41 protein-coding genes, 3 tRNA genes, 1 pseudogene and 1 other annotated feature are annotated in these 45,065 nt (G+C 44.9%); of the genes and pseudogenes, 25 read left to right on the plus strand and 20 right to left on the minus strand.

From position 1 onward, the window contains the following. Positions 1 to 115: 115 nt before the first annotated feature. Together purN and purM are read right to left on the minus strand one after the other, a co-directional pair. Complete coding sequence (purN, locus tag B2P60_RS07705; RefSeq protein ID WP_286740406.1) at positions 116 to 838, minus strand: phosphoribosylglycinamide formyltransferase; 723 nt, start codon at positions 836 to 838, stop codon at positions 116 to 118. Further along, positions 838 to 1,899: a phosphoribosylformylglycinamidine cyclo-ligase gene (gene purM, locus B2P60_RS07710; RefSeq protein ID WP_286740407.1), complete on the minus strand. Its 1,062-nt coding sequence runs from the start codon at positions 1,897 to 1,899 to the stop codon at positions 838 to 840. Before purM ends, purN begins: the two co-directional genes overlap by 1 nt. 342 nt (positions 1,900 to 2,241) lie before the next feature. Here purM and B2P60_RS07715 point away from each other — a divergent pair, with 342 nt between their 5' ends. The 3 genes from B2P60_RS07715 (at position 2,242) to B2P60_RS07725 (ending at position 5,243) form a co-directional block, all read left to right on the plus strand. Next, positions 2,242 to 3,345: an AI-2E family transporter gene (locus B2P60_RS07715; protein ID WP_286740408.1), complete on the plus strand. Its 1,104-nt coding sequence runs from the start codon at positions 2,242 to 2,244 to the stop codon at positions 3,343 to 3,345. 333 nt (positions 3,346 to 3,678) lie between these two features. Beyond that, positions 3,679 to 4,482, plus strand: coding sequence for a DnaA regulatory inactivator Hda (hda, locus tag B2P60_RS07720; protein WP_193006122.1), 804 nt, complete (start codon positions 3,679 to 3,681; stop codon positions 4,480 to 4,482). Positions 4,483 to 4,538: 56 nt separating this feature from the next. Continuing rightward, positions 4,539 to 5,243, plus strand: a complete 705-nt coding sequence (locus tag B2P60_RS07725; protein WP_286740409.1) for a DUF2057 family protein — start codon at positions 4,539 to 4,541, stop codon at positions 5,241 to 5,243. Positions 5,244 to 5,344: 101 nt separating this feature from the next. Here the strand turns inward: B2P60_RS07725 and B2P60_RS07730 are convergent, their stop codons facing one another. Both B2P60_RS07730 and B2P60_RS07735 read right to left on the minus strand, forming a co-directional pair. Beyond that, entirely contained in the window at positions 5,345 to 5,830 is a 486-nt protein-coding gene (locus tag B2P60_RS07730) for a Dps family protein (protein WP_193006124.1), read from the minus strand. Positions 5,831 to 6,148: 318 nt separating this feature from the next. Further along, complete coding sequence (locus B2P60_RS07735; protein WP_193006125.1) at positions 6,149 to 6,808, minus strand: YcxB family protein; 660 nt, start codon at positions 6,806 to 6,808, stop codon at positions 6,149 to 6,151. Between the two features lie 445 nt (positions 6,809 to 7,253). On the opposite strand from B2P60_RS07735, the gene serS reads away from it, so the two are divergent. The 4 genes from serS (at position 7,254) to B2P60_RS07755 (ending at position 12,884) form a co-directional block, all read left to right on the plus strand. Further along, positions 7,254 to 8,540, plus strand: a complete 1,287-nt coding sequence (gene serS / locus B2P60_RS07740; RefSeq protein WP_286740411.1) for a serine--tRNA ligase — start codon at positions 7,254 to 7,256, stop codon at positions 8,538 to 8,540. A gap of 295 nt (positions 8,541 to 8,835) precedes the next feature. Continuing rightward, entirely contained in the window at positions 8,836 to 10,833 is a 1,998-nt protein-coding gene (tkt, locus tag B2P60_RS07745; RefSeq protein ID WP_286740414.1) for a transketolase, read from the plus strand. A gap of 126 nt (positions 10,834 to 10,959) precedes the next feature. Further along, positions 10,960 to 11,841: a hypothetical protein gene (locus tag B2P60_RS07750; RefSeq protein WP_286740415.1), complete on the plus strand. Its 882-nt coding sequence runs from the start codon at positions 10,960 to 10,962 to the stop codon at positions 11,839 to 11,841. A 20-nt stretch (positions 11,842 to 11,861) separates the two neighbouring features. After that, positions 11,862 to 12,884, plus strand: coding sequence for a nuclease-related domain-containing protein (locus tag B2P60_RS07755; RefSeq protein WP_286740416.1), 1,023 nt, complete (start codon positions 11,862 to 11,864; stop codon positions 12,882 to 12,884). Between the two features lie 97 nt (positions 12,885 to 12,981). Here B2P60_RS07755 and B2P60_RS07760 read toward each other — a convergent pair whose 3' ends face one another. The 4 genes from B2P60_RS07760 to B2P60_RS07775 form a co-directional block, all read right to left on the minus strand. Then, positions 12,982 to 14,625 (minus strand): GMC family oxidoreductase, encoded by a 1,644-nt coding sequence (locus B2P60_RS07760; protein WP_286740418.1) that lies wholly within the window; start codon positions 14,623 to 14,625, stop codon positions 12,982 to 12,984. A 178-nt stretch (positions 14,626 to 14,803) separates the two neighbouring features. Then, positions 14,804 to 15,130, minus strand: a complete 327-nt coding sequence (locus tag B2P60_RS07765) for a DUF779 domain-containing protein (RefSeq protein WP_193004896.1) — start codon at positions 15,128 to 15,130, stop codon at positions 14,804 to 14,806. A gap of 197 nt (positions 15,131 to 15,327) precedes the next feature. Continuing rightward, complete coding sequence (adhP, locus tag B2P60_RS07770; protein ID WP_286740420.1) at positions 15,328 to 16,356, minus strand: alcohol dehydrogenase AdhP; 1,029 nt, start codon at positions 16,354 to 16,356, stop codon at positions 15,328 to 15,330. A 236-nt stretch (positions 16,357 to 16,592) separates the two neighbouring features. Then, positions 16,593 to 18,119, minus strand: a complete 1,527-nt coding sequence (locus B2P60_RS07775) for an aldehyde dehydrogenase family protein (protein ID WP_286740422.1) — start codon at positions 18,117 to 18,119, stop codon at positions 16,593 to 16,595. A 291-nt stretch (positions 18,120 to 18,410) separates the two neighbouring features. Here B2P60_RS07775 and B2P60_RS07780 point away from each other — a divergent pair, with 291 nt between their 5' ends. From B2P60_RS07780 to B2P60_RS07790, 3 genes are all read left to right on the plus strand, one after another. Next, on the plus strand, positions 18,411 to 20,348 hold the full coding sequence (locus tag B2P60_RS07780) for an AAA family ATPase (protein ID WP_286740424.1): 1,938 nt from the start codon (positions 18,411 to 18,413) through the stop codon (positions 20,346 to 20,348). A 159-nt stretch (positions 20,349 to 20,507) separates the two neighbouring features. Continuing rightward, the gene (locus B2P60_RS07785; protein WP_286740425.1) at positions 20,508 to 21,659 is read left to right on the plus strand and encodes a type I glyceraldehyde-3-phosphate dehydrogenase; all 1,152 of its coding nucleotides are present in this window, start codon (positions 20,508 to 20,510) and stop codon (positions 21,657 to 21,659) included. Between the two features lie 92 nt (positions 21,660 to 21,751). Beyond that, positions 21,752 to 21,842: transfer RNA gene (locus B2P60_RS07790), tRNA-Ser, on the plus strand. An 84-nt stretch (positions 21,843 to 21,926) separates the two neighbouring features. Here the strand turns inward: B2P60_RS07790 and B2P60_RS07795 are convergent. The 3 genes from B2P60_RS07795 to B2P60_RS07805 all read right to left on the minus strand — a co-directional run bounded on the left by B2P60_RS07795 (position 21,927) and on the right by B2P60_RS07805 (position 23,608). Then, complete coding sequence (locus tag B2P60_RS07795) at positions 21,927 to 22,652, minus strand: hypothetical protein (protein WP_286740427.1); 726 nt, start codon at positions 22,650 to 22,652, stop codon at positions 21,927 to 21,929. Positions 22,653 to 22,996: 344 nt separating this feature from the next. Next, the gene (locus B2P60_RS07800; protein WP_193004900.1) at positions 22,997 to 23,326 is read right to left on the minus strand and encodes a CopG family transcriptional regulator; all 330 of its coding nucleotides are present in this window, start codon (positions 23,324 to 23,326) and stop codon (positions 22,997 to 22,999) included. A 206-nt stretch (positions 23,327 to 23,532) separates the two neighbouring features. Continuing rightward, positions 23,533 to 23,608, minus strand: a tRNA-Asn gene (locus tag B2P60_RS07805). Positions 23,609 to 24,125: 517 nt separating this feature from the next. Here B2P60_RS07805 and B2P60_RS07810 point away from each other — a divergent pair. From B2P60_RS07810 to B2P60_RS07870, 13 genes are all read left to right on the plus strand, one after another. Then, the gene (locus tag B2P60_RS07810; RefSeq protein ID WP_193004901.1) at positions 24,126 to 24,470 is read left to right on the plus strand and encodes a DMT family transporter; all 345 of its coding nucleotides are present in this window, start codon (positions 24,126 to 24,128) and stop codon (positions 24,468 to 24,470) included. A gap of 1 nt (position 24,471) precedes the next feature. Then, the gene (locus B2P60_RS07815; protein ID WP_193004902.1) at positions 24,472 to 25,047 is read left to right on the plus strand and encodes a TetR/AcrR family transcriptional regulator; all 576 of its coding nucleotides are present in this window, start codon (positions 24,472 to 24,474) and stop codon (positions 25,045 to 25,047) included. A 191-nt stretch (positions 25,048 to 25,238) separates the two neighbouring features. After that, a complete protein-coding gene (betB, locus tag B2P60_RS07820; RefSeq protein ID WP_286740429.1) occupies positions 25,239 to 26,741 on the plus strand; it encodes a betaine-aldehyde dehydrogenase in 1,503 nt (500 codons plus the stop codon). Between the two features lie 102 nt (positions 26,742 to 26,843). Continuing rightward, positions 26,844 to 28,544 (plus strand): choline dehydrogenase, encoded by a 1,701-nt coding sequence (betA, locus tag B2P60_RS07825; protein WP_286740431.1) that lies wholly within the window; start codon positions 26,844 to 26,846, stop codon positions 28,542 to 28,544. Positions 28,545 to 28,782: 238 nt separating this feature from the next. Continuing rightward, positions 28,783 to 30,828 carry a choline BCCT transporter BetT gene (gene betT, locus B2P60_RS07830; RefSeq protein WP_286740432.1) on the plus strand — a complete coding sequence of 682 codons (2,046 nt, stop codon included), beginning with the start codon at positions 28,783 to 28,785 and terminating at the stop codon, positions 30,826 to 30,828. A gap of 230 nt (positions 30,829 to 31,058) precedes the next feature. After that, complete coding sequence (locus B2P60_RS07835) at positions 31,059 to 31,547, plus strand: M48 family metallopeptidase (RefSeq protein ID WP_286740433.1); 489 nt, start codon at positions 31,059 to 31,061, stop codon at positions 31,545 to 31,547. A 190-nt stretch (positions 31,548 to 31,737) separates the two neighbouring features. Further along, positions 31,738 to 32,160 (plus strand): tetratricopeptide repeat protein, encoded by a 423-nt coding sequence (locus tag B2P60_RS07840; RefSeq protein ID WP_286740434.1) that lies wholly within the window; start codon positions 31,738 to 31,740, stop codon positions 32,158 to 32,160. Between the two features lie 303 nt (positions 32,161 to 32,463). After that, positions 32,464 to 33,399 carry a DMT family transporter gene (locus tag B2P60_RS07845; RefSeq protein ID WP_286740435.1) on the plus strand — a complete coding sequence of 312 codons (936 nt, stop codon included), beginning with the start codon at positions 32,464 to 32,466 and terminating at the stop codon, positions 33,397 to 33,399. Between the two features lie 188 nt (positions 33,400 to 33,587). Beyond that, positions 33,588 to 35,351, plus strand: a complete 1,764-nt coding sequence (locus B2P60_RS07850; protein ID WP_286740436.1) for a TrkH family potassium uptake protein — start codon at positions 33,588 to 33,590, stop codon at positions 35,349 to 35,351. Positions 35,352 to 35,422: 71 nt separating this feature from the next. Further along, entirely contained in the window at positions 35,423 to 36,124 is a 702-nt protein-coding gene (locus B2P60_RS07855; protein ID WP_286740438.1) for a potassium channel family protein, read from the plus strand. Positions 36,125 to 36,167: 43 nt separating this feature from the next. Next, on the plus strand, positions 36,168 to 36,710 hold the full coding sequence (locus tag B2P60_RS07860) for a DUF3124 domain-containing protein (RefSeq protein WP_286740439.1): 543 nt from the start codon (positions 36,168 to 36,170) through the stop codon (positions 36,708 to 36,710). Between the two features lie 51 nt (positions 36,711 to 36,761). Continuing rightward, a complete protein-coding gene (locus tag B2P60_RS07865; RefSeq protein ID WP_286740441.1) occupies positions 36,762 to 37,169 on the plus strand; it encodes a PaaI family thioesterase in 408 nt (135 codons plus the stop codon). A gap of 37 nt (positions 37,170 to 37,206) precedes the next feature. Beyond that, positions 37,207 to 38,061 carry a hypothetical protein gene (locus B2P60_RS07870; protein ID WP_286740442.1) on the plus strand — a complete coding sequence of 285 codons (855 nt, stop codon included), beginning with the start codon at positions 37,207 to 37,209 and terminating at the stop codon, positions 38,059 to 38,061. Positions 38,062 to 38,120: 59 nt separating this feature from the next. Here the strand turns inward: B2P60_RS07870 and B2P60_RS07875 are convergent, their stop codons facing one another. From B2P60_RS07875 to B2P60_RS07905, 7 genes and pseudogenes are all read right to left on the minus strand, one after another. Next, the gene (locus B2P60_RS07875) at positions 38,121 to 38,942 is read right to left on the minus strand and encodes a galactosyltransferase-related protein (RefSeq protein WP_230710453.1); all 822 of its coding nucleotides are present in this window, start codon (positions 38,940 to 38,942) and stop codon (positions 38,121 to 38,123) included. 75 nt (positions 38,943 to 39,017) lie between these two features. Then, positions 39,018 to 40,237, minus strand: a protein-coding gene (locus B2P60_RS07880; RefSeq protein WP_379607240.1) for an IS3 family transposase whose coding sequence is annotated in 2 segments (ribosomal slippage) — positions 39,018 to 39,961 and positions 39,961 to 40,237 — 1,221 coding nt in all. Because the reading frame shifts where the segments join, the coding sequence is not laid out codon by codon here. Continuing rightward, positions 39,846 to 39,962 (minus strand) — a sequence feature (AL1L pseudoknot). Its footprint overlaps the gene before it by 117 nt. 48 nt (positions 40,238 to 40,285) lie before the next feature. Further along, a pseudogene (locus tag B2P60_RS07885) lies at positions 40,286 to 40,837 on the minus strand (transposase); the annotation flags it as partial. 75 nt (positions 40,838 to 40,912) lie between these two features. Further along, the gene (locus B2P60_RS07890; RefSeq protein ID WP_286740447.1) at positions 40,913 to 41,230 is read right to left on the minus strand and encodes a hypothetical protein; all 318 of its coding nucleotides are present in this window, start codon (positions 41,228 to 41,230) and stop codon (positions 40,913 to 40,915) included. Between the two features lie 10 nt (positions 41,231 to 41,240). Then, a complete protein-coding gene (locus tag B2P60_RS07895) occupies positions 41,241 to 41,531 on the minus strand; it encodes a hypothetical protein (protein ID WP_286740448.1) in 291 nt (96 codons plus the stop codon). After that, the gene (locus B2P60_RS07900) at positions 41,528 to 42,724 is read right to left on the minus strand and encodes an Arm DNA-binding domain-containing protein (protein ID WP_286740449.1); all 1,197 of its coding nucleotides are present in this window, start codon (positions 42,722 to 42,724) and stop codon (positions 41,528 to 41,530) included. The genes B2P60_RS07895 and B2P60_RS07900 overlap by 4 nt, the downstream gene beginning before the upstream one ends. Before the next feature lie 11 nt (positions 42,725 to 42,735). Next, positions 42,736 to 42,951, minus strand: coding sequence for a hypothetical protein (locus B2P60_RS07905; RefSeq protein ID WP_025645163.1), 216 nt, complete (start codon positions 42,949 to 42,951; stop codon positions 42,736 to 42,738). 116 nt (positions 42,952 to 43,067) lie between these two features. Between B2P60_RS07905 and B2P60_RS07910 the strand changes: the two genes are divergently transcribed. Further along, entirely contained in the window at positions 43,068 to 43,295 is a 228-nt protein-coding gene (locus B2P60_RS07910; protein ID WP_286740450.1) for a helix-turn-helix domain-containing protein, read from the plus strand. Between the two features lie 230 nt (positions 43,296 to 43,525). Here the strand turns inward: B2P60_RS07910 and B2P60_RS07915 are convergent. Beyond that, positions 43,526 to 43,602 (minus strand) — tRNA-Val (locus tag B2P60_RS07915). Between the two features lie 270 nt (positions 43,603 to 43,872). Here B2P60_RS07915 and B2P60_RS07920 point away from each other — a divergent pair. Further along, on the plus strand, positions 43,873 to 44,850 hold the full coding sequence (locus B2P60_RS07920; RefSeq protein WP_286740453.1) for a glutathione S-transferase family protein: 978 nt from the start codon (positions 43,873 to 43,875) through the stop codon (positions 44,848 to 44,850). Positions 44,851 to 44,933: 83 nt separating this feature from the next. Here B2P60_RS07920 and B2P60_RS07925 read toward each other — a convergent pair. Continuing rightward, a partial coding sequence (locus B2P60_RS07925) for an IS3 family transposase (RefSeq protein WP_286740454.1) occupies positions 44,934 to 45,065 on the minus strand: 132 nt, incomplete at its 5' end.

A 45,065-nucleotide genomic window follows, 5' to 3' on the forward strand; every position in this document is an offset into this window, starting at 1 on the left:
CAAGTTTTGGGGGTCAGTTCACATTCATCATTGAGTGGCGGGGCTTTTTTGTGGCTAACAGTAGGTAAACGCTAACGGGTTTTTATAACCTCTGACCCTCTGTTTTGCTGTTGAGCTAACTGTCTAGATACAGCTTTAAAGGGGTAGAGGGCAAAAAGGTTTTCTGCTCATGGATTGACTGATCACGGCTCAGCGATAGTGCGCCTTTAGCCAGCAACAAAATCGTCCAAGGTAGCAGTTGATGTTCAAGCTTTTGCACGCGTGTTTTTAGGCTATCAGCAGTCTCTTTTTGATTGATTTCTAATAGCCCTTGCGTCAAAACAGTGCCAGCATCAAGCTCAGCGGTAACAACATGAACACTACAGCCATGATGACGCTCACCTGCCTGTATGGCGCGTTGATGGGTATCAAGACCTTTATAAGCAGGCAGCAGGGAGGGATGTAAATTAATCATCGGTGCTGGCGCGTTCTCAATAAATGAGGCACTCAATACCCGCATAAAGCCCGCTAAGACAATAAGGTCTGGTTGCCATGCTATAAACTGATCACTAGCATGGCGCTCAAAAGTTTTGATCCCCATGCGTTTGCCGTTAGCAACGTGTGACAGGGTGACCACTGGAATAGAGGCGGCATTAGCACGTGTGATGGCATAGGCATCCTCACGATTGCTAATGACACCTACGATCTCAATCGGTAGCGCACCTGCTTGCATGGCATCAATCAACACTTGCAGGTTGCTACCACTACCTGATACCAAAACGACAATTCTTAATGGTTTGGTAGTGGAGGTAGTGGGTTCAGTTGGCTTGGTTTCAATTGATACAGTAGCAACGGACATTAACGGTACACCACGGCATCCGCCTGATCATTAGTGCTGCGTTTGACCATTTCACCCAGCTGCCACGCCTTTTCACCCGCGTCGTTTAACGTGTTGATGGCCGCTTCTGCTTTGTCTTTAGGAACGACGATAACAAAACCGACACCACAGTTAAAGGTGCGGTACATCTCGTTTTGGGCGATATTGCCTTGCGTTTGCAACCACGTGAACAGCTCTGAGAACTGCCAGCTATTGGTGTCGATACTGGCGGCTAAGTTTTCTGGCAATACACGAGGTAGATTATCGGTCAAGCCACCACCAGTAATGTGTGACATGGCATGTAAGGCTGAGCTACCAAGGGTATCTTGTAAGGCTTTAATGGCTTTGACATAGATGCGAGTCGGCGCCATCAAGGCGTCTTGAATAGGTTGTCCGTCGAGCTGCTCATCACTGCTAGTGACATCAACACCGCTGACTTCAATGACTTTTCGAACCAGTGAATAACCGTTAGAGTGTGCACCACTTGAGGCAAGGGCGATCAGTACATCGCCTTCTGCGACATTTTCACCCGTGATAACCTCACTTTCTTCTACCACGCCCACGCAGAATCCCGCCAAATCGTAATCATCATCTTGATACATGCCTGGCATCTCGGCTGTTTCGCCGCCGATAAGCGCACAGTTTGACAGCTTACAACCTTCGCCAATACCAGTGACGACAGTCGCTGCCGTATCGATATCGAGTTTGCCTGTCGCATAATAATCTAAAAAGAACAATGGCTCTGCACCGCAAACCAATAGATCATTGACACACATGGCGACCAAATCAATACCGATAGTGTCATGTCGATTCAGTTGTAACGCCAGCTTGAGCTTAGTACCCACACCATCAGTTCCTGAAACCAATAAAGGTGAGGTGTAACCTGTCGGAATACGACAAAGCGCCCCAAAGCCGCCAAGTCCACCCACAACCTCAGGACGAGAGGTGGCTTTTGCCACTGATTTAATACGTTGAACCAACGCATCGCCAGCATCAATATCAACGCCAGCATCTTTGTAGCTTAAAGAAGGCTTATTACTCATGGTCATCTCACAAATTTGTAGGGAATGAAGGTCAGTCAGTAGAAAAGCGAGTCGGTCGTGTTAATTCTGCAGATAGTGCGCGCATTATACCCAAAAATGGCACCCACTCGCAAAACAACTTGCCAATATTTGATGAAGATTTGCGGTAAGTACTCAACAAAAAGTTAAGCAACAAAAAAATGACTGATTTTTTGTTGGACTCTGCGATAATGAAACACTAAATTTACGGTCAATAACGGTTCGTTGTCGGGCAGTCGTCACTGTATAGGCATTGTGCAAACAGACACCCAGACCGTACTCACACTCCTGTTTTAACTCAGCCTAATCATAGGATTTCTTATTATGATAAACCAACCAATAGATCCCTTTTTTCGGCGTTTATTTATTGTCGTTGGTTTGGCGGTGGCGGTTTTTTTGCTGTACTTGATGATACCAGTCATTGTACCGTTTGTTTTTGCATTCGTACTCGCTTATTTGTTCAATCCGCTGGTTAAACGCTTGTCGAGGTACCTTAAGCGCTGGGTGGCGATTATCATTGTTTACTCTACCATCACTTTGGGCATGGCGTTGCTCTTATGGTGGCTGATACCAACATTGTGGCATCAGTTGCAAGCAGCGTGGGAGTACTTGCCAAAAGTGTTAAATTGGTACAATCAAGTGATACGTGAGTGGGTCGTTAATAACAGTCGCATTAATCTACCAGTGCTAGAGGCCAAAGCGTTTTCTGATACCTTGGTAGATTACATGCAAACGAATTACAAGTTTGCAGATGCCAGTACCATGATGAGCCAAATCATTGCCTCGAGTATGAACTTTATCAACAATGCCGGACTCATTGTGTTGGTACCGATTCTGACTTTTTATTTTTTATTCAATTGGGATCAGCGTTTGCAAACATGGAAGATGTCGATTCCTGCGCCTTACTGTAAACAAGTTGTCAATATTGCCCAAGAGTGTGATCGTGCGCTGATGGCTTTTATTAAAGGTCAGTTGTTGGTGATGGTATTACTGGGGGCCATTTATGCGATACAGCTTCAGCTTATCGGACTTGAGCTTGGGCTTATCATTGGTATGGCTGCAGGTATCGCCAGCTTTGTGCCTTATTTAGGCTTTGGTATTGGCTTTGTCGCTGCAATCATCGCTTGTCTGTTTCAGTTTGGGTTAGATTGGACGTATTTGTCACTGATCGTTGGGGCGTTTTTGGTGGGACAAGCAGCGGAAGGCTATGTTCTGCAGCCACTACTGTTGGGCGATAAAATTGGCCTATCACCGCTGTGGGTTATCTTTGCGGTGTTAGCAGGCGCAAGCTTGTTAGGTTTTGTTGGTATGCTGATTGCGCTGCCTGTCTCTGCTGTGCTTAACGTATTGTTCCGCCACTTGTACGCTTATTATCGCTCAACTGATTTTTATAAAGGCCGTAAACAACTGGTTTTATTTGAAAAGTAATAAGCGATTTGTTTTGAAATCAATAGCGTAGTGAGAAAACCACAGATAAGTGTCAGTCAGCCCCATAGGGTTTAATAAAGCTTAGTCAGTAAAAGACTTGTCAGTCATTTTGCAAATATGTTATATATAGGCGCAGTGTTAATAGCATGAGTTGTTATTGGGTAAGCTCTTTACAAGCCTTGTTTTGATAAAGCAATTTTCTGATTTATGCAGGGTGGCAGGTCGCATGTGAACGCCGTAAGTTTGCACCCAGTAGTGTCAGAGTGGTACCACGAAAGCTATTAATAATTTATCCTTTTTTATATTGCATTACGCAACACGAGTTGATGATTCATGGCAGAAGCACAGCTAAGTCTCAATCTGGACATAAAGCATGATGCAAGTTTAAGCGACTTTGCCGGTCCTGGTTGGATGTCGATTATTGATGCAGTTCGGCAGCTACATGTCGGTCTGATTGGTCAGTTGTATCTGTTTGGCAGTCCTGCTACTGGTAAGTCACACTTACTATCCGCTATTTGTGAGTCCTTTATTGAGATGGACAAGTCGGCAATTTGTTTGTCCTTGAATGAGCTGATTCATACCGATGTTCACGTACTTTCCTCTTTAGAGAACTTTGATCTGATAGCAATTGATGATTTAGAGGTGCTTGAGCAAAGTAGCCAGTGGCAAGAGGCTTTATTTCATCTCATCAATCGCAGTCGTGAAGGGCAGCGTCAGTTACTGTTTGCCGCCAATAAGCCTGCTGGTGAGTTACCCTTTCAGCTAAGAGACTTGCTGACCCGTCTGGCACAAGCCCCAACGTTTAAAGTACCAAATGGTCATGACTTAGCTGATCGACAGGCGCTGCTGCAGTCTATTTTGCGCCGACGTGGTTGGCAGTTTGATGATCGCATTATTGATCATTTGCTCACTGAGGGGCCGCATCGTATCGGGGCAATGATGGACGTGCTTAACTACATTCAGCCGATGTTCTCTAACCTTGGTCGCAGTAATATCTCTAAAGCCGTTATCAGTGATGCGTTACGTACTATTGATGAGCAGACACTGGCGGCAGAGCTGGCTGATATTGCGCAAGAGACGCAGGGAGACAACGACACAGTGGATCAAGACCAGCACACGATGCCTCTCGATTTTTAGCATTAAGAATACAAATTTTTCTATCCAAAACGCTTTTACTATTAATGGAATAAACTATGAAATCAAACGCTTCTTTGCTAAAAAAAATGGCCATCAGCACGTTGCTTATGGGCGCCGCCTCTATTCCTATGCTGTCACAGGCAGCTGTCACCTTATTGGTTGATGACCATATAAAAGTAACCGCCATTAATGGGCAAGAAGTCCAGCAAAGTGCGTTCCAACCACTGATGAAGGAGTTTACGCTTCAGCCTGGTCAACACGCTATTACTGCTAAATATGATCGTTTATATAACTTGCGCCGTGACGAACATGACTATTTGCGCTCAGGTAATGTGAGTGTCACGGCAGACTTGGCTGACAATCAAACCTATCGTCTAACCCTGCTCAATCAGCCAGAAAAATATGAAGCGGCTAAAGAGTATGCTGAGCGTCCAACGCTGGCTGTGCAACAGGGCAACACGGTCATCGCAAGACAGCAAGGTATGATAGGCAATCAAGGTGGATTACTGTCAGGACTGGGTAAGGCGTTAGGTGGCGTGTTTGGGGGCGCAGGTGACGCTGAACTACAAAATCAGCGTGCGATAGCAGCGCTAGGTCAACCAGCTGGCACGTCGCAAAGCAAGGTCAATACTAGTACAAGCGTTAGTCAGCAAACCACAACCGCCGCGTCCTCGACCAGTACTCTGGACCAATTTATGCAAATCTGGCTACAAGCCACACCTGCTGAGCGTGAGAAAATGCGCCAATGGATGCAAAAATAAACCGTTATCTTTAATAACATCCAAAGCAAAAAAAGCACCTATTTAGGTGCTTTTTTCTGGTTAAATGTCAGTATTCTTAAGAGATTTTATCACCGTTAGGACTAACCTAAAAAGGCGTTATACATCCAAACCAGCTTCTCTTGCTGTTGTACGTACTCGTCAGCCAGATCGGCTGTCCCTTGATCTTCGGCTTTTTCTGCTAGTGCTGATACATCACGTTGTTCTTCGATCAATGCTTGCAAGCCTGTGACAACGCCGTTGACACACGTGCTGCCGTCTTTTACATTTTTATCTTCTTGAATGCTAGTATGCTGAGCAAAGTCGCTATAAGCATGAAGTGGTGTACCACCTAGCGTTAAAATACGTTCTGCGATTTCGTCAATTTGTAGCTGTAGGTCGGTATAGAGCTCTTCAAACTTAGGATGGAGCGAAAAGAAATGCTCGCCTTTGACGTTCCAGTGGTAACCACGCACGTTGATATAGAACATGTGGTAGCTTGATAACAGACTATTAAGCTTAGCAATAACTTCGCTCATGTCGGCTTTTTCTAGACCAATTTGGTTAGTCGCATTATTAGTATTACTCATAATATTATCCTTATAGTGTGAGTGTTGGTATAAAAAGTTTAAAGAAGGTTAGAAGTGTAGCAACTCGCGTGCATCATTGCTACGCTCATTCATATATTAACGCTTTTTAGCGCTAAAAAGTAACCGTATAAAGATCACCTTAGTCACCTGTGCTAAGCGTTTACCATCCAACCTTTCTTCTGATGCTTATTATCATAACAAAACACTGTCTATAAGTTAAATTAGATAAATACAACGATATGATTGGTTGTGCAAATTGCAGAACATCACCCCTTTGCCGCCCTCTAGTGCGTGAGGGGCAAAGAGGTTTTGGATACTCTATGCAGGCGGCTGCAAGTTTTCAGGGTTTAAACCTTTAACTGGCACCACTTCCTGCAAATGCTGACGTACGGTGTCGATTGGGAACTTCTGTGCTTGCAAGCGTTTGGGCACGATTTGGCTGCCTTGCTGACCTTTCATCTCAAACATCATAAAGATGTAGTCGTCTGTCTCATCCCAGCTTTTGATGGACGTCCATGGGATCACCGCTTGCTGGGTCGCGCCTGCACGCATCTGCATGCCCCGCATTTGCGAGTTCTTCATAAGATCAGGCTGATTGCTTGGCATTGCCATGACTAAGCCATGCTTTTGTACGCCCAATTTCATTTGACGCATTTCATCTGGCATTTCTTGATCGGCCACTTGTTTTTCAAACTCTCTTTTGACATACCACTTAAAACCAAGGGTGCGGGCCAGCAGATAGATCACAACACCAACCAGCATCAACCAAAAAATAATGGTTGAATAGCCTGTGACAAAGACCAACCCTGCGATCGCTAAAAACACGACTACCGCCATAATGATCCATTCTTTCATCTTGATGCTTTTTAGACCAAAAGATGGGCTGGCACTGGCAAATAGCTCATATTGTGCTTGATGAAATTCAGCCTCGGTTAGATTTAAGGCAACAGGTTGTAGGGTGTAGGGGTACAGGGCCATAAAGGTTTCTCAAATACGTGTATTAAAAGCGTTGGGTTTAAATCGCCAAATGAAAGCAGCGACGCCACACTTGGCTAGAAGTGGAAGAATGGTATGCGCTTATCTTACCGAAAAGTACTCTTAAATGAAACATATAAGCAAGCTGGTTCACGGTTAGACGCTATATTAGTGCTTCCAATATAGAGGGTTGCGGCTTATTAGGTAAGTTAAGCATCAAAGCATAGGGTTGCAGCCTCAGAGAAATGGATGAAAACCCAGTCAAAAACAGTCAAAACATGGTCAAATCTGCTGGGTCTTGGTATTATAGCGGCTACAAGATATATTGGTAAAAACGGGGCATCACAGCCCGTTACCAGCAAGCTAGTTATAACGGTAAGCTAGCCGACTATTATATTAATAAGACTTTTTAACCTTTTACTCACTTTTAGCGTTACAGGCAACTACTATGATTGATCCGAAACTCTTACGCGGCGATTTAAGCGATTTACAACAGCAGCTGGCCACTCGTGGTTATGCGCTGGATATGGCGTTCTGGCAGACGATTGAAAACGAGCGGAAATCACTACAAATCAAGACCGAGGAGTTGCAATCGCGCCGTAATGCTGGGGCTAAACAAGTGGGCGCCCTAAAAAAATCAGGCGAAGATGCCAGTGAGCTATTGGCTGAGATGCAACGTGTCAGCGGTGAGATTAAGACGGCCGAAGACGAGCTGCGGACCTTGCAAGAACGTATCACGCACGCGGCATTACAGATTCCAAATATCCCAGCGGCAGATGTGCCAGTTGGTAGCTCAGAAGACGATAACGTAGAAGTGCGCAAGTGGGGCACGCCGCGTACGTTTGATTTTGAGATTCAAGATCATACACATATCGGTGAGACGCTTGGTATGCTTGATTTTGAGGCAGCGACCAAGTTGACTGGTAGCCGTTTTAACGTGCTTAGAGGACAGCTTGCACAACTGCATCGCGCACTGATTCAGTTTATGCTGAACACGCATACCATCAAATACGGCTATACCGAGACCTACGTGCCTTATATCGTGAACAGCGATAGCCTAAAAGGCACCGGCCAGTTGCCTAAGTTTGAAGATGACTTGTTTAAATTAACCAATCACACCAATAATGATGAGATGGATTTTTATCTCATTCCGACAGCAGAAGTACCAATGACCAATTTGGTCCGCGGCGAGCGTTTGGATATCAAAGAACTTCCGCTAAAGTTCACCGCGCATACGCCATGTTTCCGTAGTGAAGCGGGCTCACACGGGCGTGATACGCGTGGTCTGATTCGTCAGCATCAGTTTGAAAAAGTTGAAATGGTGAATGTTGCTACCAGCGATCAGTCTGATGAGTTGCTAGAAGCCATGACCGGACAAGCTGAATATATTTTGCAGCAGTTGAACCTGCCGTATCGTACTGTACAACTATGTACTGGCGATATGGGTTTTGCCGCGCAAAAAACCTACGACATCGAAGTGTGGTTGCCGAGCCAAGATATGTACCGTGAAATCTCTAGCTGCTCAAACTGTGGTGACTTCCAAGCACGGCGTATGGGTACGCGTGTCAAAGATGGTAAGCAAACCAGTCTGGCACACACGTTAAATGGCTCAGGTCTAGCAGTCGGGCGTACGTTATTGGCCGTGATGGAAAACCATCAAAACGCCGATGGTAGTATTACCGTTCCAGAAGTGCTGCGTCCGTTTATGGGCGGTGTTGAGCGCATTTCCGCCTAATAAGTTTTCTAATGATGTACCCTGCGGGTCACTCAGGTGACTCGCAGTTTGTGGTTTGATAGTTGCCACTTATCAGTTTTATTGCTCGTTGTTCAATAAAACTGATATAGGTGATTGCTAAATACAAACGGTCTTGTCATCGCATTTTTGGCTTGACGCATAGCAAATATGTTAATATTGCACCTTGATTTTACAGCCTATCTATCGAAGGTGCGGATTGCGCTTTTGATGGGTGATCTTCTGAGTAAACTCTCCTCTTATCTTTATACGATTCATTCGAATATTAGGACACTCTATGCCAGCTCCAATTAGCGAACGTAAACTAGCCAATGCCATCCGTGTACTGTCGTTTGACGCGGTTCAAAAAGCCAACTCTGGACATCCGGGTGCGCCAATGGGTATGGCTGATATTGCCGAAGTTTTGTGGCGCAAATTTTTGAAGCACAATCCAGCTGATCCGAAGTGGCACAACCGCGACCGCTTTGTATTGTCAAATGGTCATGGCTCGATGCTTATTTACTCATTACTGCATTTATCAGGCTATGATGTGAGCGTTGATGATCTAAAAGGCTTTCGCCAACTGCATTCAAAAACCCCAGGCCATCCTGAGCTTGGCTATACGCCAGGTGTTGAAACAACCACTGGTCCACTAGGACAAGGTATTGCTAATGCCGTTGGTTTTGCGATTGCTGAAAAAACCTTAGCCGCACAGTTCAACCGTGACGGTCATAACGTCGTTGATCATCATACCTATGCGTTCTTGGGCGATGGCTGCTTGATGGAAGGTATCAGCCATGAAGTTTGCTCGCTAGCAGGCACCTTAGGTCTTGGCAAGCTGGTATTCTTCTATGATGATAACGGTATCTCAATCGATGGTAATGTCGAAGGTTGGTTTACTGACGATACTGAGGCGCGCTTTGAGTCATACGGCTGGCAAGTCATCAAAGTCGATGGTCATGATACCGATGCCATCACCCAAGCGACTGAGCAAGCGATTGCAGAAACCACTAAGCCAAGCTTGATTATTTGCAAAACCACCATCGGTGCTGGTAGCCCGAACAAACAAGGCCTGGCGGCAAGTCATGGCGCGCCACTTGGTGATGACGAAATCGCCTTGACGCGTGATGCGCTGTCTTGGAAGCATGCCCCATTTGAATTAGATGACGAAATCTACGAAGCGTGGGATGCTAAAGCCAAAGGCGACGTACAACAAAAGAACTGGGATGCGGACTTTGAAGCTTATAAAAAAGCCTATCCAGAACTTGCGTCTGAGCTATTACGCCGCTTAAACGGTGAGTTGCCAGCGGATTTCGCAAGTCAAGCACAAGCCTATATTCAGCAAACTCAAGAAGCGGGCGGCGATGTTGCTAGTCGTAAAGCCAGCCAAAATGCCATCAATAGCTTGCAGCCACTACTACCAGAATTATTGGGCGGCTCAGCGGATCTGGCTGGCTCGAACCTCACGCTATTTAAAGGCGCTAAAGGGATCGAAAAAGACAGCGATGGCAACTATATCTATTATGGCGTACGTGAGTTCGGCATGACTGCGATTGCCAATGGTATCGCACTGCACGGCGGTTTTATCCCTTACGTAGCGACGTTCCTCATGTTTATGGAGTACGCACGCAACGCCGTACGCATGGGCGCACTCATGAAGCAGCGCGTCATTCATGTCTATACGCATGACTCTATCGGTCTGGGTGAAGATGGCCCAACGCATCAGCCAGTTGAGCAATTGACGAGTCTACGTACCACGCCAAACCTACGCACATGGCGTCCTTGTGATGCGACAGAGTCAGCCAGTGCTTGGGTAGAAGCAATCAAGTCTGAAAGCAATCCATCCGCATTGATCTTTAGCCGTCAAAGCTTGCCACATCAAGCCCGTGATAGCGAGCAAGTTGCCAATATCACCAAAGGTGGTTATGTATTGGCAAAAGAGCAGGGCGAGCTACAAGCCATCATCATCGCGACCGGTTCAGAAGTTGGCCTTGCGATGGATGCATACGAAACATTGAGCGCAAATGGTGTTGGCGTCCGTGTGGTGTCTATGCCATGTGCAGAGATTTTCGTTGAGCAAGAGGCGAGCTATCGCGAAGCGGTATTACCTGCCAATATCCGTGCCCGCGTCGCAGTAGAAGCCGCGCATGTGGATTACTGGTATAAGTTCGTTGGTCTAGATGGCAAAGTCATCGGCATGACGACTTATGGTGAGTCTGCCCCTGCAAGCGATTTGTATAAAGAGTTTGGTATCACGACTGATGCTGTGGTTGATGCGGTGAATAGTTTGGTGTAATAAACCTAATTTAGTTAGTATTTAAAAAAAGAGCCACTAGAGAAATCTGGTGGCTTTTTTTTGTATAGCTAATCAATATATTAAGTTGTATTATTGTATAAACTAAATATTTTACTAGGTGTCGTAATGATTAAAGAGCTAATTAAAGATATAAGTTACGATAAAATCTCTTTAGATCAAGCGTTAACCAGAGCTAAGCTAATTGCCTATAAAATTGATAATGAAGAATTTATAAGTTGGATAAGTAGAGAGCTGAATGGATATGATGATTTAGATGTTATTCCTGAATATCGAGAATTACACTGTGACATAGTTGCTAGAGTAGAAAATCCATATAGTGGTACTAGATTGGTTCCTATAGATTTGACTGAATTTGACAGAAGTATTGATGGTAATTTATATAAATTTAATTATACATTAAGTATTTTTGGCGTTGAACAGAACTTAGAAGCTGTGAAGCATTCAAACGAGCAACATGGATATATTGATTTTCCTATTGAGATAGTAAGGGATATAAGTAAGCTTGTTCAGCAAAATAATATATCTGCTGTAAGTAGAAAAATGCAATTTAGTCAGCTACATAATATATTAAGCATAACAAAGCAGAGGCTTTTAGATACATTACTTGAACTAAATAAAGCTTTTCCAGATTTAGAAGATGAATATATGAACGATGATAAAAAAGATACAGCGAGTCAAATTATTACTACGAATATCTATGGCAATAATGCAAGTTCGAATGTTGGAGTTGGCAAGGATTTCACTCAAGGCATTAGCAATAGCTATACGGAAAAAGTAGAGCAAGTACTCAATGATTTAAGGCAGTTAGGTGTTCCAAAAGAAGACATTAATGAATTAGAAGATATTATTAACAATGAGCCAGATAAAAATAAACTTAGTGCTAAGTTTCTTGCTTGGTCGTCTGCTCTCATGACAAAAGTTGTTGAAAAAGGTATAGATGTCAAAGTACCTGAGGTTTTAGATGCGATTCAAAGCCTTGTGGTCTAGGATGTTTAGAGTAAGAAACTATGTCCCTAAAATCTACTTTTAAAGGCTTTCTCGGCGAAACCGTTATCAATGTCGCCATGTGGCTAAAACTTGAAAAAGACGTCTATCACCGATTAAACGGTATTACCTTGCCACGAGCCAATGGCGGCAGCACCCAAATCGATCATATTATCGTTTCTGTATATGGCATCTTCGTGATTGAGACCAAAAACTATAAAGGCTGGATATACGGAAAGGAGACGCAAAGACAGTGGACGCAATCCTTCCCAAATGGCAGTAAATTCAAATTCCAAAACCCATTGCGCCAAAACTACTTGCACGTCAAGACGCTTGCAGATTTATTAGAACTGGAGCTGAGCTACTTTCATTCAATGATTGCCTTCATCGGTGAGTGTGAGCTAAAAACCCGTGACGAGTTGCCTGAACATGTATTGACGAGTGGTATGGTCTCTTATGTGAAGAAAAAGCAGGATAAGATACTGACTGAAGACGAGGTTACCTCTGTCGTTGAGCAAATAGAAAGCAATCGATTTAGCAAGTCGTGGCGCACCAACAGGCAGCACAAAGCCTATCTAAAAGATAAGCATAGCAACTCAAGTAAGCTGCCAAACCAGCAATCAAATCTTAACTCACAGATTAAACCTGCGCCCATTCCAGAATCAGCACCTAAACCCAGAGACGTCCTAAAAAGTAGAGAAGTGCAGCGATGGTCTGGTCAAACTGAGGTTGAGCCTAGCGATCTACCAATTGATAGTCTGAATACGCAGCAGACAATCACACCGCATACCAGTATGTCGCATGATATTGCTGATAAAGTGTTTCTTACGCCATTTGAGATTGTAGCGTCTGAGCCACAATTGAGTGAACCTGTGATACTTGAGGCGACAGACCATACAGCTGATCTCGTCCAAACGCCAACCTGCCCGAGATGCAACGGCGCGATGATCGAACGCGTGGCAAAAAAAGGCCAGCGGCAGCAAGGTCAGCCCTTTTTTGGTTGTAGCCAGTTTCCTAAATGTCGCGGTGTGGTGAACGTTGATTAGATAAAATTACTTAATGCCTTCTTACTGTTTTAACTAATCTGTTTATCACCAACTGAGTTACTTTGACACAGTCAAAAGCTATGTGTTTTATAGCGTTTTATGCAGAAGCCTGCTCACCATAACCATGATTTTCCTTGATAAGGTCCGCTATTTTTTCAGCGATCATAATGGTTGGCGCATTGGTATTGGCGCTAATGAGTGTCGGCATTACGGAGGCATCGATGACCCGTAATCCGCTAATCCCGCGCACTTTTAGTTCTAAATCGACCACTGAGCTGTCATCTGAGCCCATACGGCAAGTGCCTATAGGGTGATAGATGGTGTCTGACTTGTTGCGGATATAGCCAAGCAGGCCGTCTTTTTCGATGTAGGGGGCAGGGTAGTCCTCAGTGATATATTTGGCCATTGGCGACTCTTGCATGATAGCGCGGGTACGCTTAGCACCAGCCACCATGTACTCTACGTCTTTAGGGTGCGATAGGTAGTTTGGATCAATCAAGACGGCCTCTGATGGGTCGGCTGACGCAAGTCTAACCGTACCTCGGCTCTCAGGGCGTAAGTAGCAGGAGTGGCAAGATACGGCAAAACCACGCCTAAGATCGCGGCCATGTTCGATCACGCGCGAGATGACAAAATGAAGCTGGGTATTGGGCCATTCTTTTGGATCGTCGCCGACACTAAAGAATGCGCCTGCTTCTGCATAATTGGTAGACAATAAGCCTGTGCCATCCTTCCTCCATTGTCGAATGGCTTTGGTTAAGTTGGTAATCGTTGCCATACCAAGTCCGATGACATCGGTGGTATTGACCTCGTAGTCAAAGACCACGTCCAAATGATCTTGCAGATTGCCACCGACGTCAGGCGCATCTACCACGACATCGATGCCGTGAGCTTGTAAATGGTCGGCAGGGCCGATACCTGAGAGCATTAGAATCTTGGGCGAACCAAACGCGCCCCCTGCTAAGAGAACTTCATGACGCGCGTTGATGGTGTGTTCTACGCCATCTTTTTCATAGATGACACCAGTCGCTTGTTTGTTTTCAATGATGACACGGTTGACTTGCGCGTGAGTGATGACGGTGAGGTTTGAACGGCTTTGTACGGGATGCAAGTAGGCAGCAGCGGCAGAGCAGCGTTGACCTTGTTTTTCTCCATGAAAGTGAGTGACTTGGTATAAGCCTGCGCCATCTTGTTTTTCGCTGTTGAAGTCTGTGTTATGGTCCAGACCGTTGGCCATGGCGGCTTCTACAAATGCTTTTGAGATGGCTCGCGGACTGAGTAAGTCACTAACATGTAGGGGCCCACTATCGCCATGCAAGGCGTCGCTACCGTGGATGTTGTTTTCAGCTTTGATAAAGTACGGTAGCACATCATCAAACCCCCATCCTGTGCAGCCTTGTTCTACCCAGCGTTCATAGTCAAGCGCACTGCCACGGGTATAAATCATGGCGTTGATAGCAGAGGAACCGCCCAAGCACTGGCCACGCGGCTGGAAACCACGACGGTTATTGAGATGAGTTTGGGGCGTGGTGTGAAAACACCAATTGTTCAGTTTAAGCGGTTTGCCAGGAACCAAAAGGATCAGTCCGGCAGGGACACGTACCGCAAGGTCTTTACCATCACCGCCGTATTCTAATAAGCAGACACTGATGTCTGGGTTTTCGGTGAGGCGGCTGGCAAGTACACAGCCTGCAGAGCCACCACCAACGATGACATAATCAAATGTTGAGTCAAGTTCCATTTTATATTCCTTGTAGCATCCATGCTCATGAAAATAGGTACGCTTTACAGTATCTATTATTTTGCTGAAATAATAAAATAAAAATGACTAAGTGGTGTCTATTTGGCAAAAGGTAATGTGTTAGAAGCTTGCAGCGACGTTAGGTTGATGAATAGTTTATGCTCTGCTGCACACAAATTTATACCGAACATACTTCTGAGCGCACGATAAACCGTTTGCCCTCAGGTATCTCTAGTGAAAAGCTAGCGCCGCGTCCTTTTACGACATCGATTGTCAGATCGGTATGTTGCCATAGCTTGTACTGGGCTTTGCCCATATAAAACGGACAGCCAACCAGCTCGCCGACCAACACATCTTGCGCGCCGACTTTAAACTCTCCGAGTGGATAGCACATGGGTGAGCTGCCATCGCAGCAGCCTCCTGATTGATGAAACATCAGCTCGCCGTGTTTGGATTTTAGTAGCTCGATTAATGCTTTGCAGGATTCTGTCGCGGTCACTTTCATAATGATTTCCTTATCTTGAAAGAGTGTTTATGTGAGAGAGTGTTCATGTCACTCACCTTTATACTGAGTCACCATATAAAAAATCGCACCGCCTTCACTCACACCATTTATAGCATGTGATTGAAACCGATACGACCTGTTGTTTATGATCAGACGTGTGAGTCACTAAAGTAGTATCAAAGTGTCACCATGTACGGCTACATACTGTAGTCAATGACAATCCGACCCTCGATTTTACCGTCACGCATACGCTGAAAAATGTCATTGATATTTTCTAATGGCTCAGCGGCAACGGTCGCTTTTACTTTGCCTGCGGCGGCCATCTCTAATGACTCTTGTAAGTCCAGACGGGTACCCACGATGGAACCACGAATGGTGATACCATTCAAAACAGTATCAAAGATGGATACGGGGAAGTCGCCAGCTGGTAGTCCATTACACACTAAAGTGCCACCGCGTCGCAGCATACTCAGTGCTTGGTCAAATGCTTTGGTGGATACAGCTGTCACTAATGCGCCATGAGCACCGCCGATCTCTTCTTGTAGAAACTCACCCGGATCGGTGTTTGTCGCATTAACAGTCACTTTTGCCCCCAGTTTTTTGGCGAACTCAAGCTTCTCGTCATCAACATCGACAGCCGCCACATTGAGACCCATGGCAATAGCGTATTGAACGGCCATGTGACCAAGTCCCCCGATACCTGAGATCACCACCCAGTCGCCAGGCTTGGTATCAGTCATTTTTAGACCTTTATAGACAGTGACACCTGCACATAAAACGGGTGCAATCTCAATAGAGTCGACACTCTCAGGGATAATGCCGACATAGTTGGCATCTGCTAGGACATACTCAGCAAAACTGCCGTTTACCGAGTAACCCGAATTTTCTTGCTGCTCACACAAGGTTTCCCAGCCACCCAAACAATGAGTACAGTGGCCGCAAGCAGAGTGGAGCCACGGCACACCGACGCGGTCACCTTCTTTGACGTGATCTACATTTTCGCCAACGGTAGTGATAACTCCAACACCTTCGTGTCCGGGAATAAAGGGAGGCGTCGGTTTCACCGGCCAATCGCCCTCAACTGCATGCAGATCTGTGTGACAGACCCCTGATGCTTGCATTTTGACGACGATTTGACCAGCGCCTGGGGTTGGGATCTCCACTTCTTCAATTTGTAAGGGTTGTCCGAACTCATGTAATACAGCGGCTTTCATTTTGTTAGTCATAATAAGCTCTCTTTTATGGGTGATTGATAAATGTTGATATAAAAAGTTGTTGCGATATTGCATTCAAAATATGCAAACACCTTATTTTGAACGCAAGACTGCTACAAATTTTTCCTGCTGTGCGCCTAAGCGCATTAGAGGATATAAAAATTCGTCTCAGTTTTTTATTTAGATCGTTGTAGCGAGCGGGCTATGTAACACTTGTGATAACCCGCTCCATGATTAGAAATGATGGTTTAGAAGAAGCCCATTTTTTTCTGACTGTACGACACCAGCATGTTTTTGGTTTGCTGATAGTGGTCGAGCATCATTAAATGGTTTTCACGTCCGATACCAGATTGTTTGTAACCACCGAACGCCGAATGTGATGGATAAATATGATAGCAGTTGGTCCATACGCGGCCTGCTTGGATACCACGTCCGAAGCGATATGCCTTGTGTACACTACGGGTCCATACACCAGCGCCTAAACCATACAAGGTGTCATTGGCAATCTGCATGGCTTCGTCATCGTCTTTAAAAGTAGTCACGGCAAGGACAGGTCCAAAGATCTCTTCTTGGAACACGCGCATGTCATTGGTGCCTTCAAAGATCGTCGGCTGGACATAGTAACCGTCTGATAAGTCGCCGTCATGTTTGGCCTGATCGCCACCGACTAATACTTTAGCGCCTTCTTTTTTACCGATATCAAGATAAGATAAGATCTTCTCTAGCTGGTCTGAGCTTGCTTGCGCCCCGATCATGGTGTCTGTGTCTAATGGATTGCCCATTTTGATGGCTTTGACACGCTCGATACAGCGCTTGATAAACTCATCATAAATGCTTTCATGTACCAGCGCACGCGACGGACAGGTACAGACTTCCCCTTGGTTTAGCGCAAACATCACTAGACCTTCGACGGCTTTATCTAAAAAGTCATCGTCTTCGTCCATCACATCAGCAAAGAAGATGTTGGGACTCTTACCACCCAGCTCTAGGGTTACTGGAATGATGTTTTCACTGGCGTATTGCATAATGAGGCGACCAGTGGTGGTCTCACCCGTAAAGGCAACTTTATTAATGCGAGGATTAGAGGCTAATGGTTTACCCGCTTCAACCCCAAAGCCATTGACCACGTTTAGGACGCCCTTTGGTAAAATATCAGCGATACCGATGGTCTCTAGCATGAACAGTACAGACGCTGGCGTTTGCTCAGCAGGTTTTAGCACGATACAGTTACCAGCGGCTAGGGCAGGCGCCAGCTTCCAGACGGCCATTAAAATCGGGAAATTCCATGGGATGATTTGACCAACAACGCCAAGGGGTTCGTGAAAATGATAAGCAACCGTGTCTTCATCAATTTGGCTGATGCCGCCTTCTTGCGCGCGAATGGCGCTGGCAAAGTAGCGAAAGTGATCGATGGCTAAAGGAATGTCGGCGGCAAGTGTTTCGCGAACTGCTTTACCATTTTCGTAGCATTCAGCAATCGCGATAGCTTCTAGATTGGCTTCCATCTTGTCAGCGATTTTTAGCAGTAGATTGGCGCGTTCAGCAACGCTGGTTTTGCCCCAAGCGTCTTTTGCAGCATGGGCGGCATCTAGGGCTTTTTCGATATCAGCAGGTTTTGAGCGAGCCACTTGGCAAATGGTCTTACCATCAATGGGGCTTGTGTTGTCAAAGTACTCGCCATCGATGGGCGCAACCCACTCACCATTGATGAAGTTGTCATATTTTTGGCGGAATTGGACGGGACTGTTTTCAGTATTGGGATAGGCGTATAACATTAACGACTCCTTGTTGTGTATGATGGTTATTTGATAACAAATAATTGGCCTTCCTAACCAAGTATGACTCTATCGTACTGAGCTTTGGGTTATAGGGATAATGACTTTTTATAATGATATATTTCGTCTCGCATAACTTTATGTTATGTGCAATGTGAGGGTGAAAATGGTTCGCAAAACTGGTGCAGCTGTTATAATCGTTGCCACATACTTTTAGCTGCTATCGTTAAAACATTTATAAATAAACACGTTGTGGCTTTCTTTACTTATATTATTGGTTGGTTTGGATATATGCGTCAATCTTCTGCTCTTGATATCTTAAAAACAGGTCAAAATGTCTTTTTAACTGGCTCAGCAGGTTCAGGGAAGACCTATACGCTCAATCAATACATTGATTATTTGCGGGCGCGACGAGTGCCTGTTGCGGTGACTGCTAGTACGGGTATTGCTGCGACTCATATGAGCGGCACGACCATACATAGTTGGTCGGGTATAGGCATTAAGGATGAGCTCTCAGATCGAGATTTGAGCAATTTATCGCGCAAACAGTTTTTGGCCGACCGACTAAAAGACACCGCTGTACTCATTATCGATGAAATATCGATGCTCCATGCCAAACAGCTCAACTTGGTTAGCCAAGTACTCAAGCATGTACGTAAAAACGACACGGCGTTTGGCGGGATTCAAGTGGTGGTAGCCGGAGACTTTTTTCAGTTACCACCGATTGGCAGCAAGGGCGAGACCAACCGTGAGAAGTTTGCCTTTATGTCAGAAGCTTGGCTCGATGCTAAATTTCATATTTGCTATCTGTCTGAGCAGCACCGACAGGTTAGCGAGGCGGCCAATGGTGGCCTTGATTTAGATGATATCTTGAATCAAATTCGTCGTCAGGAAGTGACTTTTGAGGCGATTGCTGCGCTTGAAGCAACCTTTGATCAAAATGTCGATATCAAGCGTACGCGACTTTATACGCATAACCTTAATGTCAATAAAATCAATGATAAAGAGCTGGCGGCGCTGTCTGGTGAAATGAGGCGCTTTGAGGCAACATCGACTGGCGATAGTAAGCTGGTTGAGACGTTGAAAAAAACCGTACGTACCCAAGATGAGCTGGTTTTGAAAGTTGGCGCTAAGGTGATGTTTATCAAAAACAATACCGAGCTGGGTGTCTCTAACGGCACGATGGGTGAGCTGATAGGCTTTGCCGCCGTTAAGATTGAGGACAGTAAGGATGATAGTGAGGCGTTAATCGAAGATGATGACGGCACTCATCACAACAATGGCGATGATAAAGACACCCCTAAAGATAAAAAAAGCGCTGCCAAAAAAGACGTCGATCAGCCAAAGACCAAAAAATCAACCACACAAAAAATGCCAGTGGTCAGGCTCAATTCGGGGCGCGAGGTCATCGCAGAGCCTGAAGAGTGGATCATCGAAGATGAGACAGGCGAGGTGTTGGCGAGCTATGAGCAAGTACCGCTTTGCCTAGCATGGGCGATTACCATTCATAAGTCACAAGGCATGACACTGGAGGCGGCTGAGATTGACTTGTCGCGTACGTTTGAGCTGGGTCAGGGTTATGTGGCACTATCACGGCTGAAGTCGCTGGCAGGTTTGCAGCTGCTCGGTATGAATGACATGAGCTTGCAACTCGATCCACTGGCACGCGGTGCAGATAAGCGCTTTTTGGTGCTGTCTGCAGAAGCCGATGCCAATTATGCGATGCTCGATGAAGACAGCATGACACAGGCACATGAGAAGTTTATCCTTAAATCGGGTGGGACGCTGAGTAAATCAGTGATTGACGCCTATGCCAATCTACAAAAAAAGCGTCGCGAGCAACAGCAGGCTCAGCTAAATAAAAAACAGAAACTGGGCAATCAAGTTTCTGACAAATCAGACAGCACGCTTTTAGCGACACGGCTGTTATTAGAAGAAAGTTTGAGCATTGCGGAGATATCACAAGCACGGCAACTGTCACAGTCGACCATCATGCGTCATATTGGTGAGCTAAAATCGCAAGATCCAAGTTTGGCTTGTGATCATTTGCGTCCAGAGGATGAAGTAATGACAGCAGTGGGCAATGCCTATGTGGCGATTAAGGTCGCTAATAACCCAAATGATTTCAATGACGATGGTAGTGTTAAACTGCGTCCGATATTTGATCATCTCAAGCAGCGCATTGATTACAATACCATTCGCTTGGCCCTGATTTTTATTACGCCATAACGTTTATCCAAGCACAGCAACAAACGATGTTATTGAACCATGTTGTTAGCGCTAGGTTGTCAAAACTAGGTTGTTAAAACCATGGTATCAAGTAACTGTTAGAGCGTATTGAGCGGAAAAGCGCTTAATTTTTATACCCCTTTAGAGCGATCATTTGTTATGCCTGATTTTTCTAGCGCCACTTATCAATTGACCTCTGATCCAGTAGGGACGTCAGCTTTTCATGTGACGGGCGAGCACACACAGCCACTAAGAGTCGCTATTAACGGCTTTGGCCGTATCGGGCGTAACGTATTGCGTGCGCTACTAGAGCGCTTTGAGGTGTTGGGCCGAGCCATTCACGTTGTGGCGATTAATGACTTGGCACCCGCTGATATCCTATTACACCTGTTAAAGTTTGATAGTACCCATGGGCGTTTAAGTCGACTTGGCGTCAGTGCGGATATTGTGGCGATTGGCGCCGATGATGGTAGTAGAAGCCAGCTTTGTCTGACAAAAAACAATTATACGTACTGTATCAATTTGTTCTCAGAACCCAACCCTGCGCAGTTACCGTGGCAGGCGCTGGCTGTCGATGTGGTGCTTGAGTGTACGGGGCACTTTCGCTCTTATAAGCAAGCGCATCTGCACATTGAGGCGGGCGCCCAGCAAGTGATTATCGGTGCCGCGCCTTTTGATGATGTCGATGCCTGTATCGTCATGGGCGTGAACACAGAGGCGTTAACGCGTGAGCTGCCGATCATTTCCAGCGTTTCTTGTACCACTCAGGCATTGGTCCCCTTGATCGATACATTAGATAAGGCATTTGGCGTAAAGTCGGCCATGATGACGGAGATTCATGCGGTCACGGCTGATCAAACGGTACTGGATCAAGCGCATCGTGACCCAAGACGCGCGCGTGCTTCTGGTTACAATATTATTCCAACCACCTCTAGTAGTATCGCTGCCACAGAGCGCGTGCTGCCAGCGATGATTGGCAAAATAAATGGTCATTCGATACGGGTACCCACTATTGATGTGGCTGCCATCGATGTGACCTTTGTCTTTGATACCCCCAATGTGAGTGTTGCAGAGATTGGCGCGGTCCTCAAATCTGCCAGTCAAGCGCACCTGTTTGATATTATGGCGTATACCGATGAGCCGTTGGTTTCCAGTGATTTTATCCATCAGACAGAGTCCCTTATTATTGATGGGCAGCAGTTGATGCAAGTTGGGGATCAGTATAAGGTGTTTGCTTGGTATGATAACGAGTGGGGCTATGCTAATAGGCTGCTAGATATGTGCTTACACCTCGCTTCAAGTACGCGATAAAGCAGTGATAACAAGGTATTGGAAAATTAATTTAAATTTTTTGAATTATAGGCTTGCATTATAAAATGATATCTATATAATGATGCACCAATGGAGACGTGGCAGAGCGGTTGAATGCACCGGTCTTGAAAACCGACAAGGGTTCATAGCCCTTCGAGAGTTCGAATCTCTCCGTCTCCGCCAAATTCGAAAAACCCCCAATCAGCAATGATTGGGGGTTTTTTATTGCGTCTTTTATATCAACCTCAACGCGCCAAACCACACCTGTTATTTCACTAGCGATTCGCCAAACTTAATTTTTTGACCATCTTCTAATACGAGTGTTCCCTCAGTAATCTCAATCGTCATGTCTTTGGTGTTTCTGATGGCACGCATGACGTTAATATCTTCAATACTACTTTCGATGATTATTTTGCCAGATTGTTCTGGCTTAATAGGCGGATCGAAGTCTGTTAGAGGGACACTAAAGCTTTTCCCTTGCTTTAGATGGATGTCTTGCATGGTTAGTGTGCCTTTAAAGCTCTGAATGGCAATATCACCGTGATTTGAGAGCATAAACTGCAACTTTACTTGGTTTAAGCTGTCGCTATCGCTACTTTTAACGGGTAGGAGGGCAACAGGGTACTTTGCGGTTATGGCGTGCTGATTTGTGGCGATAGGGCTTTTTTGACCCGTTGGGTTATTTGGATGCAAGCGCTCATACTCACGCTGCTGTATGAGGGCTTGCCTGATGGTGGTACGCGGCATCGCTCCTGATTCATAAGCTTCGCTCAGCTTCATTCTTAGCATATAGCGACTGAGCAGCTGCTGGTCGGATTCAGGCAGTTGCTCTAACGTTGGGCCCAGCTCTTTTTGCCATTGATCCGAGTCGGTCGGTATGGTCTTTTTGCTTGGATCAATTTGTGGCGGCGAGCAGGCAGGAGCGAGCGCTAGCATCGCTAAAGCGCCCGTTAATAACAGTACTTTGCTGAAACGTTGATGTAATTCCATCATCGTGCACCTCCTAGTAAACCCTGAATAATACTAATGACTACTTATTTAATATACCGCGTTTATCGATGTATTGTGTTTAATTATGGCTAAATACTGTAGTCAACTTAATCGAGAGACACAGAGATGTGTGTCTTTGTCTTTAACGAAGAAAAACGTGAAGAGACATATAAAGCAGCGGGTTTATAAAAAATCGTACATGAGGGTGCGTTTACTATTTTATACACCCACAAAAAAAGACTAAGTGCGCATCGGCATACTTAGTCTTTTTTTGTGAGAGGCCCTACGTATTTTGGCTCTCACACCATTAACTCATATTTTTTAATGCGGGTTTTTTAACAGACTTTTTACTCGTTGTCTTGTAGCTCTGACAAAGGGTGAGAAATATTATTATTGTGAGTCACGACAATCGCTTCATCGATAATGTGTTGACTGACACCGCGTTTACGCAACGTTTCGATAAAAACCTCATCGTGCGCTAGCGTATAATCCTGATGGTCACGATCAAGACCTTGACGAATGTATAGGCGAATAAGCCCTTGGATACGTTTAAAACCCAACTCTGACGACGTCGTTTCTAATAGCGCGATCATCTCTTCAGACAAACGTACACTGATCGGGCGCATGATTTTTTGCGGATGATCAGAAAATTTATTTTTTACACGTACAGGTATCATAATAAACCATTACTTTTAGTGAGTAGGAGTAAAGCAATCAGACGAAAACTAACCCAATCAAGACTAACCTTACCATACAACAAAAATGCCTAAAAGAACACCACGGCCGCGCTAATATTCTCGTCGTTAGACATGACAGTCATTAAAGATAAAAGCTACGACCATAAAAAAACCTTCATCAAATAGTGATGAAGGTTTTTAGTATATGGCTCTCCAACCTGGGCTCGAACCAGGGACACACGGATTAACAGTCCGTTGCTCTACCAACTGAGCTATTGGAGAATAAGTTGTCATAACAGCCAATTATTTGAGCTTTATATAAGAGCAATCACTTGGCTTGTTTGCGTTATGTGGGGCATATTTTAGCCAAGTCGTTAGGGGCTGTCAACCTTATTATGACATTAATTATAAATATTATCGCAATCTAGCAAAAAGGGTCTGTTAGCCCTTGCTAGGCGCTACCTCGGTCAACGGATACGTCCAACATGCTGGCTTATTTATTCAACGACTCACCACCCTTATTGGTTGCTCTGTTTAGCCACCTTGCTTCTCTAAAATTGAGGCTTTAAAGTTTGAGACTCTAAAAAGTCTTCATTAGCACCAGATATGTCCTTATAAAGCGATATTTGATTGAAAAACGGTTTGTTTTTTGGCCGCTACAGCCATTTTTATGGCATTTAAACCAAGAAATCATAAACTTACCCTTCACATTACCGAAAACTTTCTATAAAATACCGACCATGTGGTTTCTTTATCATACTTTTTACTATATGCTTCATTTGAGATGGGTAACCTAATTATGAGTCCTACCACTATTGCTTATGGTTATCTTGCCATGGCCATTATTTGTGAGGTGATTGGTACGACCTTTCTCGCAAAATCAGAGCAGTTTACGCGTTTGGTACCAACCTTAATCATGGGTGTGCTTTATGCCATCTCATTTTACTTATTAACGCAGACGCTCAAGACCATACCGCTTGGTATTGCTTATGCGCTGTGGGGCGGACTGGGCATTGTGCTGACATCGCTCGTTAGCGTGGTGGTGTTTAAGCAAAGCCTCGATGCAGCAGCCGTGGTGGGGATTACGATGATCGTGAGTGGGGTTGTGGTGATGAATTTATTGTCTAAGTCTATGGTGCACTAAGATGGAAATGGAAAATGCTTATAAGCGTAAAAAACAACCAGAAGTCATTCGCCGCGCGCTCCTTGATCAAGCTGCAAGGATAACGTTAGAGCAGGGTTTGTCTAAGGTCACTTTTCAAGCAGTTGCCGATGCGGTAGGGGTGACTAAAGGGGGCGTGATGCATCACTTCGCCACCAAAAATGCGCTGATCCTCGAAGTGTTTAATGACGCTATGGCCAAATTTGAGGCAGAAGTGGATGCAGCAATGGCCAAGGATCCTGTGCGTTATGGCTCTTTTACCCGTGCCTATATCGATGCCACTATTAGCCTAGGCGAGAAGGGACAAAAAGAGTTTGATAATCAGGCAACATTATATGTATTGATGCTAGGCGACAGTGAGATGCGTGAATTGTGGGCGCAGTGGGCAAATGAACAACTGAAAAAACATGAAGCCACTGATAATACCGAAACGTTATGTATGGTACGTCTGGTCGCTGATGGTATATGGCTCTCTGATTTTTCAGGCATCAACATATCGGATAAAAAGTCGTTACGTGCTCGTTTGCTACAAATGACGCAGCGTGACTTTGATCAATAAGATGAAAACATGGATAAATAAGTTTAACGCACGGTTTATACAGGCTCGCTAAGACAACCGTTAAAAATATGAACGGTACACTTAGTCAGTAAATATCCCATAAATTTTATCCCAATACTTAAGTAATGACGAATTCATTGGTTTGCGCGATTCATTCTTAACAGCGCGGCCAATCGTCGTAAGGAGAACCTATGACAGATTCAAACAACGTAACAGACATCATTGACTTAGAAAAAGTGCAAACCGCCTATATCAACGGCCGTTATTTGGCTGTCGATGAGTCACTGACAATTTTTGAAGACATTAATCCGGCGACGGGCGAGGTATTGGCAACCATTCAGCAAACCACCCATGAGCAGATTAATGAGGCGGTACAAGCCGCACAGCAAGGTCAAAAAATTTGGGCTGCCATGACGCCCGTTGAGCGTAGCCGTATTTTACTGAACGCAGTTGACATACTACGCGCGCGCAATGATGTGCTGGCGTTACTAGAAACCAAAGACACAGGCAAAGCGCTCTCTGAGACGAAATATGTGGATATCGTTACTGGTGCTGATGTGGTGGAGTACTATGCAGGACTTGCGCCAATGATCGAGGGTCGCCAGATTCCGCTGCGTGACAGCAGTTTTGTTTATACTCGCCGCGAGCCGCTGGGCGTGGTGGCAGGCATTGGCGCATGGAACTATCCCATCCAAATCGCTATGTGGAAGGCCGCGCCAGCATTAGCTGCCGGTAATGCGATGATTTTTAAGCCATCAGAAGTCACGCCTTTAACCGCACTAAAACTGGCAGAAATTTTGACAGAAGCGGGACTGCCAAATGGCGTTTTCAACGTGGTACAAGGTAATTATGAAGTGGGCGAAGCACTCACTCAGCATCCTGATATTGCCAAAGTATCGTTTACGGGCGGCGTACCGACGGGTAAAAAGGTCATGTCGAGTGCAGCAACATCGTCTCTTAAAGACGTGACGCTCGAGCTTGGTGGTAAGTCCCCGTTGATTATATTTGATGATGCAGACATCGATACCGCCGCTGACATCGCGATGATGGCCAACTTCTATAGCAGCGGTCAAGTATGTACCAATGGTACGCGAGTGTTTATCCCTAAAGCCTTACAAGCCAAATTTGAGCAAGCCATCTTGACGCGTGTCGAGCGTATTAAGCTTGGCGATCCGATGGACGAAAGCGTCAATATGGGCCCATTGGTCAGTTTTTCGCATATGGAAAGAGTGCTTGGCTATATTGAACAAGGCAAAGCCAGTGGCGCACGTTTGCTCACGGGCGGTGAGCGTGTCACGACAGACTCACTTGCAAAAGGTGCATTTGTAGCGCCGACTGTCTTTACAGATTGCCATGATGATATGTCCATCGTACGCGAGGAAATCTTTGGTCCTGTGATGTCAATACTGACGTATGAGACCGAAGCAGAGGTGATCCGCCGCGCCAATGATACTGAGTATGGGTTGGCGGCTGGGGTGGTGACGGCTGATTTAACAAGAGCGCACCGAGTCATTGCACAGATCGAAGCGGGTATCTGCTGGTTGAACACGTGGGGTGAGTCAGCCGCACAAATGCCAGTCGGCGGTTATAAGCATTCGGGGATTGGCCGTGAAAATGGCATTGAAGCCCTTGAGCATTACACTCAAACCAAGTCTATCCAAGTAGAATTGGGGACGTTTGAGTCGGTATTTTAATCGTTTGTATTGAGAAAAAATAAGGCAGTAAGGTTGAGTCCTTTTTATTCGACCTTGCTGATATTAAACGATTGACGTTTTTTCAATATTACGGAGCATGTTATGACATCAAATACCCTTGAATATGACTATATTATTGTCGGTGCAGGCTCAGCAGGTAATGTGCTGGCCACACGTTTAACCGAAGATGCCAATATTAAGGTGTTGCTGTTAGAAGCGGGCCGTCCTGATTACCGATTGGATTTTCGTACCCAAATGCCCGCCGCGCTTGCGATGCCTTTGCAAGGGACTACTTATAATTGGGGCTATAAAACAGATCCTGAGCCGTACATGAATAACCGTGTCATGGACTGTGGTCGCGGCAAAGGGCTTGGTGGCTCATCGCTGATCAATGGGATGTGTTATATCCGTGGTAATGCGTTAGATTTTGATGATTGGGCCAAATTAGACGGTTTATCGGATTGGACGTATTTGGACTGCTTGCCGTATTTTAAAAAATCAGAAAACCGCGATATTGGCGAAAATGACTATCATGGCGCGGGTGGTCCTGTTGAGATGACCACGTCAAAGCCTGGGGTGAACCCACTGTTTCAAGCCATGATCGAAGCGGGCGTGCAAGCGGGCTATCCGCGCACCGAAGATTTGAACGGCTATCAGCAAGAAGGCTTTGGGCCAATGGATCGTTTTGTCACGCCGAACGGTCGCCGCGCATCGACGGCTCGTGGTTATCTCGACCGTGCCAAACCGCGCAGTAATATCACGATTTTGACCGGGGCGCTGACTGATGTGATCTTATTCGATGGCAAGCGTGCTGTCGGCGTGAAAGTAGAGCACGAAGGTCAGAGTAAAAACTTCTATGCGTCTCGTGAAGTGATTGTCTCCTCTGGTGCGATTGCCTCACCGCAATTATTGCAACGCTCAGGTATTGGTCCTGGACAGTGGCTCAAAGATTTGGGCGTGACTGAAGTGCTGGATCTGCCAGGCGTAGGCAATAACCTCCAAGATCATTTGGAGTTGTACATGCAGTATGAGTGTAAGCTACCTGTCTCGATTGCGCCTGCTAATAAGTGGTGGAATAAGCCCGCGATTGGGGCTGAATGGTTGTTCAATGGCACAGGGCTGGGCGCGTCTAACCAATTTGAGGGTGGCGGTTTTATCCGTACCGATGAGAAGTTTACCCATCCTAATATTCAGTATCATTTCTTGCCGCTTGCGGTTCGTTATGATGGTCGAAGTGCCAGTGATTCTCATAGCTTTCAGGCGCATGTTGGCTCATTGCGTTCGCCCAGTCGCGGTCGTGTGAAGCTGACTTCAAAAGATCCAAACGCCCATCCTAGTATCCTATTTAACTACATGTCTCATGAGCAAGACTGGCAAGAGTTTCGTGCTGCCATGCGTATCACTCGCGAGATTATGCATCAGCCAGCGCTTGACCCTTACCGTGGCCGTGCACTCTCACCAAGCGAAGATTTAGTGACCGATCAGCAGCTAGACGACTATGTGCGCGAACATGGTGAGACCGCCTACCATCCCTCTTGTACGTGTGCGATGGGCGAAGGTAATGAGGCGGTGGTGAATGGTGAAGGTTTGGTACACGGTATCGATGGCCTACGTGTCGTCGATGCGTCAATTATGCCAAATATCATCAGTGGCAATCTCAACGCGACCACCATTATGCTCGCAGAAAAAATCGCCGATAAGATGCGCGGCGTGCAGCTACCACGCTCGACGGCAGACTACTATGTGGCTAATGGTGCGCCGCTGCGATCTGAGCCGATGCGCGATTACAGTCTTATTGTATAAGCTGCTGCCAAACGACTAACCAAATAACCATATAAGAGCATGTCATAAAAAAGACCTTTCTAAGTAAAGGTCTTTTTTATCAACGATAACGTATTGACGTTATCGTTGTGTTTGTATCTGTTGTGAACTCCATAACAACGTTTCATTTATTGGTACTGCTTTGTGCGTCATGCGGTTGTGAAGTTATCACGGACAAAGCACTATCAGACCCTGTTTAATTTACCTATTGAGGTCTTTTATGTACAGTTCGCCATCCGTTGATGCGACGAAACCCCTAAGCTTAAATAAGACGGTGTTCTTAGGCTCAGCTATTATTTCTATATTGTTAATAATCTGGACGATTGCTTTTCCAGATTATAGTGAGGCATTACTCAGCTCAAGCATGGCATGGGTTTCAGCCAGTTTTGGCTGGTATTACATGTTGGTGGTTGCCGCTTATAGCATCTTTGCGCTCTTTGTTGGCTTTTCTAAATATGGTGACATCAAACTTGGTCAAGATCATGAAAAAGCCCAGTTTCCCTTTCTAGCCTGGGCGGCCATGCTGTTTTCGGCTGGTATCGGTATTGATCTATTGTTTTTTGGTGCCTCTGAACCTTTGATGCATTATCTAACCCCGCATACGGGACTTGAGCCTGCCAGTGCAGAAGCCATGCGTCAGGCGCTTGCTCAGACTTTTTTACATTGGGGTCTGCATGGTTGGGGTATTTATGCACTGATTGGTATGGCTCTGGCGTATTTTGCTTACCGCAAAAACATGCCGCTGGCGCTACGGTCACCATTGACCCCGATATTTGGCGAGCGTCTAATCAAGGGCTGGCTTGGTGATAGTATTGATACCTTTGGCGTTGTATGTACGTTGATGGGTATTGCCACCAGCTTGGGCATTGGGGTTTTGCAGGCCAATGCTGGACTGACCCATGTGTTCGGTATTGAATCTAGCAAAATGGTTCAAACGCTCATTATCGTGGGTGTCGTTGCCGCTGCTGCTATTTCTGCGATGACGGGTGTTGAAAAAGGCGTACGCCGTCTCTCTGAATTCAATATGCTGTCGTCGATCCTGCTATTGCTTGCCATATTAGTCATGGGTAACACGGTTTATCTGTTGAATACCTTTACCCAAAATATTGGTCAATACTTCCAAACGATCGTTGCAAAAACGTTTGATGTGTATGCTTATGATGGCACAGCGGGTGCTGACTGGAAGTCCGCGTGGACGATATTTTTCTGGGCGTGGTGGGTTGCTTGGGCACCGTTTGTAGGCTTGTTTATTGCCCGTATCAGCCGTGGTCGTACCTTGCGTGAGTTTGTATTTGGCGTGATGTTTATTCCACTGGGCTTTATCTTTGCATGGTTTTCTATCTTTGGTAATTCAGCGATAGATTTAGTGGCCAATGGTGCCACCGAGCTTGGTGAAATCGCGGTCAATGACGCGGCGATGGGCATGTTTGCCTTGTTTGAGTATTTTCCTTACAGTAACGTGTTGTCATTTGCTGGCGTCGTTATCGGCTTAGTATTCTTTGTGACCTCTGCGGATTCAGGCGCTTTGGTATTGGCGAATCTGAGCTCAAGAGGGATGACCAATGATACCGATGCACCCGTTTGGTTGCGTTTGTTTTGGGCGGCAGCAACAGGTCTTATCACGTTAGGCTTATTGTTTGCTGGTGGTTTTGCCTCCCTGCAATCAGTGTCTGTGATTGCCGGTTTGCCATTCTCACTTATCCTTGTGCTCTACATGATGTCAATGTGGAAATCGCTAAAAGAAGAAGGCAACAAACGCAAAGCCAGTATGATTGGTACAGCCAATGTACTCGACAGCGGTAAAGGCTGGAAAGCACGCTTGCAGCGCATTGTCAGCTTCCCCAGTCATGCACAGGTCGAAAGATTTTTGCACAATGTCGTCATGCCAGCGATGACTGAGGTCGAAAAAGAGTTCACAGCAGGTGGTCTTAAAACCTCTCTAGATATCCGCAACCTTGCCAGTATCGGTGAAGATATCAATGCCGGTATGGATCAAGATAATGGTCAGATAGATGGCGTAAAACTGCGCGTCGGGCATGGTGATGAAGACGACTTTGTGTATGAGGTGAATCTAATCAAAGCAGAGCGTCCTAATTTTACGTTAAACACATCAACCAAGCATGCAGAGTATTATTATCGTGCTGAGGTGTTCTTAAGTGAAGGCTCGCAAGAGTATGATTTGGTTGGCTATACCAAAGAGCAAGTACTGGTCGATATCTTAAACCAGTATGAGCGCCACTTACAGTACCTTCATTTAGAGCGTTGATGGTTGAATTGCCTACCAACTACCAACTACCAACGTGGATGCATGTACGGGGTAGGTTTTAAGTAAAAAATTATGAGAGATGACCCCATAAGCTGGATACTGCTTATGGGGTTTCTTTATGCAAGATGAAACAAGTGATGAATAAAACAAGCAAATATAAGGTAAAATTCATCAAGATAGAACCAAGTAAAAAGCTTATAGGTTTTAATGCACCAGCAAAGGATACATTCGTGACCACATTGAAGTACATCGCTCATTACTCAGAGCAAATTCAAACTCAAGCCGCACTGCTAATGAGTGATGGTAGACTGGGGGCGTATCTCGAAAATAAATATCCCAGTCAGCACCAATTGCAAAGTGACAAAGCCCTTTATCAGTACATCAATGAGATAAAAAACCAATACATGCGCAACATTGGACCATTATCAAATGTCAGTTACAGTAGCAAACTAAAAGTTCTCAAACATGCCCTAGGCATGCATACGACACAATCTCGAGTACAGGGCAGTAAGCTTAAATCGCATAACAGCATCACGGTGGCCAGCTTATTCAAAGAAGCGCCGCCTGAGTTTTTACGCATGATTGTCGTCCATGAATTGGCGCACTTCAAAGAGCATGAGCACAATAAAGCTTTTTATCAGTTGTGCTGTCATATGGAGCCTGACTACCATCAGTTTGAGCTAGATACGCGCTTGTGGCTGCACTGGCGAGAACGATGATTTGACTAACTAACTAACTGGCTGGCTATGCTTAAGCCGTCTTTTGAGCCAACGATAAAAAAACGCCTTGCGATAGTCAGTCATGCTACGCTTGCGTGTTATAAAGTACTTATGAATAAACAGTGGCTTAGCCCATACACACACTGTCATCATCTCACCAAACATAATCTCATTAAACATAGAGAAACAAATGATTAATACCAAGATATACAAGGCCATTTATACCTTAGCCGAAGAGTTATTAGAAGCTGACCGCAAAGGCAATCAAGCGGCATTTGATGCGTTTTATGCAGAACTCAAAGCCATTTGTATTGATAACGAAAACACCGATAAAGATCATCCAGAGCAGTGGGAGACGCTTGCGGACTTTACGGCAGATTTGGACGAAGCGTTAGTCATTTATGACAAAGCGCTCGCAAAAGCCACGGCTATTAATTCAAAAGACCACCTGTCCTCGATTGCTTTTTCTATGGCAGTCCTACAAATCGAGATGGGTGACACAGAGGCGGCTATCAAAAACTTACAAAATGCCAAAATCAGTGCCAATAAGATTGAAGATAAAGAATTTAAAGTTGAGATAGATGAGCTGCTAGCGACATTATTGGCTGAGTAATGTCAATGAGATAGAAACGGTTGTCATGTAGTCAGTTCAGAGTAAAAGTGGTACATCCGTTAATGATGTTCTACGGGTATAAATTTACCTCGCTGGCTGCTCGCAAGCGTGCCAGATGCGTCATGACATTCATACCAGCAGAACTCTCACCTTTTTAAAGTGACTCCACGGTGCCCGCTCCATCTATTGCGATTAGCCGTCGTCGCACGGGCTGATTAAATTAATGACTGAGCAAAATCGCTATGATTGTCCAATGTTATACCCCAGAGTGATAGCCAATATATTTATCCAATAGGATAGTTGATGAACGACTCCTCCAAGCCGCCGCCATTTCTTAATAAGAATACTTGGCTCATTCCTTTTATTTGCCTATTGGTTGGCGGTGCCCTGATAGGTATTTCTACCAATTTAGCAAAATATGCAGGGGAAGTAGGGGTGACGCCACTTGCTTTTCTCTTTTGGTCGATCACGGGCGCTGCCGTCATTTTATGGGTCATTGCCTTTATAAGGCAGGAGCTGCCTCCTTTAAGTGCCCGTAGCTTTGAGTATTATTTTGTTGCTGCCCTTATCAGTGTGGCAGGTTCCAATTTATTGCTGTTTTCCGCTATACCGCATGTTGGGGCAGGTTTTGTCGCCCTTATTATATCGCTACCCCCTTTGCTTACCTATCTTGGCGCCCTAACGCTGAGGATGGAGCGGTTTAGTATTATCCGAGCTTTGGGTGTTGCCGCTGCGCTGATGGGGGCAGGGGTGCTGGCCATACGTAAATTTTCGGCACCTGATGCCAGTATTTTTTGGATTGTGATCGCCCTATGCGGCCCTGTGCTGTTGGCCATTGGCAATATATACCGTACGTTACGTTGGCCTGATAAAGCGTCTCCTAGTGCCCTTGCTCCCGGCATGTTAATGGCGGCTGCCCTGTTGCTGCTCATGTTTAGTGCACTGCCCAATTTTTCAGTCACCGTATCGATCAAGGAGTGGCTGCCGCTGGGTGTGATTACTATCCAAGCAGGCGTATTTGCTGGTCAGTTTTTATTGCTGTTTGTCCTCCAAAAGACAGGTGGACCAGTCTTATTGAGTTTGTTGGGCTCGGTAGGGGCAGTCGTTGGTGTGCCTGTTGCTATTTTTTTACAAGGCGAGAGCCCGCCAGCTGGTTTGTTTTTGGGAGCTTCACTGATCGCCCTTGGCGTGGCGCTAGTGACATGGGGCGGGGTAAAAATGTCGTCTGAAAATAATTAAAATTCAGGGTGCTAGGTGAGAGCGTCCATATAATTTTTATACGATTGTGGCGGTTTTTATCCTGTTTTATGAATAATGGAGGGTCTTAGCCGTTTAATAATTGGTTACGACTGTCTAACGCCACTTTTTGTGAATGGTAAAAAAAGGGAGTACAATTGTCGCGGTTAATTTCATCGTGGATTAAGTCTATGAATGCAGCCAAGCATTATCGATTGTTAAATAATTTTACTATTCTCATTAGTGTTGTTGGGGTCATTATAGCCTTATTAGATAGTGGTTTTACACTACCGGCATGGCTACAACAAGTCTTTCATATTATTTATCTTGTCATTATTTTCCTAAGTTTTGTAGTAACTGCTGGTCGTTATCTCTACACTAAAAAGCCACTAACTTTTAATAAAGTAGTTGTCTTTGACACGCTTACCAGCATTGCGATTGTTATTTTATTGGCAGCGCATTTCACTGATCTAGTGCGTTTAGGATTGTCAGCGGCTGTTGATGGCTTTGTCGCAATAAAGATAGCCGTGTTCGTTACCTTTGTTCGTGAGCTCTCTGATCACGACTTTAATCTTAATCGCACTTTTCTAAACCCTGCCCAGTTTTTTATCTTAAGCTTTTTATCAGTGGTGTTGGTTGGTGCGTTATTACTGATGATGCCCAATGCCACGACGCAGCCGTTGTCCTTTGTCGATGCGCTTTTTACGGCGACTAGTGCCGTTTGTGTGACTGGGCTTATCGTGGTAGATACCGCGACGTATTTCACGACGTTTGGGCAAGTCATTATCATGGGACTGATTCAAATTGGCGGCTTAGGTATTTTGACGTTTGTGACTTACTTTAGTTACTTCTTTAAGGGCGGGGTCAGTTATGAGACCCAAGCAAGTATCAGCGAGATGTCTTACATGCGCGGTATGGGTAATGTGGTGTCGACGCTCAAGTCTATCTTATATGTGACATTTGCCGTTGAGGCGGTAGCGGCGGCGCTCATTTATATCAGCATTTATGACATACCTGACATGGACTTATCTGAGCAGCTGTTTTTTTCTGTTTTTCACGCCATATCTGCGTTCTGTAATGCGGGGTTCTCTACTCTTAGCGCGGGGCTGTACGATGACTCCCTACGCTTTAACTATCCGTTGCAGCTGATTATTGCCACGACCTTTATCTTTGGCGGCATGGGTTTTACCATTGTCGTCAATGTGCTGCGTTATTTGCGTTACCTTGGTGAGCGGCTGATATCTCGCCGCAGTGACCAGCGCTGCGCCTACCAACCGTGGTTACTTAACATCAATAGCCGTATTACGTTAATTACAACGGGCGCTTTATTACTGATCGGTCTCACTGGTGTGATGATGTTTGAGTACAACAATGTGCTTGCTGATCACACTAGCTTTTTTGGCAAATTAGTGACAGGGTTCTTTACGGCTGCTACCCCCAGAACGGCTGGATTTAATACGATCGATATGGGTGATTTGGCGTTTCCGACGATTATGTTGACGATATTTTTGATGTGGATTGGTGCTTCGCCCAACTCAACAGGTGGTGGTATTAAAACCAGTACCTTTGCTATTGCCCTATTAAATACCTTAAGTTTGGCCCGCGGGCAGACCAAGGTAGAAGTGTTTAAACGCCAGATCGCTGAAATCTCGATTCGCCGTGCGTTTTCTATTGTATGGCTGTCACTGCTGGTCATCGGCACGGGTGTGACGCTCATCAGTTATGATCAACCAGAACTTGATCTCATCAAAGTGGTGTTTGAGTGTTTCTCTGCTTATAGCACAGTGGGGCTAAGCTTGAATTTGACAGCTGAGCTATCGGATTTTAGTAAAATGGTGGTTTCTGTCATTATGTTCGTTGGGCGTGTGAGTATGCTGACTATTTTTATTGCACTGCTCAAAAACATGCGTCAGCCCAATTATCGCTATCCAACAGAAGAGATTACCATTAACTAAATCATGGCAAATAGGCTGTCTGAATCTGGTTACTAAAACGGTTTAAAAAAAGACTAAAAAGGTAGAAGGTCATGAAATATATTATCGTAGGGTTAGGGAATTTTGGCTCATCGCTAGGTATGGCATTGACCAGTAAAGGGCATGAGGTGATTGCCATTGACAGTAGTATGCAAAAGGTCGAGGCTTATAAGGAGATGATTTCTCACACCATTTGTATGGATGCTACAGATGAATACGCCGTTAAAGGGTTACCGATTGTCGATACCGACATGGTCATCGTGGCCATCGGTGAAGACCAAGGCGAGAATGTCATGGCAACGGCGCTCTTTAAAACCTTAAAAGCCAAGCGTTTGATTAGTCGAAGCATCAATCCGCTACACGAAAAAGTGCTGCAAGCCATCGGTGTCGATGACCTCATTCACCCTGAAAAAGAAGCGGCCAAACGCTGGGCAAAAAGACTGTCGCTACGTTATTTCGTTGACTCGTTTGAATTGAGCGATCATTTCAGTATGGTGGAGATTAGCATTCCAATCGCCTTGATTGGTCGAACGGTTGGTGACTTGCAGTTGGAGCAAAATTTTAATATTCGATTGCTTAGTACCATGCGCTATGAGTATTATGAAGATAGCTTTGGTCGTACGCAAAGAAAACCTAGCATTCAAGGTTTGGCAATGCCTGAACAAGTTTTGAAAGATAAAGATGTACTCATCATTTACGGCGCGAACAAGCACATCAACCAGTTCCTCCGAAGCGTTGGTGTAAAAATCAAATAGAGGTTTGCAAGCGCAGTGATATGGCAAGGCAGAGAGAGAACTTATGAATAAGCGCAGTATGTCCGTCTTATTGGTCGCTATGATGACACTGTTTTCAGGATGTGATCAGTCCGCGCAAGACCCCAATGTTGCCCTATCCAATAGTCATCAAGATCCAATTGAAAAATTAGAAATGACATCGGATGTGGATCATAGTCAGCTCGGTTATAAACAAACTTTTTATGTGCCGATTTACTCGGATATTTATACCGACAGAGAAAACCGCAAAGTCTTGTTATCAGCGACGTTAAGCGTCCGCAATACCACACTAAAAAAGTCACTCTATGTCAATAAAATTGACTATTACGATACCAATGGAACGTTGATAAAGTCCTATTTAACCAAACCCATTGAGCTTCCAGCGATGGCAACGCTCAACTACATTGTTGAAAAAGAAGAGGATAAAGGCGGTTCAGGTGCCAACTTTATTATCGAAGTCGAAGGGATAGATGAGACGGTCAAACCTGTCATAGAAGCAGTCATGATTGGAAATTTTAGCAATAAAGGGTTTGCGTTTAGTACAGAAGGTACACCAGTTGTGCATTGATGAATGAGGAAGGTAGTCCTCACTAAGAGTCATTCAATTCAAGGAAGAGATATGTCTGCAACCAAGGAAGAGATCGTCGCCTTTATGGCCCTAGAGTTTCCACAAACCAAGTGCGTCGTTGAGGCAGTAGATGACACTGGCGCGACGTTATCACACGCTATTGGCGTGGATGAGCTGCGGCCTGGCGGCACAGTTTCTGGTCCGGTATTGATGAGCATCGCTGATGTCGCCATCTATGTGGCGATACTTGGCAGAATTGGTATTGTCCCATTGACAGTAACGACGAGCCTGACCATCAATTTTTTGCGTAAACCCTCGGCCAAAGCTCGTATTATCGCTGATTGCACCTTAATGAAAGTAGGGCGCACACTTATCGTGGGTGAGGTATCGCTTTATTCAGAAGGCACAAGCGATTTGGTCGCACATGTGGTGGGCACGTATTCGGTACCTCCTAACTAAAGAACGATTTCCATCAGATAGGACAGATACGTCTACTATGCAAAATTCAGTGCCTTTTAATTCAGTGCCTCTTAATTCAGAGCCTCTTAATTCAGAGCCTCTTAATGAACGTTTGATAATAAATGGCTGTGAACATGACTTGAACGAAGTCAGCAAAGAGATGGCGGCCTTTATCAATTTGCCGGTCAATATTCAAGATGCGTTAAAGCGTAGTAATCGGATTGTATTTGTCGCGAACAATCCTTCTATCAGTATGGATCAACTTGAAAAACTGCTACAGCCCGATGATGTTTTGGTGTTGTTTAATCACTTTATACACCCTGATTTTTTTGCCAATCATCCACTAGCAAGTGCGTTGCCCAAATTGTTATTTTTTCGTCAGATTGGCGATAGTAAGTTGCATTTTGGCTTACCGCCCCGCAGTAACAACGTGTCAGTGATGAAGCGGATGGCAAAGTCTGCACCTATAGGCATATTATTGAGCAATCAGTCCTACCAGTTCCCCTCGCCACATGAAGACCCAAGTCCGAGTGATGATCCCATCTCCTCCGAGCGCATACTCATTATTCCACCAGCCGTACAAGCGTTGTTGCAAAGCGCGCAGCACCATAGCGTGTTGTCAGACCGGCATCCAGTCGTTGCCGACTACCCTTGTTTTAGTGATGTTCATTCATCGGTACCTTCGTCAGGTTTTCTGTTATATCGGTTGCTGCTCGCGGCTCGAGAGCATTTGCAAAATGTCCAAAAAGCTGTGCTACCACTAAAGCTATTAATGCTTGGGTTTAATGATAACGATAAAACGGCTCATTTTTGGCATGGACACAATTGGGAATTTGAGCGGCGAGAAATGAGCTCGCCGCCACCAGAAGTGGAAGTTATTCGTCAGTATTAAGCAGGCGAGACTCACCCATCAATGGCGTTTTTATCTGATCGATGCCAAGTAATCAAGGTTTAAACGTAAGGCGCATCCGGACAATGAGCGGATGCCATTTCATGGCAGCTGGGCCTTCGTATGAGCACAATCGGGGTGGTTTGATCGACCTTCCAACTGATGAGGCCCATCTTAGCAAATTGTGACAGCCACCCCTCCATGGGCCAGCACTGCCATTTATCATAGAAGCGATTGGCATTGATGATAATGCTATCTAAATGATTGAGAGGCGGTCGATAGACGCCATGCTGCTGATGGTAAACCACGTCAGCGGTGAGATAAAAATCCATATTTAATTGCCGCGCCGTAAAGGCAAAATCGGTATCTTCTGCCCCGTAACCTGTGTACTGGGTATCAAACCCACCTATCTGCTCAAACGTTTGCCGTTTAATCGCAAAACACAAACTCCAAAATGCGCCGTAATTTTCTGTTTTTTTAGTTGCCGTTTGCTTAGTCGCTGTCGTCTGTTTTTTAGTAGCGCAGGGTTCATTTTTATCAAAATTATCACGATAAGGATTGTAAACAGACAGTCTGTTTAGATAAGAGGCAGAGAGGGTGCCATCTCGCAGTTGTAAGGCTTCTTCTTTTGATAACGGCCGCGTCAGATAGCGCGGTTGCCCCATAAACAAACCATTGGGTTGGGTCTGTAACTTTGTTTTTAGCTGCTTAATAAACGTTGGTGCGACGATACAATCCACATCTAAGAATATCAGCATGTCATGAGAAGCACGAGCTGCACCAAGATTTCGGTTATGGCCAATATCAAAGTCAGTGTTATTTGAACCAACAGAGCTCTCATTTACTACCGCATCAGCGGTGGTGGCGATTTGTAAGATGTTCAAATCATACTCAACCAAGCGTGTGGGGTCAGCATCGTCTGAACCGCCCCGACTTTATCGGAGAGTGATTTACTTGAGTCAGGCAGCGATGCCTGACAGGGTTAAATTATCATAATACCGCTTTTCAAACTCAAAGGGTGACACATATCCAATCGTGCTATGCAATCGTGTTCTATTAAACCAATCCACCCATTCAAGGGTTGCTAGTTCAACATCGTTCACACCAGTCCAGTTCTGTTTTAAATAATGAATCACCTCAGACTTATAAAGCCCGTTGACCGTTTCAGCTAATGCATTATCGTATGAATCGCCTGTCGTACCGACAGAAGCTATAACACCGCATGTAGCCATTTTATCAGTATAGCGAATGGATAAATACTGAACCCCTCGATCACTGTGATGAATCACATCTTTGGGATAGTTTCTATCTGCTATTGCTTGATTTAACGCCGCCATCACCATATCTGTGTTCATACGATTAGATACTTTCCAGCCCACAATAGCGCGAGCAAACACATCAATAATAAAAGCGGTATACACCCAGCCGCTTATCGTCTTGATATAAGTAAAGTCTGCCACCCAGAGCTGGTTAGGGCGATGAGCGCTAAAGTTACGATTAACTAGGTCATCAGCACGCTTTTGATCATCACGGCTGTGAGTTGTTATTTTACCCTTACCGCGCCAGACACCTTGTAGGCCATGCTGTCTCATTAAACGCTCTATGGTACAACGAGCAACCTTTAACCCGTCAGCTTTCATCTGCTGCCATACTTTACGCGCACCGTAACGGCATTTGCTGTCCTGCCAGATACGTTTAATCTCGCTGATGTAAAAGTCGTCATGTTGACTGCGCAGTGAGCGTTTTTCAGGGTAGCTCTCCAAGTCTTTAGCACGGTGATAGGTTGATGGGGCAATCGGTAATACTCTACAGATCAGCTCGACCCCATAATTATTCTTATGATCGTCGATGAATTGAATCATGATTTTAGTCAGCGGTCGAGCTCCGCCTGGGCGAAAAAAGCGGCAGCCTTACGTATGATCTCATTGGCTTGCTTGAGCTCTCTGCATTCGCGTTCAAGCTCCTTGATGCGCTCTTTATCACTTTGCGCTTGCACCGATGCAGGAATAGTTTGATCGATGTGTTTTTTATGCCACGACCGCAGGGTTTCAGGCGTACAGCCAATCTTAGGGGCAATGGCTTGAATCGCTGACCATGTGGAAGGATAGTCGCCCAACGCTTCTATCAGCATGCGAACGGCGCGTTCTTTAATCTCAGGAGTGTAGGTTTGTTTTTTCATTGTCGTATTCTCTCAGAATGTTGAGTCTCCGACAATCCCGGGGCGGTTCATCGCCTTGTTGATGATCTGCTTGTCTTGGCGTACTTTAACGACAATACAGTCCAAATAGACGATAGGATAAACACTACTCAGTGGCCGGTTCTGCCAAGCGGTGATGTCATCTAATATATTGTCAGTGACTCTTGAGACAAGAGAGCTTGAGATGTCGACATCGTACAGCTCTTTAATGCTCTCTACAATCTCGGTGGTGGTTTGACCCTTGGCGTAAAGGAATATGATCTTGTCATCAAGGCCACTAATACGGGTTTGATGCTTACACACTAAGGCAGGTTCAAAAGCACCGTCACGGTCTCTTGGGGTGGATATCTCAAGATCGCCTGCATCACTGCGGACGGTCTTTTTAGTATGACCGTTACGCTTGTTTGGCTTATCTGCTTTCTCATGCTTAGGGTAGCCAAGATGGTCTTCTATCTCAGCTTCTAAGGCAGTGTCGATAAAGGATTGCATGAGCTGCTTCTGAAAGTCTTTGATATCATCAAAGCTGTTCATGCTACCAGCCATTTGCTCGGCTAGTTTTTTAATGTCAGATTGAGTAGTCATTGCTTATTCTCCGGTTAGTGGATTATAAGCAGTTACACAAAGTTTGGGAAACCCTCTCAAAAAATCATAAATAATTTACTTACTATTATGCTCACGCCAAGTAGCATATTCACAAACTTCACAACACCAACGCTCTTTCGCGCGCATAAACGCAATGTCTGCTGGGACTTCTAGAGGACAAACATAGCCACAGTATTCGCAAAGTACATCATCTAGATAAGCAAAACACTGGCCTACCGTAACAAACATGATATGAGGACTTATCTTATATTTCTGACAAACCGCTCTGACATGCTCAATAAAGCCGCCCTCGTTATCGTATGCCCAGTAATCGCTACAGATTTTTAGATCCCGTGCGTTCTGAGTCATATCAGGTTGAAATCTTAAGCTCATAGTATACTCCTCAGTACCCATAGCTAGTTTGTGGCAATAGCCCATAAAGCTCACGCTGAAGCTGCTGATACATATCATCAGCCACATACCCAATACTCGCGTCCAAACGCTTCTGTACCCATACGCGCAGTGCCATGTAATTATCAAAGCAACTATCAACGCTTAAAAATCGAGCCAAACCAGCTCCTGCTTGAATATGGAGCTCGCAAATTAGAGTGTTGGCAATGCCATTAGCATCCTCACTAACGTATCCACTAGGTTTAAATGCCGTAAGTAGTTCATCGTAATCAATAGTTTTCATTGTGATGTCTCCTTGTTAGTAGATACTTGAGCAATCTGGCTCCGACTAACCAATGCTTCAAAAGCACTGCCATCTTGGCGAGTCATGTTTGGTACATAACGGCTATAAGTATTGAATAGCATCTTAGTTGTAGAGTGACCCATCTGACTAGCTATCCACTCAGGGCTTTCACCAGCCGCTAACCAAAGTGTGGCTGCAGTGTGACGCGTTTGATAGGCATTACGCTTTTTAAGTCCCAAAACCTTGAGAGTAGGGTGCCAAACCCGCTTATTCACATTGTTGTAATCTAGAGGCTCACCGGTGTGAGAGCAAAATACATAATCAGAGCGCTTGTAGGTGACGGCTTGCTGCTCTTTCAAAGCATCGTATACCCAAGGTGACATTTGAATAGCTCTATAAGACTCCTGCGTCTTAGGCGGTACCATCTTACCTTTGACCAAAGCCTGCTTAATGACAATCTCGCGACGATTAAAATCGATATTTTCCCAAGTCAAGCCATCGATCTCACTAGTACGCATACCTGTCAAAAAGCGCACCAAGTAATAATTACGATAGTCTTCCCTAACGCCGTTAATGAACTTCCAAACCTCCTCCAAGGTCAGTGGTTGGATATCGGTCTTGGGTTGTTTGAGCGCCTTAATGTCATAGTAAGGGTTCTCAAACTTGTAGCGTTTAGACGCTTCTTTTAGTATCATACCTAAAGGTACCATTATCGAATTGATGCGTGCCGCTGACAGATGTTTGTTAGCTTTTCCGTACGTTACTTTGGCGAGCGATGAACGGAAGGCTAATACATCTGTCTTTTTTATGATATGAATAGGCTTAGTGCCAAACTTAGGCAGTAAATACATATCAATAATTTCTTTAATCTTACGTTTGTAAGTATCACGCCACTCAATCTCTTTTTCAGAAAACCAGAGCAAAGCAAACTCTTTAAAAGAAGGGACGTCACTTTGAATACAGTCCTTGCGGTCGCTCAAGGCCATCATCTCTGCTGCTTTATCACTTTTGGGGAAGTACTTAGTATAGCTAAATATGCCCAAGGTAATTTCTGCTTCCATTTGTTCGATAACCTTAGCAAGTTTCTTGCGATTGGCTGGCGTGTCTATGAGGTTTGTCGTCTCCCTACAGCGTTTGTTCATATAGCGAAAGTCGACCACCAACTTGTTATATCTACTTCTGATACTAGCCATTATATTTCTCCTTATTGTAGAGCCATAGCGTTGATGCTACCGGTGACACCAGTACGCATATCTTTTTCGATCTCTTCCCAAACATATAAAATCTTGCGACCACCGAAAGGACGTATGTAATGAATACCTTCAATCAGCACAGTATCTTTGAGCTCATTACGAATAGTACGAGGGTTATACTTAATGAGCTCAGAAAGCTCTTGGGTAGTGAGGTAGGTATGTGACATAATATAATCCTTAGATAAAGTTTGATCATAATGGTATTTTTAAATACCATAGTTGTAATTTACCATAAATTTATAACTATGCAAGTACTTTTTACAATTATAGTTGGAGTTTTCAGATGATAATTAACCATCTCCCTACTTTGTTAGCTGAAAGAAGGCTAAAGGTAGCGGATGCCGTACGAGCGACAGGAGTGAGCAAAACAACTTTGCACAAGATATACAATGATCAGTCGTCAAGAATTGATTTCGATACTATAGATAAACTTTGTGCCTATCTTGAGGTAGGGGTAGGAGATATTTTCGAATATGTAGAAGAAAAGAAAGTAGAAGTTATTGAAAAATAGAAGTTAATAGTAGTTTTAGAGTAGAGGTCAAAAAGAAGTTTTTAATTTTAATGGTTTTTGTAGGCTAGTCACGGTTTGGTCACCATTTGGTCACCGTCGCTTTTTTGAGATATTTCGAGCTGATTGAATAGTTATGATTATAGTGTGATTTAATAATAGTTTTTCCGCTACAGCCCATATTTTACAGACAAAAAAAAGCCCCAGTCGTTAAACTGGGGCTTTCTAAAATTTGGTAGGCATAAGCAGATTCGAACTGCTGACCTCTACCATGTCAAGGTAGCGCTCTAACCAACTGAGCTATACGCCTATTTAGGTTGAGCATTTTAGCAAGTTTTCAGGACTTTGCAAGTCTTTTTTACACCAATATGAAGTTATTGTCGAAATACTAGAAGAATCACCCTCTGCATTACTTGTCGTACCTAACTTAATAACAGCAGGGACCTAAAATTGGTACAATATTGAGAATGGTGTCGAGCTTAATACAGTACAATATAGCAGTGTTCCTAGGGACGTGCGAGATTAATCATACAAGTATTTAGCAACTATGACATAAAATCAAAATACTAAGGGTGATGAGATGGGTTTATTAGTCGATGGACAATGGCAAGATAAATGGTACGACACCGATGCTAGCGGTGGACGCTTTGAGCGTGAAGATGCGGGTTTTAGAAACTGGGTAACGGCAGATGGCAGCGCAGGTCCAACAGGCAAAGTCGGCTTCAAAGCTGAAGCCAATCGTTATCATTTATATGTGTCTTTAGCCTGCCCTTGGGCGCATCGAACCACGATTTATCGTAAGCTAAAAGGCCTAGAAGATATCATTTCGATGTCTGTGGTACATCCATTTATGGGGGATAAAGGGTGGACGTTTGCAGAGGGCAAAGGCGTGATTGCTGATCCGATTGTCCATGCACGTTATCTATATGAGGTTTATACTGCGGCTAAGTCAGATTATACAGGGCGCGTGACGGTTCCTATTTTATGGGATAAAAAAACCAACACAATTGTGAGCAATGAATCCTCTGAAATCATTCGTATGTTTAATTCAGCCTTTGATGGGGTAGGAGCAACAACAGGTAACTTTATACCATTAGAGTTATTAGCAGAAATTGATGACATAAATACCTTTGTCTATTCTGCCGTGAATAATGGTGTGTACAAGGCAGGTTTTGCGACCACACAAGAAGCTTATGAGCAGCCATTGACGACGCTGTTTGATGCGTTAGATACACTAGAAGCGCGTTTGGCAAAGCGTCGTTATTTGATGGGGGACACGATAACAGAAGCCGACTGGCGTTTATTTACCACGTTGGTACGTTTTGATGTCGTTTATGTCGGGCATTTCAAATGTAACTTGCGTCGCATCATTGATTATCCGAATCTTTGGGGCTATCTGCGCGATTTGTATCAAGTGCCGGGTGTTGCTGAGACCGTCAACATGGATTATATCAAGCAGCATTATTACACCAGCCATGCCAATATCAATCCTACTCGTATTGTCCCTGTTGGCCCAGTGATTGATTTTAATGAGCCACATGACCGTGCACGTCTATAGTTTTATTTATCAAAAAATATTCAAAAAAAAGCCCCAGCTACTAACAGGCAGTGAACTGACCCCCCAAACTTGGACGATTTAGTTTACCCCAAGGACTGAGTTCTGTATTGCACAGGGCTCAGTCCTTTTAGTTTCAATTGAATACGCTCATGGTTGTAATAATGAATGTACTCATGGATTTGTTGCTCTAACTGCTCAATGTTTTGAGGCTTCTC

The sequence above is a fragment of the Psychrobacter sp. UBA3068 genome (assembly GCF_002366815.1).
In the GTDB taxonomy this organism is placed as follows: Bacteria; Pseudomonadota; Gammaproteobacteria; order Pseudomonadales; family Moraxellaceae; genus Psychrobacter; species Psychrobacter namhaensis.

Excerpts from the sequence above, each read along its gene's own strand:
- purN (WP_286740406.1), bottom strand. The coding sequence starts at position 838 with ATGTCCGTTGCTACTGTATCAATTGAAACCAAGCCAACTGAACCCACT.
- purM (WP_286740407.1), bottom strand. The coding sequence starts at position 1,899 with ATGAGTAATAAGCCTTCTTTAAGCTACAAAGATGCTGGCGTTGATATT.
- B2P60_RS07715 (WP_286740408.1), top strand. The coding sequence starts at position 2,242 with ATGATAAACCAACCAATAGATCCCTTTTTTCGGCGTTTATTTATTGTC.
- hda (WP_193006122.1), top strand. The coding sequence starts at position 3,679 with ATGGCAGAAGCACAGCTAAGTCTCAATCTGGACATAAAGCATGATGCA.
- B2P60_RS07725 (WP_286740409.1), top strand. The coding sequence starts at position 4,539 with ATGAAATCAAACGCTTCTTTGCTAAAAAAAATGGCCATCAGCACGTTG.
- B2P60_RS07730 (WP_193006124.1), bottom strand. The coding sequence starts at position 5,830 with ATGAGTAATACTAATAATGCGACTAACCAAATTGGTCTAGAAAAAGCC.
- B2P60_RS07735 (WP_193006125.1), bottom strand. The coding sequence starts at position 6,808 with ATGGCCCTGTACCCCTACACCCTACAACCTGTTGCCTTAAATCTAACC.
- serS (WP_286740411.1), top strand. The coding sequence starts at position 7,254 with ATGATTGATCCGAAACTCTTACGCGGCGATTTAAGCGATTTACAACAG.
- tkt (WP_286740414.1), top strand. The coding sequence starts at position 8,836 with ATGCCAGCTCCAATTAGCGAACGTAAACTAGCCAATGCCATCCGTGTA.
- B2P60_RS07750 (WP_286740415.1), top strand. The coding sequence starts at position 10,960 with ATGATTAAAGAGCTAATTAAAGATATAAGTTACGATAAAATCTCTTTA.
- B2P60_RS07755 (WP_286740416.1), top strand. The coding sequence starts at position 11,862 with ATGTCCCTAAAATCTACTTTTAAAGGCTTTCTCGGCGAAACCGTTATC.
- B2P60_RS07760 (WP_286740418.1), bottom strand. The coding sequence starts at position 14,625 with ATGGAACTTGACTCAACATTTGATTATGTCATCGTTGGTGGTGGCTCT.
- B2P60_RS07765 (WP_193004896.1), bottom strand. The coding sequence starts at position 15,130 with ATGAAAGTGACCGCGACAGAATCCTGCAAAGCATTAATCGAGCTACTA.
- adhP (WP_286740420.1), bottom strand. The coding sequence starts at position 16,356 with ATGACTAACAAAATGAAAGCCGCTGTATTACATGAGTTCGGACAACCC.
- B2P60_RS07775 (WP_286740422.1), bottom strand. The coding sequence starts at position 18,119 with ATGTTATACGCCTATCCCAATACTGAAAACAGTCCCGTCCAATTCCGC.
- B2P60_RS07780 (WP_286740424.1), top strand. The coding sequence starts at position 18,411 with ATGCGTCAATCTTCTGCTCTTGATATCTTAAAAACAGGTCAAAATGTC.
- B2P60_RS07785 (WP_286740425.1), top strand. The coding sequence starts at position 20,508 with ATGCCTGATTTTTCTAGCGCCACTTATCAATTGACCTCTGATCCAGTA.
- B2P60_RS07795 (WP_286740427.1), bottom strand. The coding sequence starts at position 22,652 with ATGATGGAATTACATCAACGTTTCAGCAAAGTACTGTTATTAACGGGC.
- B2P60_RS07800 (WP_193004900.1), bottom strand. The coding sequence starts at position 23,326 with ATGATACCTGTACGTGTAAAAAATAAATTTTCTGATCATCCGCAAAAA.
- B2P60_RS07810 (WP_193004901.1), top strand. The coding sequence starts at position 24,126 with ATGAGTCCTACCACTATTGCTTATGGTTATCTTGCCATGGCCATTATT.
- B2P60_RS07815 (WP_193004902.1), top strand. The coding sequence starts at position 24,472 with ATGGAAATGGAAAATGCTTATAAGCGTAAAAAACAACCAGAAGTCATT.
- betB (WP_286740429.1), top strand. The coding sequence starts at position 25,239 with ATGACAGATTCAAACAACGTAACAGACATCATTGACTTAGAAAAAGTG.
- betA (WP_286740431.1), top strand. The coding sequence starts at position 26,844 with ATGACATCAAATACCCTTGAATATGACTATATTATTGTCGGTGCAGGC.
- betT (WP_286740432.1), top strand. The coding sequence starts at position 28,783 with ATGTACAGTTCGCCATCCGTTGATGCGACGAAACCCCTAAGCTTAAAT.
- B2P60_RS07840 (WP_286740434.1), top strand. The coding sequence starts at position 31,738 with ATGATTAATACCAAGATATACAAGGCCATTTATACCTTAGCCGAAGAG.
- B2P60_RS07845 (WP_286740435.1), top strand. The coding sequence starts at position 32,464 with ATGAACGACTCCTCCAAGCCGCCGCCATTTCTTAATAAGAATACTTGG.
- B2P60_RS07850 (WP_286740436.1), top strand. The coding sequence starts at position 33,588 with ATGAATGCAGCCAAGCATTATCGATTGTTAAATAATTTTACTATTCTC.
- B2P60_RS07855 (WP_286740438.1), top strand. The coding sequence starts at position 35,423 with ATGAAATATATTATCGTAGGGTTAGGGAATTTTGGCTCATCGCTAGGT.
- B2P60_RS07860 (WP_286740439.1), top strand. The coding sequence starts at position 36,168 with ATGAATAAGCGCAGTATGTCCGTCTTATTGGTCGCTATGATGACACTG.
- B2P60_RS07865 (WP_286740441.1), top strand. The coding sequence starts at position 36,762 with ATGTCTGCAACCAAGGAAGAGATCGTCGCCTTTATGGCCCTAGAGTTT.
- B2P60_RS07870 (WP_286740442.1), top strand. The coding sequence starts at position 37,207 with ATGCAAAATTCAGTGCCTTTTAATTCAGTGCCTCTTAATTCAGAGCCT.
- B2P60_RS07890 (WP_286740447.1), bottom strand. The coding sequence starts at position 41,230 with ATGAGCTTAAGATTTCAACCTGATATGACTCAGAACGCACGGGATCTA.
- B2P60_RS07895 (WP_286740448.1), bottom strand. The coding sequence starts at position 41,531 with ATGAAAACTATTGATTACGATGAACTACTTACGGCATTTAAACCTAGT.
- B2P60_RS07900 (WP_286740449.1), bottom strand. The coding sequence starts at position 42,724 with ATGGCTAGTATCAGAAGTAGATATAACAAGTTGGTGGTCGACTTTCGC.
- B2P60_RS07905 (WP_025645163.1), bottom strand. The coding sequence starts at position 42,951 with ATGTCACATACCTACCTCACTACCCAAGAGCTTTCTGAGCTCATTAAG.
- B2P60_RS07910 (WP_286740450.1), top strand. The coding sequence starts at position 43,068 with ATGATAATTAACCATCTCCCTACTTTGTTAGCTGAAAGAAGGCTAAAG.
- B2P60_RS07920 (WP_286740453.1), top strand. The coding sequence starts at position 43,873 with ATGGGTTTATTAGTCGATGGACAATGGCAAGATAAATGGTACGACACC.